The organism is Paenibacillus sp. Y412MC10 (genome assembly GCF_000024685.1).
Taxonomy (GTDB): Bacteria; Bacillota; Bacilli; order Paenibacillales; family Paenibacillaceae; genus Paenibacillus_AQ; species Paenibacillus_AQ lautus_A.
The window spans coordinates 4,089,189-4,146,859 of sequence record NC_013406.1 but is presented as its reverse complement, the minus strand read 5'-3'; the positions used below and the strand labels follow the sequence as shown (position 1 = coordinate 4,146,859).

46 protein-coding genes and 1 pseudogene (2 of these 47 cut by a window edge) are annotated in these 57,671 nt (G+C 51.5%); 42 read left to right on the top strand and 5 right to left on the bottom strand.

Annotated features, from left to right (window positions below):
• Positions 1–213, top strand: partial view of a M48 family metallopeptidase gene (locus GYMC10_RS17800; protein WP_015735807.1) — the 3' portion only. It extends 441 nt beyond the left edge of the window; only the last 213 of its 654 coding nucleotides appear in the window; its start codon lies off the left edge, out of view; it ends in the stop codon at positions 211–213.
• A 271-nt stretch (positions 214–484) separates the two neighbouring features.
• Positions 485–1,177 carry an aspartate/glutamate racemase family protein gene (locus GYMC10_RS17795; RefSeq protein ID WP_015735806.1) on the top strand — a complete coding sequence of 231 codons (693 nt, stop codon included), beginning with the start codon at positions 485–487 and terminating at the stop codon, positions 1,175–1,177.
• A gap of 31 nt (positions 1,178–1,208) precedes the next feature.
• Here GYMC10_RS17795 and GYMC10_RS17790 read toward each other — a convergent pair whose 3' ends face one another.
• A complete protein-coding gene (locus GYMC10_RS17790; protein WP_015735805.1) occupies positions 1,209–2,555 on the bottom strand; it encodes an FAD-binding oxidoreductase in 1,347 nt (448 codons plus the stop codon).
• A 250-nt stretch (positions 2,556–2,805) separates the two neighbouring features.
• Here GYMC10_RS17790 and GYMC10_RS17785 point away from each other — a divergent pair, with 250 nt between their 5' ends.
• The 22 genes and pseudogenes from GYMC10_RS17785 (at position 2,806) to nagA (ending at position 28,429) form a co-directional block, all read left to right on the top strand.
• Positions 2,806–3,651, top strand: a complete 846-nt coding sequence (locus GYMC10_RS17785) for a hypothetical protein (protein WP_015735804.1) — start codon at positions 2,806–2,808, stop codon at positions 3,649–3,651.
• Between the two features lie 308 nt (positions 3,652–3,959).
• Entirely contained in the window at positions 3,960–5,450 is a 1,491-nt protein-coding gene (locus GYMC10_RS17780) for an arylsulfatase (RefSeq protein ID WP_015735803.1), read from the top strand.
• A gap of 42 nt (positions 5,451–5,492) precedes the next feature.
• A complete protein-coding gene (locus GYMC10_RS17775) occupies positions 5,493–6,314 on the top strand; it encodes a GNAT family N-acetyltransferase (protein ID WP_015735802.1) in 822 nt (273 codons plus the stop codon).
• A gap of 150 nt (positions 6,315–6,464) precedes the next feature.
• Positions 6,465–7,406 carry a copper amine oxidase N-terminal domain-containing protein gene (locus GYMC10_RS17770; RefSeq protein WP_015735801.1) on the top strand — a complete coding sequence of 314 codons (942 nt, stop codon included), beginning with the start codon at positions 6,465–6,467 and terminating at the stop codon, positions 7,404–7,406.
• A 217-nt stretch (positions 7,407–7,623) separates the two neighbouring features.
• Positions 7,624–8,931, top strand: a complete 1,308-nt coding sequence (locus GYMC10_RS17765; protein ID WP_015735800.1) for an ABC transporter substrate-binding protein — start codon at positions 7,624–7,626, stop codon at positions 8,929–8,931.
• A 33-nt stretch (positions 8,932–8,964) separates the two neighbouring features.
• Positions 8,965–10,701 carry a sensor histidine kinase gene (locus GYMC10_RS17760; protein ID WP_015735799.1) on the top strand — a complete coding sequence of 579 codons (1,737 nt, stop codon included), beginning with the start codon at positions 8,965–8,967 and terminating at the stop codon, positions 10,699–10,701.
• Entirely contained in the window at positions 10,679–12,439 is a 1,761-nt protein-coding gene (locus tag GYMC10_RS33060; RefSeq protein WP_015735798.1) for a response regulator, read from the top strand. The genes GYMC10_RS17760 and GYMC10_RS33060 overlap by 23 nt, the downstream gene beginning before the upstream one ends.
• A gap of 201 nt (positions 12,440–12,640) precedes the next feature.
• A complete protein-coding gene (locus GYMC10_RS17750) occupies positions 12,641–13,969 on the top strand; it encodes an ABC transporter substrate-binding protein (RefSeq protein ID WP_015735797.1) in 1,329 nt (442 codons plus the stop codon).
• A gap of 106 nt (positions 13,970–14,075) precedes the next feature.
• On the top strand, positions 14,076–15,002 hold the full coding sequence (locus GYMC10_RS17745) for a carbohydrate ABC transporter permease (protein WP_015735796.1): 927 nt from the start codon (positions 14,076–14,078) through the stop codon (positions 15,000–15,002).
• Between the two features lie 12 nt (positions 15,003–15,014).
• The gene (locus tag GYMC10_RS17740; protein WP_015735795.1) at positions 15,015–15,842 is read left to right on the top strand and encodes a carbohydrate ABC transporter permease; all 828 of its coding nucleotides are present in this window, start codon (positions 15,015–15,017) and stop codon (positions 15,840–15,842) included.
• Positions 15,842–16,810 (top strand): phosphoglycerate dehydrogenase, encoded by a 969-nt coding sequence (locus tag GYMC10_RS17735; protein WP_015735794.1) that lies wholly within the window; start codon positions 15,842–15,844, stop codon positions 16,808–16,810. The genes GYMC10_RS17740 and GYMC10_RS17735 overlap by 1 nt, the downstream gene beginning before the upstream one ends.
• Positions 16,811–16,850: 40 nt before the next feature.
• Positions 16,851–17,780, top strand: a complete 930-nt coding sequence (locus GYMC10_RS17730; protein WP_015735793.1) for a dihydrodipicolinate synthase family protein — start codon at positions 16,851–16,853, stop codon at positions 17,778–17,780.
• Positions 17,781–17,978: 198 nt separating this feature from the next.
• Positions 17,979–19,334 (top strand): extracellular solute-binding protein, encoded by a 1,356-nt coding sequence (locus GYMC10_RS17725; RefSeq protein ID WP_015735792.1) that lies wholly within the window; start codon positions 17,979–17,981, stop codon positions 19,332–19,334.
• Positions 19,335–19,614: 280 nt separating this feature from the next.
• Complete coding sequence (locus GYMC10_RS17720; protein WP_041622012.1) at positions 19,615–21,888, top strand: FIMAH domain-containing protein; 2,274 nt, start codon at positions 19,615–19,617, stop codon at positions 21,886–21,888.
• Positions 21,889–22,185: 297 nt separating this feature from the next.
• Complete coding sequence (locus GYMC10_RS17715; RefSeq protein WP_015735790.1) at positions 22,186–22,860, top strand: hypothetical protein; 675 nt, start codon at positions 22,186–22,188, stop codon at positions 22,858–22,860.
• A 24-nt stretch (positions 22,861–22,884) separates the two neighbouring features.
• Positions 22,885–23,241 (top strand): hypothetical protein, encoded by a 357-nt coding sequence (locus GYMC10_RS17710; protein ID WP_015735789.1) that lies wholly within the window; start codon positions 22,885–22,887, stop codon positions 23,239–23,241.
• 57 nt (positions 23,242–23,298) lie between these two features.
• Positions 23,299–23,400: pseudogene (locus GYMC10_RS33330) on the top strand (acetyltransferase); the annotation flags it as partial.
• A gap of 30 nt (positions 23,401–23,430) precedes the next feature.
• Positions 23,431–24,357 carry a hypothetical protein gene (locus GYMC10_RS17705; RefSeq protein WP_015735788.1) on the top strand — a complete coding sequence of 309 codons (927 nt, stop codon included), beginning with the start codon at positions 23,431–23,433 and terminating at the stop codon, positions 24,355–24,357.
• Positions 24,358–24,616: 259 nt separating this feature from the next.
• Positions 24,617–25,645 (top strand): alpha/beta fold hydrolase, encoded by a 1,029-nt coding sequence (locus GYMC10_RS17700; protein ID WP_015735787.1) that lies wholly within the window; start codon positions 24,617–24,619, stop codon positions 25,643–25,645.
• A gap of 92 nt (positions 25,646–25,737) precedes the next feature.
• A complete protein-coding gene (locus GYMC10_RS17695; RefSeq protein ID WP_015735786.1) occupies positions 25,738–26,211 on the top strand; it encodes a GlcG/HbpS family heme-binding protein in 474 nt (157 codons plus the stop codon).
• A 269-nt stretch (positions 26,212–26,480) separates the two neighbouring features.
• Complete coding sequence (locus GYMC10_RS17690; protein ID WP_015735785.1) at positions 26,481–27,266, top strand: DeoR/GlpR family DNA-binding transcription regulator; 786 nt, start codon at positions 26,481–26,483, stop codon at positions 27,264–27,266.
• The gene (gene nagA, locus GYMC10_RS17685) at positions 27,266–28,429 is read left to right on the top strand and encodes an N-acetylglucosamine-6-phosphate deacetylase (protein WP_015735784.1); all 1,164 of its coding nucleotides are present in this window, start codon (positions 27,266–27,268) and stop codon (positions 28,427–28,429) included. The genes GYMC10_RS17690 and nagA overlap by 1 nt, the downstream gene beginning before the upstream one ends.
• A 141-nt stretch (positions 28,430–28,570) precedes the next feature.
• Here the strand turns inward: nagA and GYMC10_RS17680 are convergent, their stop codons facing one another.
• From GYMC10_RS17680 to GYMC10_RS32305, 3 genes are all read right to left on the bottom strand, one after another.
• A complete protein-coding gene (locus GYMC10_RS17680; RefSeq protein WP_036660798.1) occupies positions 28,571–29,533 on the bottom strand; it encodes a metallophosphoesterase family protein in 963 nt (320 codons plus the stop codon).
• 356 nt (positions 29,534–29,889) lie between these two features.
• Positions 29,890–30,069, bottom strand: coding sequence for an H-type small acid-soluble spore protein (locus GYMC10_RS17675; RefSeq protein WP_009592545.1), 180 nt, complete (start codon positions 30,067–30,069; stop codon positions 29,890–29,892).
• An 11-nt stretch (positions 30,070–30,080) separates the two neighbouring features.
• On the bottom strand, positions 30,081–30,251 hold the full coding sequence (locus tag GYMC10_RS32305; RefSeq protein ID WP_015735782.1) for a hypothetical protein: 171 nt from the start codon (positions 30,249–30,251) through the stop codon (positions 30,081–30,083).
• A gap of 147 nt (positions 30,252–30,398) precedes the next feature.
• On the opposite strand from GYMC10_RS32305, the gene GYMC10_RS17670 reads away from it, so the two are divergent.
• Together GYMC10_RS17670 and GYMC10_RS17665 are read left to right on the top strand one after the other, a co-directional pair.
• Complete coding sequence (locus tag GYMC10_RS17670) at positions 30,399–30,965, top strand: RNA polymerase sigma factor (RefSeq protein ID WP_036660795.1); 567 nt, start codon at positions 30,399–30,401, stop codon at positions 30,963–30,965.
• Positions 30,958–32,262: a hypothetical protein gene (locus GYMC10_RS17665; protein WP_015735780.1), complete on the top strand. Its 1,305-nt coding sequence runs from the start codon at positions 30,958–30,960 to the stop codon at positions 32,260–32,262. The genes GYMC10_RS17670 and GYMC10_RS17665 overlap by 8 nt, the downstream gene beginning before the upstream one ends.
• Positions 32,263–32,454: 192 nt before the next feature.
• Here GYMC10_RS17665 and GYMC10_RS17660 read toward each other — a convergent pair whose 3' ends face one another.
• Positions 32,455–34,056: a hypothetical protein gene (locus GYMC10_RS17660; protein ID WP_015735779.1), complete on the bottom strand. Its 1,602-nt coding sequence runs from the start codon at positions 34,054–34,056 to the stop codon at positions 32,455–32,457.
• 131 nt (positions 34,057–34,187) lie between these two features.
• Between GYMC10_RS17660 and GYMC10_RS17655 the strand changes: the two genes are divergently transcribed.
• The 16 genes from GYMC10_RS17655 to GYMC10_RS17580 all read left to right on the top strand — a co-directional run.
• Positions 34,188–35,243: a GntR family transcriptional regulator gene (locus GYMC10_RS17655; RefSeq protein WP_015735778.1), complete on the top strand. Its 1,056-nt coding sequence runs from the start codon at positions 34,188–34,190 to the stop codon at positions 35,241–35,243.
• 196 nt (positions 35,244–35,439) lie between these two features.
• Positions 35,440–36,516 (top strand): GntR family transcriptional regulator, encoded by a 1,077-nt coding sequence (locus tag GYMC10_RS17650; RefSeq protein WP_015735777.1) that lies wholly within the window; start codon positions 35,440–35,442, stop codon positions 36,514–36,516.
• A 135-nt stretch (positions 36,517–36,651) separates the two neighbouring features.
• Positions 36,652–38,037, top strand: coding sequence for an ABC transporter substrate-binding protein (locus tag GYMC10_RS17645; RefSeq protein WP_015735776.1), 1,386 nt, complete (start codon positions 36,652–36,654; stop codon positions 38,035–38,037).
• Between the two features lie 93 nt (positions 38,038–38,130).
• Complete coding sequence (locus tag GYMC10_RS17640) at positions 38,131–39,024, top strand: carbohydrate ABC transporter permease (RefSeq protein ID WP_015735775.1); 894 nt, start codon at positions 38,131–38,133, stop codon at positions 39,022–39,024.
• An 11-nt stretch (positions 39,025–39,035) separates the two neighbouring features.
• A complete protein-coding gene (locus GYMC10_RS17635; RefSeq protein ID WP_015735774.1) occupies positions 39,036–39,872 on the top strand; it encodes a carbohydrate ABC transporter permease in 837 nt (278 codons plus the stop codon).
• 5 nt (positions 39,873–39,877) lie between these two features.
• A complete protein-coding gene (locus GYMC10_RS17630) occupies positions 39,878–42,346 on the top strand; it encodes a family 43 glycosylhydrolase (protein WP_235201665.1) in 2,469 nt (822 codons plus the stop codon).
• Positions 42,347–42,383: 37 nt separating this feature from the next.
• On the top strand, positions 42,384–44,150 hold the full coding sequence (locus tag GYMC10_RS17625; protein ID WP_015735772.1) for a glycoside hydrolase family 2 protein: 1,767 nt from the start codon (positions 42,384–42,386) through the stop codon (positions 44,148–44,150).
• A gap of 391 nt (positions 44,151–44,541) precedes the next feature.
• Positions 44,542–46,659, top strand: a complete 2,118-nt coding sequence (locus GYMC10_RS17620; protein WP_162164386.1) for a family 10 glycosylhydrolase — start codon at positions 44,542–44,544, stop codon at positions 46,657–46,659.
• A complete protein-coding gene (locus GYMC10_RS17615; protein WP_015735770.1) occupies positions 46,646–47,623 on the top strand; it encodes an ABC transporter permease in 978 nt (325 codons plus the stop codon). Before GYMC10_RS17620 ends, GYMC10_RS17615 begins: the two co-directional genes overlap by 14 nt.
• 56 nt (positions 47,624–47,679) lie before the next feature.
• Complete coding sequence (locus GYMC10_RS17610; protein ID WP_015735769.1) at positions 47,680–48,561, top strand: carbohydrate ABC transporter permease; 882 nt, start codon at positions 47,680–47,682, stop codon at positions 48,559–48,561.
• A 149-nt stretch (positions 48,562–48,710) separates the two neighbouring features.
• Entirely contained in the window at positions 48,711–50,261 is a 1,551-nt protein-coding gene (locus GYMC10_RS17605; RefSeq protein ID WP_015735768.1) for an extracellular solute-binding protein, read from the top strand.
• Positions 50,262–50,413: 152 nt separating this feature from the next.
• Entirely contained in the window at positions 50,414–52,513 is a 2,100-nt protein-coding gene (locus GYMC10_RS17600; RefSeq protein WP_015735767.1) for a hypothetical protein, read from the top strand.
• Between the two features lie 109 nt (positions 52,514–52,622).
• The gene (locus GYMC10_RS17595; protein WP_015735766.1) at positions 52,623–54,959 is read left to right on the top strand and encodes a helix-turn-helix domain-containing protein; all 2,337 of its coding nucleotides are present in this window, start codon (positions 52,623–52,625) and stop codon (positions 54,957–54,959) included.
• 34 nt (positions 54,960–54,993) lie between these two features.
• The gene (locus GYMC10_RS17590; RefSeq protein ID WP_327196869.1) at positions 54,994–55,899 is read left to right on the top strand and encodes an NAD(P)-dependent oxidoreductase; all 906 of its coding nucleotides are present in this window, start codon (positions 54,994–54,996) and stop codon (positions 55,897–55,899) included.
• A gap of 387 nt (positions 55,900–56,286) precedes the next feature.
• A complete protein-coding gene (locus tag GYMC10_RS17585; RefSeq protein WP_015735764.1) occupies positions 56,287–56,697 on the top strand; it encodes a DUF6157 family protein in 411 nt (136 codons plus the stop codon).
• Positions 56,698–56,966: 269 nt separating this feature from the next.
• Positions 56,967–57,671: the 5' portion of a LacI family DNA-binding transcriptional regulator gene (locus GYMC10_RS17580; protein WP_015735763.1), read on the top strand. The gene runs 309 nt beyond the window's last position; 705 of the gene's 1,014 nt are visible here — the first part of the coding sequence; it begins with the start codon at positions 56,967–56,969; its stop codon lies beyond the right edge, outside the window.

Sequence of the window (57,671 nt, the reverse complement as noted above, 5' to 3'; positions counted from 1 at the left end):
GGCAGCTGCAGCTCGGCGAAGCATCTCACTTTCAACTATCGCCTCGCGATGGCGCCCATCGAGGTCATTGATTATGTGGTCATTCATGAACTCTGTCATCTCTTGCATATGAATCATGACCGATCTTTCTGGCGATGCGTCGGCAGCGTGATGAAGGACTACAAAGCTAAGGAAGCCTTCCTCGCGAAATATGGACATGCCATGACTTTGTAATGCATTGATTATGAGTCATAGAGAGAGTTAAGACACTGCCTGATTTGGGCAGTGTCCTTTTTTTGAATGGATGCTGATCGGCTGATCTGATTCCATGATCCACTGGGAGCGTGGGCGCCAGGGCAGCTGCTCACCATGATAAACGGATTCCTGACATTCGGCACGACGGCCATCTTGTCGACCAGTTATGCCGGCTGCTGCTTGCGTTGATCATAACATCTGTTTACATTAGAGTAATGACACGGAAAAATTGAATCTTACGGAGGCAATGATGAAAACAATTGGACTCATCGGAGGCATGAGCTGGGAGAGCACCGTGATGTACTATCAGATTATAAATGAGGTCGTAAAGGAACAACGGGGTGGGCTGCATTCCGCAAAAATTTTGCTATACAGCGTGGACTTCCAAGAAATCGAAGAATGCCAGGCCGTTGGGAATTGGAACAAGAGCGCTGAAATTTTAGGAGATGTTGCCGTAAACCTTGAAAGGGGAGGTGCGGATTTTATCGTTATCTGCACCAATACGATGCATAAGGTTGCTCCGATCATTCAGCAAAGAATCCAGATTCCCATTATTCATATTGCAGATGCCACTTCGAAGAAGCTGATAGAAAGCGGTATAGATCACGTAGCTTTGCTTGGAACCAAATACACGCTGACTGAGGATTTCTACAAGGAAAGATTGATTGCAGCCGGCATACATGTGCTGATTCCTGATGAAGATGACATACAACTTATCAACCATATCATTTACGACGAATTGTGCTTGGGTATTATTTCTCAACAATCCAAGAACGAATATTTGCGTGTGATCAACCAATTACAGAAGCAAGGTGCCCAGGGAGTCATACTCGGCTGTACAGAGATTAGTCTTCTTATTAAACAGGAAGATACGAATATCCCTGTTTTTGATACGACTCAGATTCATGGAACAACAGCAGCCCTGTTTGCACTTGAAAAATAATCATGGATGTTTATTGTTGTAGGATCTGTGCTTATCGGGCAGGGGGAATGCTTTGAGGATTGTTAAATACGTTTTCCGGGTCGTATTTCGCCTTCACTTTCCGCAATCTTGGATAGTTCGTGCCATAATACACCGGCCCGGAATTTTTAATCCCTTGGTCTGGTACGTTGATGTAGGAACCCACGATATAAGGCTGCAGTTTCCGGCGCGTATTGCGAGTTAAGGCGATGTTTTTAGCGGCATCGGAAGGCTGGATCCAAGAAGTATTCCATTCTACATAAAATTTTGCTTTACGCCAGAAGAAGGCGGTTGCTTTAGGAGATATACGGCTTACGGCTCCGCCCCAATTGAGGAAGAAGAATCCCGCGGTAGAATTTGCCTCCGCTTTCTCTAAAAATTCGCGCATGTACTTAATTGCTTTATCAGGGAACGGCCGCCTGCCGAAACCGCTGGAGAATTGGTTGCTGAATTTTTGAGTAAGCACTGGATCAGGAGGCAGTAAGAAGTTGACAGCTTCGGTGTAAGGCAACTGCCGGATGGTTTTCATTGTCGGTGTGCCGACGCTCGTGAGCGGGCTTAAGAGGCGGATTGCCTCTGTTTTCGGCCCGAGGAACAGCCCTTCCATGGAAACATTGCCGCCTTTTTTCGGACCAATGCTTAATTCGCTGCCGAGTCTGGTATCGACGGAAGGAGCCCATAGCTGCCAAGCCTTTAATACCTTTTCAAATTGATTCCAAGGCCAGGTGATACGATACACGGTTGCGCTTTCCGGAGCACGGCGTACGTTGAATTTATATTTGGTGTAAATGCCGAAGTTGCCGCCGCCACCGCCGCGGGATGCCCACAGAAGGTCTGCGTTTTGTTTTTTATTAGCCTTGATCACGTTACCTTTGGCATCCACCATTTCCAGACTGATCAGGTTATCGCTGATGAGGCCAATGGTACGCTGCAGCGGTCCTATGCCCCCACCGAGCGTAATTCCTCCGATCCCGACCGTAGGGCTGTCGCCAAAGGGGGCTATGAATCCTTGCCTTGCAAGCGTGTTTGCAATTCTCCCCACTCTGTTGCCGGTCTCGACAATCACGGTGCCATTTTTTTTATTCAGCTTAATTTTGTTCATCTCACTGACATCGATGACAATGCCTCCGTTTACCTGTGAAAGATTGGTTTCCAACGCATGTCTTCCGCTTCTTGGACGAATGGGGACACGATTCTCACGAGCCCATTTGATAGCGTTTGCCACATCTTTGGTCTTTCGAGCGAAAACAAACACTTTGGGAAATTTGTTCGTATGGGGATCCCAATTCTTACGAGCCGAATCGTAACCTGGATCTCCTCGGAAAATAACCCTTCCGGTCAGTTTCGTTTGTGATTTCACCAACAACAGCTCCTAATCCGTTGAATTTATGCTAACGATAATCATGGAATGCGGTACGGCACCATACATCATATGGTGAGCAACAGCCCATGGTATAGGCTAATAACTCATTGAATGAAAACATCCGAATTTACTGGCCATGACAATTAGAAAAAGCTGCATTGTTCGTTTCGTTCGATGTATAATGTTCATATGGGTTCATATAAATCGATTTGAGTTCATTATATGTCTTGAACAAGGAGAGAAGGATATGCCAAGCATCAAAATTGAGTTGCTGAATCATGAACAGAACGTGAGGGTGGAGGGTGACCGTCATTCGCAATCCTCCCATGACCGCGTGATGGAGCGGGAAGGCGAGGATTTCACTTACCTGGCTTGTCAACAGCTGGAGTACGCCGCCGGCGACAAATTTAGAATTACGACGGAGCACCCGAATCGGTATTTGGTGGTACAGTTGGATGAGGCACTCTTTCCGTCCCTGGTATATGTCAAGGGCACCAGCTGGGAATACGAAGTTCCATTGTCGTACAAGCAAGCCTATCCAGAGAAGGCATTTACGGGGACAAAACATTATGTTTCGGTACGCTATGCGACGGAGAGCGAAATTACCCAATATCGGAATTTGGCATGGAATACCCATGACCAGAAGCATGATTCCAACGCTTATCCGCATGCTCACGCAAACGTAGAAACCAGAAATGATCCTACCTTCTTTGCGCGCAATGCGATCGACGGCATTTATGCCAACTGCAATCATGGCTCGTATCCGTATCAATCCTGGGGAATTAACCAGCAGGCGGATGCGGAGCTGACGCTGGATTTCGGGCGAATGGTTGAGCTTGACCGGATCGGTCTTGTTTTACGGGGGGATTTTCCTCATGACAGCTGGTGGAAGGAAGTCACGATTGCATTCTCCGACGGTTCAACGGAGCAGCTGTATCCCGTGAAAAGCCGAAGCATCCAGTATTTTGAGATCCAGCCCCGCAAAGTGGAATGGTTGGTGCTCAAACGATTGATCAAAGGCGATGAGGCGCTTTTTCCGGCATTAACGCAGCTTGAAGCCTATGGCAAAAACGTAGACGTAACGGAGAAGTAAAGCAGAGTAAGGATTGGTGGATTCATAACTGTTGTAATTCATCCGGGGACGTTACGGATAATCGCAGAGTGAGGAAAGGGTTAGGCCTGATTGTCAGATGGGATGCAGATCCGTCTGCAATCAGGTCTTTTAATGTTTTTGCGAAACAAATAGCTGCAGATTGCCGTATTAAACAGATTAGGAAACGGGGATCGGGAGATTCCGTCGTATGTATGGGAGAATCGCAGCTTCTAAAGGAAGCAATTGACAACCCTCGGCAACAAGGTATGATCAAATAGATATCAGTATCATGCCGAGGAGGGAATATGATGAATTCGACTCAACGCCAGGGAAGGCCGAATGTGCTGCTCATTACGGTCGATCAGATGCGCTTTGATTGCCTTAGCATAGCAGGTCACCCTGTGGTGGAAACGCCCAATCTGGACGAGCTCGCAAGGAGCGGTGTAAGGTTTAGCCGTGCGTATTCTGCCACACCCACCTGCGTACCTGCAAGAGCGGCGATCTTCACCGGCCAATCCCAACGCGCTCACGGCCGCGTCGGCTATCAAGACTGCGTCCCGTGGAATTACAAGGAGACGCTGCCGGGGGAATTGGCCAAAGCCGGTTATCACACGCAGTGTATCGGTAAAATGCATGTTTACCCTGCACGCAATCTGCTGGGGTTCCACAACGTAATGCTTCACGATGGTTACTTGCATCACAACCGCAATAACCACGGCATTCCGATGTTGGAGCATTACGATCAAGTTGACGATTACTTGCAGTGGCTGCGAGAAAGGGTGCCGGGCGCCGATATGACCGATCTTGGTCTGGACTGCAATTCATCAACCGTCGCTCGTCCTTGGCATTTGGCGGAAATGCAGCATCCAACGAACTGGGTGGTAACGCAGTCGATTGATTTTTTGCGGCGACGGGATCCCGCGAAGCCGTTCTTCCTGTGGATGTCATTCGTCAGGCCGCATCCTCCGTTCGACCCTCCGCAGGCCTACTTGGATCTGTATGAGGATGCCGAAATTCCGGAGCCTCCGGTTGGCGATTGGGCGGAGACGGAGGATCCGGATCTGTCCGGGTACTCCCCTATAACGGGGAGGGGACTGGTCCCGAAACGCCGCCTGCGTAAAGCGATGGCTGCCTATTACGCCCTGATCACGCATATCGATCACCAAATCGGACGTTTTTTGCAATCATTGAACGAATATGGGGAGCTAGGCAACACGGTGATCCTGTTTACTTCCGATCATGGCGAGCTGCTGGGGGACCATCATTTATTCCGAAAGTCTCTTCCGTACGAAGGCAGCACCCGCGTGCCGTTTATCGTCAGCGATCCCGGCAACCGTTTAGGCCTGCAGAGCGGTATGGTTTCAGATCATGTCGTGGAAATGCGGGATATCATGCCCTCGCTGCTGGAAGCGGCCGGCGTGCCTATACCGGAAACGGTCGAAGGCGAGAGCATCTGGAGACTAGCGTCAGCAGGAAGGGACGGGGGAAGCAAGCCGGCTTGGCGTCCCCATCTTCATGGAGAGCACGCTCAAGGGATTCAGTCCAATCATTGGGTTACCGACGGAAAGGAGAAATACATCTGGTTCTCCCAAACAGGCAAGGAGCAGTTCTTCGATCTGGTTGATGATCCCAATGAGCTGCACAACGCGATCGGGGACGAAGATCGGCAGGAACGAATCCGGGATTGGCGTTCGGTCCTCATTCGAGAGCTTGAAGGACGCGAAGAGGGTTATACGGATGGCCAACAGCTGATCACCGGCCGGAAGCCGGTAGCCGTATTATCCCATATTTTGAAATAGCACGAGACCGTAAATTACATTCAGAACCGATTAGGAGATAACATGCTAACGACACAACAGCTAAAAGACATTGAACAATTGCAAAGCGAGTGCGAGCTTCATGACCATGTCCAATTAAAGCTGAATTGGGAAATGCTCAGAGAACGCAACACGGAGAATCTGGATTTTTTTCATTACGAGGAAAACGAACTTGTAGCGTTTCTAGGGCTATATCCTTTTGGCTCGACCGTCGAAATATGCGGCATGGTAAAGCCTGCCGAACGACGAAAGGGGCATTTCCAGCGATTGTTTCATCTCGGAATGGAACAGGTAAAACTCGCCGGATACAAGAAAATCTTGTTGAACGCGCCAGCGGGATCCGATGCGGCAAAGGCATTTTTGCATCAACTAGGTGCGGAGCATGCTTTCTCGGAGCATCAAATGACGTGGCAGGAAATGCCGCTTGAGGATTCGGACGGTATTCTGCTGAGGCAGGCAACATTGGAAGATTATGAAACAAGCGTGCGCTTATCCGTGGAAGCATTCGGATTGGACGAAGAAGATGCAAGAGCGATGGAGAGCCATCATTTTGCTGATAATACGGGTATGTTCATGATTGACGTAAACGAAGAAACGGTCGGGAAGCTTCGAGTCAGCCGCGAAGAGGGGCAGGCGTGGATCTATGGTTTCTCCATATTGCCGGAGTATCAAGGCCGGGGAATAGGCAGAAAAGCGTTGCGACGAATCGTGAAGGAACAGAGCTCAGCCGGATACTCGGTGCACTTGGAAGTCGAAACGAAAAACGACCATGCGCTGAGGTTATACGAGTCGGTTGGATTTCAAGCCGTGCATGCACAAGATTATTATCAATATGAATGCAGATGATAACAAAATATATGTGCAAGAAAAGTCGCCATCATGGCGGCTTTTTGATTTTCACGGCATCATTCAAATTTTTCGATGATCTGTTGAAGTCTATTTTCTCTGCCGATAAAGAATGGAGCATGCATATTTGATCATTCAGGAGGAATTATCATGAAAAAAACTGTCATCCTGCTAACCAGCGCGGCCCTGATGTTTGCGACCGCCGCAGGCACGATCTCAGCCAAACCAAGCAACACGCCCCCCGGCAAGACAAGTAACGCGGCATCGCCAAAGGGACCAAAAGAAAAAGAAACTCGTAATGACAAGCAGCAAACCGAGGAAGTCGATTCCTCTGATAAGTCCAGCAAAGAAGAGGACCAAGTTCAGGAATCCACAACGCCGGAAACAGAGAAAACAAACGACCCTTCCACCGATAAAGTCGATTCCAAGAACAAAGGACACAAAGGATACAAAGGTTTGCTAAATGCCATTCAAAACGTTGAGGATAAACCGGCAGGCGCCGTTCTAGCCAATATTTTGCTTACCGAATATGCGGCCGAGTTAACGGACGAGCAACAAAAACAACTTGAGGCCATTATTGAAAAGGACAAGGCGTTAGAAGCGGCAGCGGACATGCTCGAAACAAACGGCAGCGTGACTGAAGCCGTGTATTTGCAAGAAGAAGCCATCAAAGCCAATTTTAAAAACCTGGATCTTTACAAAACCATGGGAAAGCTCAGTGAAAAGGCGGGTAAAAAGAATGGGGTTAAGCTGTATGTGAACGGCGAAGCTTCGGACACCGAACCGTTTGTCAAAAAAGGCAATACATATGTTCCTTTTCGCGCCATAGCCGAGGCTTTGGAGGCTGAGGTTATATGGAATCCTGAAAAGCGTTCCATCACCGTCTCGAAGGACGGAGTGAGCATCCAACTCCTGGTTGGCAGTAAAACAGCGTCCGTCAATGGCAAGAAAATTTCGCTGGATGCCCCAGCTACCGTTACAAAGGGCAATACGTATGTGCCCATACGCTTTATAAGCGAGGCATTGAATGCTACCGTCAAGTGGGAATCGGAAAGTCAGACCGTCGTTGTCTATGAAGAGAAAGCAGAATAGGTGAATTTCTAAGCCGCTAATCGGAATGAGATCAGCGGCTTTTTTCTATTAATAGTCTTTGATAAAGAGGGCCATTTCGTCTGTCGTAATGCTGAATGAGAATTAGAGCCATGCATGAAAGGCTAAATATGTATACCATATGTTAAATTTTTTCAGTGTCTTCTCCATTGTAAACGCTTTAATATCGATTTATGACCGACTGACAGGAGGGGAAGTTATGAAGTTTGCAGGACGTTTCTGCATGGTGTTATGGATTGTCGTCATCATGGTGTCGGCAGCCGGATGCATGGCGGGGAGGAACGGGGCCGACAGCAGAATGTCGCACCAACCGGAACGCCCGTTTGACAATGTGCGGATTACCGCATATATGGCTAAAAATCCGGTTGCGGACATCCTTCGCGCCCATCTCCCCGAATTTGAGAAGCAGACGGGTATCAAGGTGGATTTTCAAGCGTTGACCAATGAGCAGCTCAGCCAAAAGATGTTCGTACAGATGACGGTAGGTAACGAAAGTCCCGATGTGTTCATGATCCGGCCGTTGGAAGAGCTAAGTCTGTATGAGAATAACGGCTGGTTAACGCCCTTGGAATCGTATGCCGTATCGGACCCGCGTTACGACTTCGCCGATTTCTCTTCAACGGCGCTGGAATCGGTAACGGTGAACGGGAAGCTGCTTGCCGTCCCGCTATCGACGGAGCAGCAGATTCTATACTATCGCAAGGACCTGCTAGAGAAAAAAGGGATCGAAGTCCCGCAGACCTTGGAAGAGCTGGAAGCAGCGGTTAAACAGGTGCATGATCCCGAGCATGGCATGTACGGATTTGTCGCTAGAGGGCAGCGAAGCGCTCTCGTAACCCAGCTATCGTCATTCGTTTACTCCGAGGGCGGGAATTTTCTAAGCGCAGATAAAGCGGCATTGAACACAAAGGAAACGCTCAAGGGGATTCAGCGGTACGTAAGGCTGCTCGGAAACTATGGACCGCCCGATGCGCTTAGTTACAGCTGGCCGCAATCCGCAGATCTCTTTGCGCAAGGAAAGGCGGTATTTTTCACCGATGCCAGCGCGATCTACTCCCTGCTAGCGCAATCGGGATTAGCTAAGGAGAAGATCGGTTATGCGCTCTTTCCGGCAGGTGATGCCGGTCGCAAGCCGTATAGCACCACTGCATGGGCCATTGGCATCAATGCGAATTCTGCCCGCAAGGATGCTGCCTGGGCATTCATCGAGTGGGCTTCGGGCAGGGACATGGTGCTGCAAGCCCAGAAGATCGGTAATCCGGGAGCGCGGAGTTCGCTGTGGCATGACAAGGAAGGAATCTCCGGCTTTCCGGATGAGCTGATTCCGGTGATCAATGAATCCATTCCGATCGGAATGAGCTACGACCGTCCAAAAGTCATTCACGTGAAGGAAGCACGGGACATTATCGGCGGTATCGTGGTGAAAGGAATTATCGGCGAAGATGTCGGAATTGCTGCCGAGTCGGCAAACGTTCAATTGCAAGAACTGATCGACAGCGAGAAGTAGAGCGAATCGCTCTGACACGGGGGTATGTTTTTGATGAAGCGGTTAAGAACAAGTACGTTTGCCAAGCTTACAACATTGCTGGCGGTCCTGGTTATTCCGATTATTTTGCTGTATGCCTACTCCCATCAGGTCAGCATCAACGTCGTCCGTTCGGCTGTGGAGGAGGGCCAGCGGAACCGACTGACGTTTTTCATGAGTCAGATGGACACCATGATCGATCAGCTAACGAAATATTCGGTGATCGCGAGCAATGATGACGGGATTAAGAGTTATCTGGCGGAGCGCTCAGGTAGCACTCCCATGGAACGAATCGACAGCCAGCAGCGGATCACGGATATGTTGAATATGCAGATTGCAACTAGCAGCTGGGACAGCCAAATCCTAATGTACCTGACGCAGTATCGTGAATTGCTGACCACCGACTTGTCGGCAAGGTATGATGCCGAATACTTGGCTCATGCCCATAAGCAGAACTGGACTTATCATCGGGATTCGCGAGGACAAGCTTTTTTTAGCTGGATGAGAACGTCCGCTTCTTCGCAGGATCTGATCGTGGAGGTCCGTTTCACCGACCAGAATCTGGTCAATATGCTGAATCGGTTGAAACAGGACGGGGACAGCGAGCCATTCCTGTATGCACCTGACGGAACCGTTATTGCCAACAGCACATCGGTCGAAGAAACGATACGAATGGCCGCCGGCACCCTGAACGAATTGCAGCTTGGGGAAGAGGGTAGCCGAATCGTGCAATCGGGGCAGGGCAAATATGTAATGAATTACGTCTTGTCCAGCAGTTTGGGCTGGTATCTGGTGGATTTCGTCCGGCTGGACAGCGTATATTCCCCAATCACCTTAAGCAGCGTCCTCTTTTATATTTCCGTATCGCTCCTGCTTGTTCTTGTCTTACTGCTGACCTTGTTGTTGTACCGCAATGTCCAGCGTCCGATTTCCCGCCTGCTTCATGCGGTGAGAAGGATCAGGGACGGTCAATACATGACGCGTCTGAAGGATGTGCCGAAGAACGAATTCATGTATCTGTTTCACTCCTTCAACAACATGGCAGAGCAAATCGAGGAGCTCATCGAACGGGTGTACAAAGAGTCTTTGCGATCCAAGGAAGCGACGCTTAAGCAGCTCCAATCGCAAATTAACCCTCACTTCCTGTATAACTGCCTGTTCTACATCAAAAACATGGCCAATCTTGGCGATAAGGAAGCTGTCGTGGCCATGGCCCTGAACTTGGGGGAGTATTACCGGTACACGACGCGACTGGAAAAACCGACCGCGCCCCTTGAAGAGGAAGTGAAGCTGGTTGACAATTATTTAACGATTCAGATGCTGCGGCTTCAGCGACTAACCTTCGAGATCGAGGTTCCTGACAGCATGATGCAGCTCGAGATTCCGCGTCTTCTGCTTCAGCCTATCGTGGAAAATGCCGTCATCCATGGGGTTGAGGATCAGTTGGATTTTGCGATGATTCATATTTCCGGAGAAATCGAAGGGAGTCGATGCCGGATCAGAATTGACAACAACGGCCAGGGCATGGACGTAGGCATCATCGACAAGCTGAAGCGACAGGTCGAAGAGCCTTTGAACGAAAGCGGGGGATTCGGCCTATGGAACATTCATCAGAGACTGGTCACCCGGTACGGCAAACATGCGGGCTTGGCCTTTTCAGAATCGCCGTCAGGAGGACTTCGCGTGGAAATATGCTGGGAAATGCCGAGTAGGGAAGGGAGGGATAACGTTGTATACATTGCTGATCGTTGATGATGAAGCAAGCGTGGTAGAGGGGCTTGCGCATACGATACCTTGGCAGAAAATCGGAATCGATGAGGTGCGCAAGGCATACTCCGCTTTCGAAGCGCTGGAAATACTGCAGACGCAGCCGGTCGACATCATGATTTCCGACATCACGATGCCACGGATGAACGGCCTCGAGCTTGTCGAGATCACGAAATCAAAATGGAAGCATATCAAAACGATCCTGCTGTCCGGGTATGCCGATTTTGCTTACGCGAAGGAAGCCATTACGCTTGGCACTTATGAGTACCTGCTAAAACCCGTCAGCGACGAAGTCGTACTTGAGAAAGTAGGCGGAGCTGTGGAATCGCTGCGGCAGGAGCGTGAGTCCAGCGAAACCTACAACCGTGCGGTTCAGGCTTTTCGAGCTAATCTGCCTCAAATTCGAGGCGAATTCCTGAATCAGCTGCTTCAAGGCATGAAATCACCGAAGAACGTTTGGGCCGAAAAACTGGAGCTGCTTGAAATGAAATCCGCCATCGGCAATCAAGCTGCCTTGATGCTCGTACGGATGGAGGACCGTCTGACGGAAATGAGTCCTTATGACTCCTCCATCATGGAGTACGCGATCGGTAACATGGCGGACGAGATCTTCGGGGAACGGTTTCGGTTGTGGCGATGCAGGGACATACACGGATATCTCGTCTTTTTTGTTTTTGAAGATATCAGTAAGTATAAACTTAGCAGTACAAGCAGCCTGATATCGCAAGAAAAGTTACCGCTAATGAAGGATTCGACGACATCCCCGAGTGGCTTCGATAGCAGCTTTTCTTATAGCGATGATTCGGCGGCTAGGGTGCACCCTCATGAGCATACAGAGGAGAATGAGCTCAAGCATTTCGCTGCACAGCTGCAGATGAATGTCAGCCGTTACCTGAAAGGAACAATCTCCGTCCTGATCGGAAAGCGAGGTTCCTTCCCGGAAGATGTCCGAAAGCTGTATCAAGACAGTCTTTTCGCTTTGCGCCGCCATATCGGCAGCCACAGTGATATGTTCGTTTACGCAGAAGATGAGGAGGAGCTGCATCCGGTCCGTTCCTTGCAAAAGTGTTATGAGCCTCCGCTGCTCCATCATCTGCTGGAATCCGGCAGTTGGAAGCAAATCCAAGAGAAACTTGAGCAGATCCTGAAGGAATTGTCGCTCGCGCACAGCCAATCGCAAGAGCATGTAATCGAAGCCTTTTTCTTTATATATTCCTCGCTAAGCGCATATGCGCACAAGAACGGACGCAGTCTGGCCGATATCGTCGGAGCGTCCCTTGCGGATGTAACGGGACTCTCGCAATGCACGACAGCGGCCACGCTCGGCAAATGGGTGGGCCAAGTTCTGCCTCTACTGGAGTCAAGCGCCGAACAGGCAACGCGCAGCGACAGGAGCGCTGCCGTGTCCCGGATGAAACGGTTCATTCGGGATCATCTGTCTCAGGATATTTCTCTGCAAGCCATCGCGGACCATATGTATATGCATCCGGTTCACGTGTCCCGCCTCTTTAAAATGGAGACCGGATTCAACGTGAGCGATTATGTGCTCCGGTTGAAAATGGAGCAGGCGGCCGAGCTGCTGGCCGACCACTCCTTGAAAAACTTCGAGATTGCCCTGAAGCTGGGATACCACAACCCGAATTATTTTATTCGGGTGTTCAAAAAGTATTATTCCGTGACGCCGCAAGAATACCGAAACAGTTTGGAAACCGGAATGCCGTAATAAAGCCTGTATTACCGTCCGTTTTCAGCCATGCATTTGGGCTGGAAGCGGGCTTTTTTTGTCTCATTCGGCCGCGGCTTTCGATTGCAGCATCATGTTAAGTAAGGAGAGCGGATGTTAAGCCTATATCATTTAACCCTGTTTATGAAGCCCTTACAATGAATGGTGTAAGGACATTCCACTATATGCTGAGGGGTGAACATGATGAAGATGAAGAAAAACTCCATACGATGGGTAACGGCAGCTTTAGTCATGATATTGATGGCAGGATGCAGCGTAGGGGGAACGGGAGGCAGCGGATCAGGGGATGCCGAGCCTGGCAAGGAAACCCTGACATTCTGGATGAAGAAGCAGATGTTTGAAGAGCAAAACCAGATGATCCAAGAGAGGGCAAAACAGTTCGGGGAAGAGCATGACGTGAATGTCAACGTGGAGTTTATTGCGTACGAGGACTTTTATCCGAAATGGTCGGCAGCCATCGAATCGGGTACTACGCCGGACGTCTCCTTCTTCGGCTACCAGGAAGTTGGGCAATTCTATGCCAAGGACGTTCTTGAGGATGTTACCGACGTTGTGGGCAGCGTGGAGAACGCAAACGGGGAAATACAGGACAGCCTGAAAACCTCCGTGACGTTCGAGGACAAGTTATACGGAGTGCCGTTCTGGACCGAGTCCACGGCATTATACTATCGCAAGGACATGCTTCAGGCAGCGGGTTACAGCGAGCCGCCTGGAACCTGGGAGGAATTCCGCGAAATGGCGAAGGCACTCACGGATTCTTCCAAAGGGATATACGGCGCAGGACTCGGGTACGGGAAAGGCAATTCCGATGCCGAATGGCTGACCCGGGCGATCATCTGGTCCTACGGAGGTTCCCTCGATACCGAGGACGGCAAGAATGTAGCGGTGAATTCGCCGGAAACTCTTCAGGCGGTTCAGTTGATCAGGGACATTTTCATCGAAGATAAGGTAACGCCTCCGAGCTCCATCGGATGGGATGACAGCGGCAACAACAAATCGTATTTAAGCGGCCAGTCGGCCATGATCTTCAACGTCGGCAGCTTGGCTGCGACGATCAAGAACGATAATCCCGAATTGTACGAGAATACGGGGATCGCCATGCTGCCCGCAGGACCGAAGGGAGCGGTAGTGCCTGGCATTAGCAACAATCTAGGCATATTCAAGGCATCTGCGAACAAGGAGCTTGCCAAATCCTTCATCGAATATATGACGGACAAAGCGTGGTACGGCCAGTGGGTGCAGAATGGAGCTCCATTGACCGGTCCGATTTACACAGACCTGGCAAACGAATCCGTATGGCAGGAGGAGAAGAACAAAGGATTCGTCGACTCCATCGCACATTTCGCTTTCCTTGGATACCCTGCGAAGTATAACCCGAAGGCTGGAGAGATTTATAACCTTCGATATGTCAACGACGTCTTCCAAAAGATGCTTTTGGATTCCGGCTTCACGGCTCAACAAGCAGTGGACGAATTACAGAGCAAGATCGAGGCGGTATACGCGAAGTAGGGTTATGACTTAACCGCGCATCAGGCTCCGCAGTCCGATTACAAGGCATCGATACAAGGTCCGTGGCTGCGGATGAGCCTGAGGCGTCAGAAAGAAGGTGCTCTCAATGAAAAGCTTGGAAGTCCAAACAACACCGGGGAAAACCCGGGCGCCTAGGCGGGAACGAAGTGATACAAGCAGCAGGCTGGCTTATCTTCTCATGAGTCCGGTGCTAATATATTTGCTGGCTGTCATGGCGCTCCCTTTTTGCTGGGCAGTCTATCTTAGCTTGACGAATAAAGTGGTCGGCGTTCCCGAAACGTTCATCGGCCTGCGAAACTATACGGAGCTATTTACCGATTCCGTGTTTTGGAAGGCGGTATGGAATACGGTTGTCTTTACGATGGTGGCCGTCATTTTGAAAGCGGTCTTCGGGATGATTATGGCGCTCGTGCTCAACGAGAATATCGTTGCTCGAAACTTTTTCAGGGTGATGCTGTTTCTTCCGTGGACCATTCCCACGATCGTCTCCGTATTTACCTGGCAATGGATTTATTCCGACGTCGGCGGCGTGCTGAATGCCATGCTCCTCAAAACAGGGCTCATCGACAGTCCCGTCGGCTGGTTGGCCACACCGGACCTGGCCATGTTCTCCGTCATTCTCGTCAACGTGTGGCGGGGCATTCCGTTTATGGGCATTGCCATATTGGCCGGCCTGCAGACGGTGTCCAAAGAGATGTATGAAGCCGCTATGCTGGATGGAGCGGGAGCGATCAAGCGCTTTTTCTACATGACGCTCCCCTCGGTAAAAGAAGTGACCATTCTGTCTTCCGTCATCACCACCATATGGACGCTGAACGACTTCGAGATTATCTGGCTGCTGACACGCGGCGGTCCAGACAATGGCACGCAGGTGTTATCCACGCTTAGCTATACCGTCGGCTTTCTGAACATGAGTCTCGGCAAAGCCATTGCGATTTCCCTCATTACGCTGCCGCCGCTGATCATGCTGATCCATTATGTGACCAAGCGTTCGCTGGCGTCCGACAAGTAAGGAGTGATCTTAATGAAGAATTCGCTCGGCAAGCAAATTACGGTATACTCGACGCTCGCGCTGCTGCTAATATTCGCGCTCTTCCCTTTATATTGGATGGTGATTACCTCCTTCAAATCCAACGGGGAGATCTATTCCATGACGCCTACGTTTTGGCCGAAGGAATTTCTCGGAACCGCCTACGATAAGCTGATCAACGAAAAGGGCTTTATGACGAATATCAAAAACAGCTTGTTCGTCTCATTGATCGTATCCTTGTTCTCGATCACGGTCAGCATGTTGGCTGCATATGCGATCTCCAAGCTCAGGTTTCGAGGAAGAAGCTTCATCTCCAAAAGCATTCTGTATGCGTACCTGATGCCTAGAGCCGTTCTGTTTATCCCGCTGTACATGCTGGTGACGGCCATCGGCATCAACAATTCCATCTACGGTCTCATGCTGATTTATCCGACGATCACGATTCCGTATGCTACGTGGATGCTCATTTCCTATTTTAGATCCATCCCGGACGAAATCGAGGAAGCGGCCATGATCGATGGATGTTCGCGAATCCGTACGATGACCAAGATCATTTTTCCGTTATCGGCTCCGGGCATTGCGGCTACCTTCATTTTTTCGTTCACGTTATGCTGGAGCGAATATCTGTATGCATTGGTTGTTGTCACAAAAGGCGCTGACAAGACAATCACGCTGGGATTGTCGGATATGATCGTCGGCGACGTCTTCGCGTGGGGACCCCTGATGGGTGGCTCCATTATTGCATCGATTCCGGTCATCGTGATGTATCTGTTTACATCGAAATATATGGTAAGCGGAATGACGGTAGGAGGAGTTAAATAATGAAGGCGAAAAAAGTGTTAGTAACGGCTACGAATTACTCCAAACTGTGCGCGGATGCGAAGGAGCTGCTCGAAAGCCATGGATGCGAGATCATCGAGAATCGTTTCGGACGTCCGCTGACGTTCGAGGAACTGAAGGAAGTGGTGGGATCGGTCGACGGCGTCATTGCCGGCGTGGATACTTGGAATGAGGCGGTATTCAAGCTTGCGCCGCGGCTTCAAGGCATCGCCCGTTTCGGCGTTGGCGTGGACAATATCGATTTGGGGGCTGCCAGGAAGTATGGGATACAAGTAACCAATGTACCACGAGGTAATGCCAACGCGGTGGCCGAACTGGCGATCGGATTGATGATCTCGGTCCGTCGGCACATTCCCGCGCTGGATCGATCGACGAAGAATGGCGGCTGGGAACGTTTTGTCGGTTCTGAGCTTGCTGGAGGAACGATCGGCCTTCTAGGGTTCGGGAATATCGCCCAGCTCACCGCGAAGAAGTTGAAGGGCTTTGATGTCGAGATTATCGCTTATGATAAATATCCAGATACAGCTAAAGCGTCGGAATACGACGTTACAATGACAAGTTTCGAGCATGTGCTGGCGCATAGCGATATCATCAGCATGCATTTACCCAGCGTGAAAGAGACGCACCATATTATGAATGACAAGGCTTTTGCCAGGATGAAACCATCCGCCATTTTCATTAACACCGCGAGAGGAGCCGTCGTGGATGAACAGGCGCTTTCACGGGCGCTGTCGACTGGAGTCATCGCCGGGGCGGCCATCGACGTCTACGAGTCCGAGCCCGTAACCCCCGGCCATCCGATTCTGCAAATCGGGAACCTGATAACGACGCCGCACACCGCAGCCGAGACTTTCGAGACGTATACGCGGGTCAGCATGATTACCGCTCAGGCATTGCTGGATATATTCGAAGGAAGGGAACCGCAAAATATACTGACTGCAAAAGAATAAAGTACAACCCATGATACGAACCATTCAGGAGGGGATGCATATGTATCAGATCATCACCGACGGCAACTGGCCGGTTATGCTAACGCCGTTTACGGAGCAGAACAATGTCGATTACGAGGCCTTGGAGCGCCTTATCGATTGGTATATCGAACGGGGGGCAGACGGACTCTTTGCCGTATGTCAATCCAGCGAAATGTATACATTGACTCTGGAGGAGCGCGTATTGATAGCAGCCTTCGTCAAAGCGAAGGCTGCCGGCCGGGTACCGGTCATTGCATCGGGTCATGTATCGGATGCGTTTGAGGATCAAGTAACGGAGCTGAACGCCATGGCTGAAACCGGCGTCGACGCCGTTGTCCTAATCACGAACAGGCTTGCCGCTGCTGAGGAATCCGATGATGTGTGGCTGGCGAATCTCGATAAGCTGCTCGGGCGTTTACCAGAACACGTCCCACTCGGATTATATGAGTGTCCAGCCCCGTATCGGCGGCTTCTGACGCCCGAGATGCTGAAGAAATGCTCCGATACCGGACGCTTCCGGTTTATCAAGGACGTGAGCTGCGACCTGCAGCTGATCGGGGATAAACTCGAGGCGGTCCAGGGCGGAGGCCTGAAAATCTTCAACGCCAATACGGCGACGCTTCTGGACAGCTACCGGCTCGGCGCTTTCGGCTTCAGCGGCGTGATGGCCAACTTCCATCCCGAGTTGTATGCATGGCTGTTCCGGAATTGGGAAAGCCAACCGGAAGCGGCAGGGGAACTGTCTGATTTTCTCAGTGTGTCGTCATTTCTTGAGAAGCAGCTCTACCCGGTGAATGCCAAGTATTACCTCATGCTGGAGGGCATACTGACAAACTATCGCTGCCGTTCGAGAAATCATGAGGAGTTCAGTGCCACCCAACGGCTGGAGATCGAGCAATTATACCGGATGTCCAAACAATATGCCCGGAAGTATCCCATTTTTACTTAAAACGATATCGGAAAAATACGTTGAAGTGTAAAGTCGCCTATCATGGCGGCTTTTTTTTGTAGTATTGTTATTTCAACGATTGTCTGCCCGGATACAGCTTTCACAGGATTTCATTTTGCCAAACGAGCTGAAGAGTGATTATACTATAAGAATGGATTGATGCAGCAAACCAGTTATGGTAAATAAAGGTGGTCTCATATGGCTAAATCCGACCGGTATACGTATCAAAATAAAATGAAGCACATGGTCACTGACCTGCGCCAACAAATTAAACGCGGCACTTACGCTCAAGGCGAATATCTACCATCGGAGATGACCCTGATCGAGCTGTATGGACTGAGCAAAAATTCAGTCCGGCAGGCGCTGGATCAGCTGGTTCAGGAAGAATTGATCGTGAAGGTGCCCCGTGTAGGCACCCAGGTAGTTGCAGCTTCCCGGCAAACCCGTAAGATTCGTTTCGGTTTGTATCCTTCCCTATATGCGGAGGCCGAAATGGAATATGTGCTCGCCTTATTTCAGGAGCGGCATCCGGAGGTAGCCGTGGAGATTGTGGACCTTCCCTACGAACATCCGGAAAGCATCGCCAATCTGATGAGGCTTGGCATTGTGGATGTGCTGTCCGTCAACATCCAGGATATGATGCATTTTCAGGAGAACGGCAGTACCGGTCTGTTTCACCGTCAGGAGCCGCGCGCGTCTACATATACTTTTTTGCACGGCCCGTTCATGGATGCCGAAGGCCGGCTGGCGGCGCAGCCGTTCATTCATTCTCCCGTGCTCTTGGCCTACAATAAAGAGCATCTGCGGGAAAAGCGCCAGTTCGAGCCGGACAGCAGTTGGGGCTGGGACGATCTCCAGCGAATGCTGCGTGAGCTGAGGAGCCCCGGGCGCTACAGCGTGGCTCTGCAACTGTACTCGTTGAACCGCTGGCCGATATTCCTCATGCAGCGTAGGGGCAAGGCGGAGATCGATGCTTCGTGGGGCCGTGCGGTCGAGGGGCTGTCTTGGCTTCGCGGACTGATTCACGAGGACGGCATGTTCCCGCTGGCCTTGGCCCAAGGCGCTTTTGAAGCAGAGAAGCTGTTCCGCGAGCAAAAGGTCTCTGTCATTCTGACGACCTATTATCTGCTCAACCAGCTGAAGGGAGCGACCTTTGAGTATGACGTGGCGCCTCTGCCGCATTTTGATCATGGGACAACCCTGCTATTGGGCACCGGAATCGGGGTCAGCGCGTGCTCCAAGGAGCGGGAGCTGGCCCAGAGCTTTGCCGATTTCCTAGTCTCTGACGAAGTGCAGGAATACATTCGCAGGCATACTTTCAGCATTCCGGCGAACCGTTACATCACCGAGAACGTAGATCCGGAGATGGAAGGACGGCCGTCCCGCCTCAATCTGCACCGAGAAATTGCCCCGCTGTATAAGACCTGCAGAGATGTAGGACTTAGCCTGGACGAGATGCTGTTGTTCCGGGAACGGCTGAAGCAATACTTCTCCTACCTTGTAGACGAAGGGGAACTGATATCCGTGCTGAGCAGGAAAACGGCAGGGACCTAAATGGCTACGAAAGCTGCGACCGATGAGGTCGCGGCTTTTTTTTGAGTTATCGTTTTCTCTATGGATAACCAGATAAGAACCAGTTGACAGACAGGTAGGTGTATGCTAAATTCTTTGCAAATATACGAACTACATAAATACCAGAGAAGCATGAACAACACTTCATAACGGAGGAGGGATGCCGCGATCCTTGCTAGGTAAACGCTCGAGTTGCCCTTATAGGTCGGTCCATTTGATTGATTTTGGCAGTACACTCCATACCAGAAATGAGGATGAATTGATGAACGTTACCCACAGCAAACCTCTAGCGAAGAAGGGACTCCGTCATCTATGTCTCACCATTTGCGTCACATTGCTGACTGCGGTTTTCTTCCCGGCAAGCGCCTCGGCGGAAATCGGCAAAACCTACAGCGACCCTATCGATTTGGGCTCCCCGATGCAAAGCGTTGCCATATATGACGGGGCCTTTGGCATACAGGACGGACGGGAGGTTATTTATACGACGGTGTCCGGCAAGCCGGCTATTTTTCATGTCATTGATCTGAAAACCAAAGAGGTGCTGAGCACGCATCCGCTAACGGGTTCCGAAAGCTCGTGGACGCATTTGACGACCCCGGACGGCACGGTGTATATCGGAGGCAACGGCACGCTGTACGCCTACTCTCCGGTCACGAAACAGCTGAAAAATTTGGGCGGCATCGGTGAGCAGGTTGTTTACGGCCTGTCCCACGATGAACAGGGCCGTGTCTACTTCGGTTCTTACCCGAATGCGAAAGCGGGCCGCTACGATCCAGCTACAGGGGAAATGAAGGACTACGGCATCGTAGGCACGGGCCAAAGCTACAGCCGTTCCACGGCATATCATGGCGGATATCTGTATGTCGGCATCGGGATTGAAGGCAGCATTGTAAAAGTGAACGTGGCGACTGGTGAGAAGGAAACCATCCAGCTTCCGTCCTATAACGGAGCGGTAGACATCGGCATGGTGAACCAGCTGGACGTTGCGGGCAAATATTTGGTTGCCGGCATCGGCAAAGGCAACAGCGGGCTTCTGTTCTATGACCTGGAGCTGCAGCAATGGAGCGATACCTACCATCTAAACAATAAAGGCATCCGCCTCTCTTACGGGCCCGAGGGCAGCAATAAAATCTATTTCGTTCAGAATAACCATCTGATGGAAGTGGATTTGAATACCCTTGCTGCTGTTGACACCGGCGTCGTGTACGGAACGTTCCTGCGCAATACGGCCTGGGTGGAGGTGCCGAACGATCCGGATCTTCCGGGTGTTTCGCTTGCAACCGTTCAATTCGGAGGCAGCGTCGCTTACATGAATCTGACGACCAAGCAGGTCAAAGCCGTACCTTATCCGGTGAAGGGCAACCCGATTCCTGTTCAAACCATGGAGACCGGTCCGGATGGACGGCTGTTTATCAGCGGTTATCCTGGCGGCACAGGGTCCGCGTATTCCATCGACACCGGAACCTTCGAAACCTTCCCGATGGGTCAGTCGGAGGGCATGGTCGCCATGAACGGCAAGATGTATATGGGCGTATATCCGGGTGCTGATATTTTCGAATACAATGCGGAAAATCCGACCCAGCGCAAGAGCTTGTTCAAAATTACCGGTCAGGACCGTCCGTTCATCATGAGAGCAGCGGAAGGTAAACTGTTCATCGGCACCATTCCGGACTACGGCAAGCTGGGCGGCTCCCTGACGATCTATGATCCGGCGAACGGCAGCCAGTATACCGAATACAAAAACGTCATCAACAATCAATCGATTGTCGGCATTGCGGTAAAAGACGGCAAGGTATATGGCTCAACCACCGTTGCCGGCGGACTGGGCATCACTCCTTCCGAACCGGCTGCCAAAATGTTTGTCTGGGATATCGCGACGGGCAAGGTGGAGAAGGAATGGGTTCCTTCTATTGAAGGTGCTTCTCCTACGCCGCATATTATTAGCGGAACCAGCTTCGGTCCGGACGGACTGCTATGGGCGGCTTACGACGGAACGCTCTTTGCCGTAGATCCGGACACCCAGGAAATCGTAAAAAGCAAAACGATTTACGAAGGCGTGGAGAAATACGGCAACTGGCGTCCGGTGTACATTCGCTGGAGCGAGGACTGCCTCATGTATCTGACGCTTGCCGGTCACGTCACCGTGGTTGACCCGGAAACGATGGAGCATCAGACGCTGGCGGAATCCCAGCATGTGAATCTCGGACACGACGGCGATATTTATTACACGAACGATACGCAATTGATGAAGATTGAAGTGTCGGATGCTGCAGCATCGGATACGATTGGGTCTCTGATGGACGATATTCAGTCCTGGAAGCAACAAGGCGTTATCAGTCATTCCCTGAGCCAGCAGATCGGCAATGCGCTGAAACAAGCGGAGCTGAAGCAGAAGCAAGGGAAGCAGGAACAGGCCGTGAAACACCTGAATGATGCGCTCAAACACCTGAATAAAGCTAAAATCGACACGATTACCGAAGAGAAGCGTTCGGAAGCGGAGCAGCGCATTCAAGACTTCATTGGTGAATGGTCCTGATTGAATCAAGGATATGACGGTAGGTTGAACCTCCGCCAACCATAACGGAAATTTTCATGACAAAAAGTCGCCAATCTGGCGACTTTTTTGTTCCTGCGATGCAAGCGCGTACCTTTGGAGAGAGACGAACCTATCAACACAGCCGTCTTAGGTGATGGCCCATTGTTAACCGAAGCCAATGAAAGGAGATTTGTGTGTTAATATAGTAACGTGTTTAGCTGAGGAGCATTCGGTCGGTGAACGTTCGATACCAGAACCTTAATAACGAGCATAACGGCGAGAAGGAGAAGGGGACATATGGATAAGCAGACGTATGCACGGTATCTGCTCAACCTGATGGATGAAGAAGCAGATTCCGATGAGGCCGTGATTGAAGAAGCAGCGTTATATGGATATTTTCAAATGTATATGCCTAGCGGAAAAGGGGTGGAGGCCACCTTTGAGCCGCTTGAGGATGGACATGCTTACTTGCGGCGGATCTCCCGGATTTACGAGATGCTGGACCCGGAGGATTTTACCGGAGGAACAGTGCCGGCCTATTTTAACGGCAAAGGGGCTGAGGAGTCCGAGGATGTATTGAGAGGGTATGGCGAGCAGTTTATTCGGGAGTTAAAGCAGCTGCTGGATACTTTTGCGAAATGGGAACGTGCAGCGGATGCAGTCGCCTACCTGGATGGAATCGAAAAAATCGAGCTTCTTCCTCCAGGGAAAATAGACACCGTCCGTGATTCATATGATCCCGATGTCTATGAGGCGCTGACCGAAGTGATTATGGAGCACAAAAATGAAGAGGAGCCTATAGAGATTCTGGATGAGGCTTATTATTCGATTGCCTGCGAATACTGGATCTCCTACTATTTGCAGTGGCACCGTTACGGGCTAAAAGGCGACCCGTTCGCGCCGTATTTCGAGCTGTACAGATTAGGGTATTCGGCTGTTTTCTCAGACCAGAAGCTGTATATCGGCACATAGCCTATAAGGAGGAGGGAAGTCTTGATGACAGCGGCTAAGATGTTTTCGACGATCAGCGCAGGCAGCTTTTTTGAAAAGGTCTGCGATAACGAAGTGGATTGGGATGCCGAATTAGATGCGCGGGACACGCATGAATTTGACTCGGCATGGAACTCAAGTTACGAGAAATTGCATGAACTTAGTCCCACTGAAAGTCAGACAACCCGAGATATTCGGGAATATGCATTCAAGCAAACGTTCAGGATCACCCGGAATGCTGAACTGGCGGGTTATGTATCCGACGACTTGTGCCTGATTTCCACGGCGCTGGAGAACAACGTTCAGATTGAATTTATCAATAACCTATGGAACTCCTATCTTAAAGGGAAATTTCCGACATGATCCTAAAAATGAAAATGCAATGTTCATTAGCCGGGCTAACAGACACTTGAATTAGGAAGTGGATGCCCCGATACCAAGGACATACCCGATAATGTGGTCGTCGGGGGCAATCCAGCCAGGGTGATTAAGGAAATCGAAATCCGAATGACGGAAGCGTGAACCGGAAAGTGTCCAAGAAGGAGATGTAGAATGGAATCTAATCAGAGAATCCGTTTGGCAATTGAAGAATCAATCCAATTCCTTGAATCTACTTCGCAATGGGAGACGGCTCACGGCGAGAACAGCCGCCATAAATGGGATGGCGCTTGGTGGCATATGGCCGCTCTATACGAAATGGGAGAGGTGAAGCTGATCCCGGAATCGGTTATCGCCAGGGCTAAACATCTACTCGAAACCAAGGTTTGGCGGACCTTCGTCATTACAGCCGATGACCAGCCAACCAAAGATAGTGACCGGTTGAAGATGGATTACTGCCATTGTGAACTTGCCGTATTCTATATGATTCTGAAAGCATATGGCTGTGATGTGGACACGGAGCTGCCCTGGATTCGTGAATGGCTCTTAAAGCATCAACTGCCAGACGGCGGATTGAACTGCGAGCCGGAAGCTTACATTCATTCAAAAAAAAGCTCTATCATTTCAACGCTTCCCCCGCTGGAAGCGATCTTATGGCATACAGACCGTGAATTCACCGAACAGGAAGCCGCTTTCTTAGATGAAGGCGCCCGGTATTTGATCGAGCATCGTCTAGTGTGTTCGAAACAGCATGGCGGCGTTCTGGATATGGATTGGCTGAAGCCGTGCTTTCCGCGTTTTTTTGAATATGATATCCTACGCGGGATGTCCTTCTTGGCAGAATGGTCCCGGCGCAGAAACAAAGCGCTGCCGGTCGACCTGTTTGTGGAAGGTGTGGAACGGTTGAAGATTTACATCGAAACGGATGGCTTGCGGATCGGCAGACAGGTCCATGATCCACATGGCCCTTGGGGCGGGCAAACCTTCCCCTTGTTAGAAGCTTTAGCCGGGCTGGGTGAGGTATCGCCTTATTTAACCGGACAATTGGATCGAGTTATCGAACGGTTGGGACCAGCATTTGCCTATGCACTAGTCGAATAGCCATTGCACCAGGAGTACACAGCCTTCATTCAAATGGGGAGGAACTCAACATGGTGCCAAATAAGTCGCGGACATCGCGGCTTTTTTTGTTATTAGCGTTGTTCTAATGTCGCCGATTTCTTCGACTCGGGTCTAGGTCCAATTCAGCCTCAGGAAGGATTTGGAGTAAACAAGCCTAAGGTACAATGAGATGTATGACATCCTACATTGAATCTTCAGCATTTACTTCAAACTTTTAGCAGAAAGGTGTCCTAAGATCATGAGAAAATTGAAAAAAATATTAAAAATTACCGGAGTAACCCTGATAGCGCTACTCATAACAGCCCTATTTTTCCCTACATGGACATCGTCCATCAAAGGCGAAAATAGTATTAGCATATTAGAACAAGTAGAGATCAATGGAAGCAAGCAAGAAATGATGATACGCGGCAATGACAAGGAGAATCCTGTGATTCTATTTGTACACGGTGGACCTGGAGCCCCGGAGATACCATATGTCGATACATATCAGGACCTGTTGGAAGCCCGATTCACGGTTGTTCATTATGACCAAAGGGCAAGCGGAAAATCCTATCATTTTTTTGAGGATTACGCTGATCTTTCATCGGAACTGCTGGTAAATGACTTATTGGCTATAACGGATTATGTTTCGGAGCGCCTGGGCAAAGAAAAGGTAATCCTCATGGGACATTCTTATGGCACGTACATTGCTGCACAGGCGGCCCAAAAGGCACCCGAAAAATATGAGGCTTACGTGGGGATTGGTCAGATGGGGGATACCGTAACAAGCGAGATCGACAGCTTGACCTACTTAATCAGCCAAGCTCAACAGGCTGGCAACGCGGAAGACGTCTTATATCTGCAAGGACTAACCGATAAAATCAAAAAGGGCGAAATGTTCACTCCACGAAATTATGTCATTCAATATGGCGGAGCTTCAAGACTTATTGACAGTCCCGACGGCAATAGTCTTGGGATGCTATTAAGCAGCGAGTATAACTTAATGGACGTTATTCGATATAACGTCGGAATATCTTTTTCTCAAAAGGTTTTGTTGCAGGAAGTTATAGAACATCCGCTGCCAACGCTTGTAACGAAACTTGAAATACCCTGCTACTTTATCATGGGCGATTATGACTATATGACGTCCTCCCATGCAGCAAAAGAATTTTTCGATAAGCTCGAAGCCGATCAGAAGGAGTTTATCGCGTTTGATCAATCTGCCCATTATCCGCAATTTGAAGAGAAGGAAAAGTTTTTTGTATGGGTGTCCGAGACATTTCTTTAATAAGCATTCCGGAAGTACTGGTAGTGGGCAATTCACCTATATAGGCAATGGCAATATAATGTAGTATTTCTTCTATGCAAAGGAGAGCTACCATGTACAAACTCACTTTAACTGCGGCTAAGAAGTTATTGGAAACTGCTGAACACCAAGCACGACAAATGGGTCTTAATTCTGATGTAGCGATCGTCGATGAAGGGGGGAACCTCATTGCTTTTCATCGGATGGATAACGCGAGAATAGCAGGCATCGATATTGCCATTGGCAAAGCGTGGACCAGCGTAGCGATGCAAATGCCGACGGCGAATTTAGCGCAATCTGCGCTTCCGGGCGGAGCAACATTTGGCATTAATACAACGAATCAGGGTAGAGTCGTCATCCTTGGCGGGGGGATTCCGCTCGTTCACGAAGGCAGGGTTGTCGGCGGCATTGGTGTAAGCGGAGGAACTAGCGCACAAGACATCGATGTAGCCAATGCCGCTGTGCAGGCGTTCGAAAATATGAGATATCAAGAAAATCAATATTTAAGTGCACGGATTGGTACAATCCAGCAGTCATTTACTTATTAACGGGTTCTATGCATCGACGGTAAGGGGGCTGCTTCAGGCAAGAAGGAGTCTATCTTCATCCAAGCTATGAGTAGTGACTTACATCACGATTACCGGAGCGGGAAATGTCGAAGAGCTAACATATGTCTACTAAAAAAACCATGATGATCGTGGTTTTTTTAGTTTTTATAATAACATGAATAAACTTACAAATACTTATTGTTTGTTATTAATTACTTATATATACTTATAAATATGATGTGAATGCTTAAACAGGGGAGGGATGAGATGTGTTCCAAGAGGAACGACTCGTAAAAATCCTGGATTATTTAAAACAACATAAAACGATGAGTGTTGGCGAGATCTGCTCGTTTTTTCAAGTGTCGCGGGATACCGCACGCAGGGATATTGTCAGATTAGTTCAAGAAGGAGTGGTTGTTCGAACACATGGAGGAGTAGCCTGGCCTGATCTGCAAAAGGAACTGACTTCTTATCAGGAACGACTTGTTGATGAGCCCGCGGGCAAGAACGTGATTGGCGAGCATGCCGCTAAACTGATTCGGGACCACGAAACGGTGTTTTTGGACGTATCTACGACCGTACAATTTGTTGCGGAGCATATTCAAGCGAAACATATAACAGCGGTTACGCACTCCATAGATAATGTAGGGATACTTTCCAAACGAGAAGATCTGAGCATCTACGTGCTCGGCGGTTATCTGCATACCCAAAATCGATTATTATACGGTCCTTCCGTCATCGATAAAATAAGTGAAATCCGTGCCGACAAAGCGTTCATCGGTGCAACGGCAATCCGGCCAGACGGACTCTATTATCCATATGAAGAAGATGTCCGGGTGAAGAGGGAAATGGCCCGGCGCTCGGATCAGGTCATACTTGTTGCGGATCATACCAAATTCACGGTGAAATCAAGGTTCAAGCTGGACTTTGATTATGTGGATATTATTGTAACCGATCAATTGATTCCCGTTGACATACAAGAAATATTAGACCAGAAAAATATTACGCTCATAGAATGCCAGACTCATAACCCACAGGACGGAGTTGAGCAATAATGAACAACAAAATCATTCAACATGTCAAAGTCCACCTACCTCATCGAATACTTCCTTCTGCAACGGTTTGGATTTCGAACGGAAAGTTGAAGAGAATAGAACCAACGCAAGAAATTGAAACCATCGAAGGCGATGATGAACGGATTGATGGAAACGGAATGTGGCTTATACCGGGGATGATTGATGTTCATATCCATGGGGCCAATGGCTATGACATGATGGACGGAACCGAGGACAGCATTCAAGAAGTGTCACGCTCTTGCGCGGCAACCGGCTGTACCTCGTTTCTGGCAACTTCCGTGAGTTCTACGATAGAGGATCTGATGAACATGATTCGCAGCGTAAAAGGTGTCATCGGACGAGAACAAGGGGCAAGGATCGCCGGCATTCATTTGGAAGGCCCTTATTTGAATCCGAAGCGTAAAGGGATGCAAAACGAGAAATATCTTCGCCACCCGAATCTGGAAGAAATGAAGTTGATTTTTCAGGAAGCGGGTTCGCTCATTAAAATGGTAACGATCGCCCCGGAATTGCCTGGAGGCTTGGAGCTTATATCCTTCCTGAAAGAGCAGGGCGTTGTGATCGCCGTAGCTCATTCCGATGCCACTTACGAGGAAGCAAAGCTGGCTTTTACAGCCGGAGCGAGTCATGTAACCCATTGCTTTAACGGCATGAGACCGATTCACCATCGAGATCCCGGACTGATTGTAGCCGCGTTCGAAGAACCGCATGTAAGCCTGCAAGCGATTGTCGATCAAGTCCATCTTCATCCGGCCATTGTCAGATTAATGCATCGTCTCAAAGGGCCGGAAGGCATGGTGCTTATTACGGATGCGCTTCAGGCGATGGGATTAGGTGATGGAAATTATATGTTTGGTGGTCATCAGGTCACCGTTTCCGAGGGGATCGCCAGGCTTGCGGATGGCACTTTAGCATCGAGTACCGTGACTATGAATGAAGCGTTGCGTCTGACCGAAGCCAACGGCATTTCGATGGAGAATGCCGTGCGCATGGCTTCAACAACGCCTGCCCATATTCTAGGTTTATATAGCAAAGGAAAAATCGAGGTCGGTTACGATGCGGATCTCGTTCTGATGGATGAACGGTATCAAGTGCAGTGGACGATGATTGAGGGTAACATTGTACCGATGAAGGACACGTAACTTCTTATTCACTACACGCAGTATCATACGACAGACAGGGGGCGCCCCAGGTCCATGGACCTTTTGGGGCATCCCCTTTTTTTTGTATCCAAAACTTTAACCGCCTTTTAGTGCGATCTAAATAGATACAGACAATTCAGTCTAAGTCGATTCGATCTTAAGAGCGCGCCCTTCGGGTAAATGCGCAGGCTGATCATGAACGATGGTTCCATCTTCTAGATGAAGCCATGTTTCAAAGCTCCGCTGGCCTTCCGTTAATTGGATCACCCTTGCTCCAGGTTGAAAAGGTCGATCCAGATAAGCATTGCGGGACGTACGACCATAACAAAGACGGATTCCATGCAGCGTCCCCCAGAAATCGTTCCCATGGTCATGGCCAACAAAAGTTCCCATGATATCGCCCATTTCCAGCATGGCTGCAAAAAATCCGGTATTGATGAGCGGTGCGCAGCAATAGGCGTCTAACTTCTGTCCGTAACAGACCGAGAAATCCCAGATGTCATTGTATTCCGGCAGAGGAATATGAAAGAAGCCGAGTGAAGGGAGGGGCTCACCTCCGTTTCGAGCGGTCAGACGATGAGACGCTTCCGTATACCATGCGATCTGACTTCGGCGTATCCAGTCATAGAGTCCAACCCGCATATGCTCAAGCGGTGAGTAGCTCCCCGAATCCAGAAAAAACAAGGCGGCAGCAGGCTGGTGAAGCCTATCCAAAATTTCAAGCACATAATTGCCTACCCCATGGACATTCGGCGGATCGGGCTGTGCATAACAATACCGATGTGATAGCTGGAGATAGTGCAGCTGCTCACGTGTCATTTCAGCAGCTTCGGAATCATGATTGCCGAATACGGCGGCCCATGGAATGTGCATTTCTTCGGGGACCGATACCGCATCTTTAAAAGCTTGAACGGGATTCGGACTTTTGTTGCTTGCAATGACATCACCGGTATAAATCACTAAATCCGGCTGTTCCTTCTCCAGTATTCTCTTCATCATGGCCTTCATCTGCAGTTCTTCCTCATCCGGTTCACAAAACTCCGTGTCGGTAAACTGTACGATCTTAAACGTGCCATTCGACTTAAAATGCAATGACTTTCTCATTTCGGCCAACACCCCTTATTCATTCAACCATCCGCACGGATCTTCATATGAACCATTACAGCGATTACGCCCCTAGCATAATGAGTCTGGTTGAAGCTGTCAATCGCCATTTGAAGCCGGATGAGAAGAAGTCACCAGGACAGCGGCATTCTCCGTTCGAACATGGATGTTCTATCAGGTTCCTATGAATACAGGCGCTCTGATCCCGACAACGAATACCATCATTACCCAAATCATCTGGGAGGAATAGGCGTGAATCATATTTCGTTTTAGCAATAAAAAAATCCCATCCGCTGAATCTGGATGGGTTTTTTTATTGAAGGTTTGAAGCGGCTATAGAGGGTATGTCTTCTATCTTACGGATGCTCCGTGAGACTGGATAAAGGGACGGTCATTTCCTGCTCCGAGTTGCCGATCGGATAGACCCGAGCGGTTTCATCCTCATTCACATGCTGGATATAAATGGGGGTATCCTGATAAGTTACATGTTTCATAATGGCCGATTCCGAAATTTCAATCGCTCTTTGTTTATTCATGACAATTCTCCTTATTTCGAAAGGTCATTCAATGGATCAGCCTGCCGGTTAGCGGCTTTTTTGATTTCCCGGTCCAAATTCGACGTTCCTTGAATTTCTTCGGCAGCCTCCATTTGATGATTGAGCTGCTGCTCGACTTGTCCGATCCCATGTGCTTCCTGTTGTTGTTTGCTCTTTGCCAAAATGATCCCTCCATGTGATGATATATCCATTGTAAAAAGCTGCATTACTACAATGCACCAATATGTATGAACCTATGCAAATTTATATAATTTCGGGAACTTTCATCGACCGTACGGAGTCTGTTTTGGTGAGGGGGGAGAACTGCTTTGAAGGAAATGCAGATGCAGCATTCCGCGGAGCTGAAAACTTCGGACATTCGGATGCTTATGGAATCCTACGGGGAGGACGTCTGGAACTATGCTTTCGCCATAACTAGAAACACGCACACGGCGGATGATGTCGCGCAGGATGTGTTTATTAAAGCCTATCAACATTTTGCTTCCTTTCGGGGGGAGGCTTCCGTCAAGACCTGGCTTTTGAAAATCACGCGCAACACCGCGCTTTCCTATCTGAAGCGAGCGTTCCTGCGCAGAGTGGTGCTGATGGGCGAGCAATCTCCCGGCACCGGGCAGAAGGGGGCCATGCGGACTCCAATTTCGCCATCAGCCGAAGCGGAATATTTGGAACGGGCAGAGGCCGATGAATTGTGGAAGCAGGTACTGAAGCTGCCAGCTAAATTTCGAGATCCGCTCGTGCTTAGTCTGCATCATCAGCTATCCATAGATGAAATATCCGCCATTACAGGCCTTTCGCCAGGCACGGTAAAGTCCAGAATTTACAGGGCCAAACAGAAGGTGGCCGCCGCATGGAAAGGAGCGATCGAGGATGAATGATTGGAGACCGGATTGGAATCGAAGGCTGGCTGATCCGCCATTTAAGAACCAGCGTTTCCGGATTGACATGATGGAGGCCGTGGAGGAACGTCTTCAGGTTGTTGAAAAGAAACGATTCCGCAGGGACTGGATCCGAACTATCGGTGCCTTTGTTCCCGTAGTGCTGCTCTTGTTCGGGGTTGGAATCTGGTTCGGTTACCAGGCCGTGCCTAACGGTAATCCGGTAAGCCCAAGTCCGGCTGTATCCAAGGGTGGGACGTTTCAATCCAGCTTCGTATCCGGGTCCGGAGGCGGTTTCGACTGGTGGAACCTTGCGGATCGAGAAGTCTCGCAGGAGAGCGACCGTACGATCGTGGCGCTGGCGACAGCGCTTTTGAAACGGGAGATCGGCATCTGGGGCGGCCCGACGCCGGACATCTGGGAGCATCCCGAGGTGAAATGGCCGCTTGAACGCTATGATGTGTCCAGTCCCTGGGTTTATGAAATATACGTAAACGAGATTACGACAGATGCTGAACAAACGGTATACAAGCTCCGTCTGCTGCTCCGGGATTCGATCCCTATGGTATATGAGGAAACGATAGATGTTAAGATTCGTAATGATACCCGCCGAATCTCGCAAATCCAACTAATAAGCACTGACGAAACGGGAACACCACGGGACGATTTCGAGGCTGGAGACGATCAAGGAACAACCGTTACTTTAAAGGAAGATGCAGCCTTGGATCTGAAGATTACGGGTACTCTGTTCAAAGAGGCAGGAACCATTCGTTCGATCAATGTTCAATATGGCGACACGGAACGAACCTTTGCAGATTGGAGCAGCGTGAGTAACGAATCCTATTATCCGGAAACCGCGATACTGTCCCCAGGCAGCAGCGGGAAGGAGAAGGATATACTGGCAATCGTTTTGACAACCGGTTACGGAACAGGGATGCGCGAATCCGCATTGAAACTTCTTACCGACGATCTCATCGAAGTGATGGCAGCCGACCCGGTCCTTGCGTCACAATCCAGACTAAGCTACCATATGACGGCGGAAGACGGGAAAAGGATATTTCAACTTACGTTGAGCGGCGTAACCCGCAGCTTTGAATACAAAGAGGAGGACGCCGGTTTTTGGCTGGACCAGCCCGCACTTGGCAGCATTGTCAGGTATTCCGTGGAAGAAAACACCCTCTATGCTTCGGTGCCAATCCAGGTATCGCCGGGCAACTTTCCGGCAGAGGTCCGGCTGCGCTATGAATACGACGGGACCACGTTTCTTGTGGCGGAGGCAACATTAGAGGAGATGTAAGAAGGGCGTGAAATGCGGGAACCATCATGATTGTCAGACTGACTGGGAAAAGAGAAAACTAAAAAGCCGCTAAGAGCGGCTTTTTAGTTTTCATTATTCGCTTTCATGGATTTATTAGCTGGCGTGTCCCTTTACGACAGTTTGCCAATGTTTGTTTGACCCGGATGGGATTCGGCAGAGAGCTGACCTCATTCAGTTCCGAAAAAACTCAACCTGATCGATATCTGCCCATTGGGAAGAGGAGGAGTTCGACACGTAAAACCCGATCGTTGCCTTGCCCGCCGTCACTTGGATATTCGAGATCGTGACAGGCGTCCACGCCGTCGTGACCGGGCAGCCCGTTTGGCGCATCCCGCCGCCATAGTCCTTCACTTCCATGACGCAGCTGTTCTGGCCTCCGCTGCTACGCATGCGGGCCCTCATCGTATACGTACCGTTATCGAGACCGGTAATGGTCTGGCCGACGTAGGCGGTTGCAGGCCCGCTCGTGCCCGCAAGTCCAACAAAGTAAGAGCCTTCCGCCGCGGGAAGCCCGACGCCGTCATTGGCTCCGTGAATCAGGATGCGGTTCGGGTAATCGTCGCCGTACGTGGTCCAGCCAGCTACGTTCGCCGTTTCAAAGCCGGGATTGTTAACGAGATTCGTCTGCGAAGGAGTAACGGTATAGCCAAAGCGCAGATAGATTCCGCTAACCGGATCAGTCGCGCTCGTCACGGCTGCGACGCGGGTCGAATCGACGGTCATCAGGGAGTTCCAATTGGAAGACTTCGTATCGGATACCGGAAAAACGTTGGTTTTGTACTGCCATGTCGCACCGTTGTCGGAACTGATCATGGTAAACATCGAAGTGTAGGGATCCCCTGTATTGGCGCTGCTCTCATCGGTTTGGAATGCGGCCATCAGACGGCCGTCGGGAAGTGTTACGACAAAAGGAGCACCGGCTTTTTTGCCGTTGCCGACCGGCACGTACAGCGTTTGGCGCGGAACCGACCAATTCAAGCCGTCCGGGGATATTTTATATTTAATGACAAAAGGGTGTCCTGCGACGTCGGACGCTTCGAATACGGTCATATAGCGGCCGTCTTGCATCCGCGTGATGACCGGCATGCCATCGCGAGAACCCGCGGCAACGCCGTCGCTGACCGTAATTCGGCTGCCCCAGCCGCTTCCGTTCCACGTTTTCATGTACAAATTTTGCCGCCCGGTCGTACCTACCGTCGCCGGATTGTCATCTGCATAAAGGACGGCTATCGTGCCGTTAATCATTTCCAAATGCGGCTCCCACAGACCTTTAAAACTGGAGGCGGTTGAACTTCCGATCAAGCCGCCCGGCAAATCGCTCCAAGTATACCCGCCGTCGACGCTCCGCCGGACGTTTAGCTGGATATCATAGGTCGAGCCGTTCTGCACGACATGACGGTAGGCTAACCAAATTTCTCCGCTCGGCAGCCTCATCATCTGTCCGTTCCCAACATTTCCAGCGCTCCTTGAGACGGCCGTAGCCGGATTGCTCCAAGTGTAGCCGCCGTCCTGCGTCCGGGAGACTACGATACGCGTGTTCCCACCACCGGCGTTGGTGTCAAACGATACGAGCCATTCGCTCGGCGTTAGCTTGAGCAGCCGAGGATACCATACGCCGCCTGAAGGCGGCGTATAGACTGCAATCTTCTGCGAAGCCCATGCCATACCGGATGAGGCCGCATGAGCCGGCGACAACGGAAATGACGTTAAAGCAAGCGCAAGCATCACGATAAAGGCAAGCGGTCTCTTCCAAAAGCGTTTGTTCCGTTCCATAAGCAACAATCCTTCCAATCCAGATTAGAAAGCGCTTTCTAAATTGGATTGTATCGCAGTTAGTATAAATTAAGATATACTAAATATATATTATTTTTCAGTTTGGACAGTCGTAAAAAGCGAGGTATGACATGGAGCATCCGTTATATAAACAAATACAGAACGATATACGGCGCAGTATTCAGAGCGGCGAGCTTCCGGCAGGTGCCTTGGTACCGTCGGAGAAGGAGCTGGCTCAGCGGTACGGCGTAAGCCAGATCACATCCAAAAACGCGCTCAACGGTTTGGTGGAGGAAGGTTTTCTGGTGCGTTACCGGGGAAAAGGCACCTTTGTTAGGGAGCAGGGCTCTTCGGAAGGACCGCAGCCCCGGACGGATATGAAAAAAACGATTGCGATCATATTGCCAACGATGAAAACCAAGATCGACCAGCAGCTGCTGGACGGCCTGGAACGCTACTGCGCGGAAAGAGAATATGATCTGTTGATCCGTATCTCACGCGAATCGCAGGAGGAAGAATCCCGGGCGATCGAGCAGTTCCGGGAACGGGGAGTCGATGGCTTTTTGATATTTCCGGTCGAGCAGGAAAGCTACAATAACGCCATTTTGCGTTTGTCGCTTGATCAGGTCCCCCTGGTGCTGGTCGACCGTTTTTTGAAGGAGATCCGGACCTATAGCGTCAGCTCTGATAATTACGAGGGCGTACGCGAAGCCATATCCGGTTTGCTTGCGACGGGGCACAGGCGCATTGCCTTCCTGTCTCCGGAGATTACGAATTCGGTTACGGACGAAAGAGCCAAAGGCTTCGAAGCCGCATTTCTGGAGCAGGGCTTGCCGATAGACAAAAGGCTATGGTGCTTGCTGGATTTGGTTACGATTCAGGAGGGACACGGACCGCAGGAGGTCCTTCGTTTTCTGCAGGGCTGCAGTGATGTAACCGCGGTCTTTTGCGTGAATGCGGAGCTGGCCCGCTATGCCCATTACGCCATGCGGGAAATTTGGCCGGCGACGGAGAGCAAACCGCAGCTCGCCGCCTTTGACGATCCGGATATTGAAGGCATTCCTTATATCCGGCAGCAACCGGATGAAGTATCCCGGCGTGCCGTCGATCTGCTGTCGGAACAGCTGGCCGGTAAGCACGAGCCTCGAAGGGAGGTCGTCCCGGTCCAATGGATTTGGCCGGAATGATCCGTTCATCCAGGATACTGGCTTGATACACAGGAGAAATATCATCGTGAAAACGGTCTGAACTTCGTTCAGCCGTTTTTTTTCGTATATTTTGAGGCAAATCACGGGTTTGTACAGTTTTATATTTACATTTCGAAAGTTATATTATAATAATATACTAAATATACTATTTACAATATAAAGGTTGTGATGCGCGTTGAAATCGTTGCCGCTATATAAAAAAATCCAGGAAGACATCAAGCGGCTGATCGCCATCGGCAAGCTGCGGGAAGGGGACCGGGTCCCTTCCGAGAAGGAACTGTCTGAACGTTACCGCGTCAGTCAAATTACAAGCAAAAACGCGCTGGTCGGACTCATGGAGGAAGGTTTGCTCGTCCGGATCCAGGGCAAGGGTACCTTCGTGATGAGCAGGCCGGAGAACGCTTCCGCACTCGATCAGTTAGGCGAATGGACGGCAGGTCCGGGCAGAAGCGGACGGATCGGACTCGTACTGCCCACGATGAAAACGAAAGTGGACCAGCGATTTTTGGACAACATCGAGAAATATGCCACCGCCGCCGGCTTTGAGCTGATGCTGAGAATTACGCGAGAATCCCAGGTCGAGGAGTCCAAGGTCATCTCGTCCTTCTTGAACCAGGGGGTGGACGGCATCATCATCTTTCCGGTTGAAAACGAGACATACAACGATTCGATTTTAAGGCTGTCGCTGGACCGTTTCCCTTTTGTCCTGATCGACCGGTTTTTGAAGGAAATCAAGACGTACAGCGTAAGCTCGGACAACGTCAACGGGACAAAGGAAGCCGTGGAGTATTTAATTAACAATGGCCATTCGTCGATCGCGTTCATCTCACCGGAGATTACGAATACCGTGACGGACGAGAGAGCCCAAGGGTTCGAGCAGGCTTTTCTGGAACGCGGGATGTCGATCGACAAAAGCTTATGGTGCCTAATCCCGTTGGAGGAGATCGCCTCGGGCAACTCCGTCGATAAAATCAGGGAGTTTTTAGACGGCAATCCCGAAATTACCGGCATCGTTACGGCCAATACGGAGCTATGCCGAAGTGCATATAAAGCGGCGGTTGCATCCCGTAAGCGCGTACCGGAGGATCTGGAGCTGATTACGTTCGATCCGCCGGATCTGCCGCACGTGCCGTTTATCCGTCAAAATGAAGAGGAAATGTGCCGCCTGACCGTAGAGCTGCTGATCGAGCAAATTGAAGGAGCCTTTGAGGCAAGAAGGATTATGGTGCCGGTCATGCTGGTAAACGAATGAAAGGTTCGTCCGTGAAGCCACTGAAAACCACTAATTTTATAATAAATATAGTATATAAAATTATAATAATATAAGTTATTATGATTCCGTAAAGCGCTTACAACCAAATCATTTGTTAAAGAAGAGGGGGATCGCATGAAAACGAAAAGCAAATTTGCAGGTATGTTGATGCTGCTGCTGGTGTTTGCGTTATCCGCTTGCAGCGGGGGCAGCAACGGAACAAACGGAGGGACTGCTTCAAGCAACCCGGACGCGTCGAAGCCAGGTCAGGAAGCGTCCACCGGTACGGACCAGAAGGAACCCGTCACGATTGAGTTTATGGGCCACGGCAATCCGAACGAAAAAAAGATTTTCGAAAAGCTGATCGCTTCCTTTGAGGAGAAGTATCCGCACGTCACGGTTAAATACACTTCGGTGCCGCCGGGCGAATACTCGCAGAAGATGACAACGCTGATCAGTTCAGGCAAAGTGCCGGACGTATTCTATGTCGGCGGTCCGGAGTTTTACCGTTTCGCCGAAGCCGGCACCCTTCTCAACATCCAGTCATACCTGGATCAGACGTCGTTGTTTAATCCCGATAACGTATGGAAGCAGGCCATGGACCGCTATCGTTTTGACGGCAGTAAGGTCGGGGCGGGCGATTTGTACGGCCTGCCGAAGGACGTAGGTCCGTGGGCTTTCGTATACAACAAGGATTTGTTTGACGATGCGGGCGTGCCGTATCCATCCGCCACGGCTGGAGAATGGACCTGGGACGACATGCTGGAAGCTGCCCAGAAGCTGACGGTCGACAACAACGGCGACGGAAAGCCTGAACAGTATGGTGTAGGCGCTTACAGTCTGGAATCGGCGGTTTGGGGCAACGGCGGCGAATACATCGATTACGCCACCGGCACGGTAAAGGTCAACGAGCCCGCATTCTATGAGGCGATGCAATTTGTTGCCGACCTGAACTTGAAGTATAAGGTCAGCCCGAATCAGGAAGCCGAACAAGCGATGAATGCGTATACGCGCTTCATTAACGGCCAGCTAGGCATGTTTGCGATGGGTCCGTGGGATCAGCCGGCATTTTGGGAGCTGCCTTTCGATTGGGATATTGCGGCATGGCCGGCAAGCCCGAACACGGGACAAACGGCGACCTGGCTCGGCTCAATGGGATTTGCCGTATCGGCAAAATCCAAGCACCCGCAGGAAGCGTTCGATTTGGCCGCCTTCTTATCGCTGGATGAGCAAGGCCAGCGCGAAAACTACCAGCTCGGCCAGGCGGTTCCCAACCTGATCAACATGGCCGAAGGCGAATTTAAGGAAATGGACAAAGGGCCGCAGACGCGCCAAGTCTTTCTGGACATTATCCAAGATTACGGACGACCAAACGTTATAGCTTTCTCCAAGGATACGCAATGGATGGATACGTTCAATCAGAACGCGAGTAAAGTATGGAACGGCGAGATGTCGGCCAAAGACTTTACGGCCCAAATCCAGCCGAAGATGCAGGAGCTGTACGACAAAGGCAATAAATAATGAAGCAGGCGGGGCGCCAGCCATGGATATCGGCGCCTCCCGCCGTATCAAGACGTCCTGATCAATCGAATACTGGCGAAGGTGGAATGGAATATGGGTACCAAGCTTGGCGGGTATCGCAGAAGAGAACTGGCATGGTTGTATCTGTTCGTCGCTCCGCCGGTTCTCGGGTTTCTTTTGTTCGGCCTTGTGCCGATCTTGTTCTCCATATATATCAGCTTTCACAAATGGGATATGCTATCCGATCCGCAGTGGGCGGGACTCGCAAACTATAAGGATCTTATGGGCGACGAGAAAGTGTACAAATCGATGTACAATACGATTTATTTAATGATCGGCATTCCGATCGGCATGGTGCTCTCGATGCTGCTGGCCATCCTGATGAACCGTAAATTCGCCGGCATCTCGTTCATGCGCACGATCTATTATCTTCCGGTCATTTCGCCGGTCATCGCCGTATCGCTGTTGTGGCAGTGGATATTAAATCAGGATTACGGCTTGCTCAACAATTTTCTGTGGGAAACTTTCGGCATTGCCGGCCCTAACTGGCTGGGTAAGCCGGAGTGGGTGAAGCCTTCGTTAATCCTGATCGGGCTTTGGAGCGGCATCGGCGGAAACATGGTGCTGTACCTTGCAGGACTGCAATCCATCTCCTCGACGTATTATGAAGCCGCGGAAATCGACGGCGCTGGCGCATGGCACAAGCTGACGCGGATTACCATCCCGCTGCTCACGCCTATTCATTTTTTCGTCGTGGTCATGGGCATCATCGGGGCGTTCCAGTCGTTCAGCCAAATTTACGTGCTGGCGGTAGACGGCGGGCCTGAATATAGCGGGGCCACGGTGGTCTATTATATTTTCCAGCATGCGTTCCAGTACTTTAACATGGGTTATGCAAGCGCGGTTGCCTGGGTGCTGGGCATTCTCATCTTTGTTGTCACGCTTATACAATTCAAGCTTTCCAATCGCTGGGTTTACCAAGACTAGGGGGGAAATCTGTGAAACGGGAAAAAATGACGGACCTCTGGTCGCTGCTGCTGCTGCTTTTCGGATCGATCTTTATGATCGCTCCGTTCATCTGGACCATCTCGACTTCGTTGAAGGATCGGCGAAACGTATTCGAAATTCCTCCGCAATGGATTCCAGAACCGATCACGTTCGGCAACTATGCGAAGGTTTGGCTGGAGTCGCCTTTGCTGCATGGATTCATGAACAGCTTGATCATCGTGGTGATCGTCCTGACCATAGGAATGCTGGTATCCGCAATGTCGGCCTATGCATTCGGCAAATTCGAATTCCCTTACAAAGGCATGCTCTTCATGGGCTTGCTCGGAACGATGATGATTCCGTATTCGGTGGTAATGATACCGCAGTATATCGGGTTTTCCAGGCTGGATTGGGTAGACACCTTGCTGCCGCTCATCGTACCCGGCCTGTTCGGCAACATCGTCGTCATCTTTTTCATACGCCAATATTTGCAGAGCGCGATGCCGACCGAATTGATCGAAGCGGCGAAGATCGACGGCTGCAGCTTTCCGGGCATCTTCTTCAAAATCGCGCTGCCGATCATGAAGCCAGCGCTCGCTGCCCAAGCCGCTCTCGGCTTTATGGGCATCTGGAACGATTTTCTCGGCCCGCTGATTTACCTGCATACGCCCGAGAAGCAAACGATTCAAGTGCTGATCGCTTCCATGCAGGCGATGTACATCGGCCAGTCGGATTATCCGATGATCATGGCCGCAGCCATCATTTCCATGGTGCCGGTGATCATCGTGTTCTTTTTCTGCCAAAGATACTTTATCGAATCGATGGCAATCAGCGGAATCAAGGGGTGAGGCGCATGCCGATAAGAATGCCGCGCCTGTCAAAAATCGCATGTTGTATCGGAGCGTTAGGTTTAGCGGCCGGATTGGCATTATCGGGATGCGATACAACCACGAAACCGGAGGCGGTCGATATGGAAATATACAATGAAATGTATGCCAATCCCTTTCCGTCGTTGGAGGAAGAATGGGAGGATTACGGCAACGGGGATCCGTATGTGCTGCGGCATGACGGCCGCTATTATCTATATGTGAGCACTAAGGATCATCGGACGGGAATCAAGGCTTGGATGTCGGACAATCTGGTCGATTGGAGCTATGCGGGGCTTGTGACGGAAGATCCCGTATCGACCGGGGCCTATGCCCCCGAAGTGATTTACTCGAACGGGTGGTTCTATCTATACACTTCTCCGGCGGGAAGGGGACATTACGTGTTCCGAAGCGAATCGCCGACAGGCCCGTTCGAAAGAATCTCCGAGAACGTCGGGATGAGCATCGACGGCTCGGTGTTTATCGACGATGACGGCTCCTGGCTGTTTACCCATGCTGGATCGTCGGGCATTGTCGGCGTTCCGATGGACGGACCCGCCGAATTCGGCGTCGGTCAGACGATTCCGGGGCCCTATCTGGGGCATTGGACGGAAGGGTCCATGATCATCAAGCGGAACGGTACCTATTACATGACATATACCGGGAATCATGTATTCAGCAAAGGCTACCGTATTCATTATGCCGTATCGCATGACTCGCCGCTCGGTCCGTACAACATTCCGGCCAACAATCCGCTCGTCATCAGCACTAAGCCGGACTTTTACGGGCTTGGCCACAGCTCGACGGTGATGGGACCCGATCTGGATTCCTATTATCTCGTCTATCATAACTTGACGGGAAGATCTCAGGAAGGCCCGCCTGTCCGGCGCATGAACATCGACCGGCTGGTATTCAACGGAGACAAGATGGAGATTCTGGGTCCTACGAATTACGATCAGCCTATCCCGAGAGGGCCGGTCTTTGCCGATCGGCTGGACGCAGACGCCATCGATGAGAACCGGTGGGAGTCGGAGAAATCGGAAGGAAGCGCTCGAATCATCAGCAAGGAGAGCACGAATCGCATCTATACGGCGGAATATAATTTGGTGCCGTCAAAGACGCGGGTCGCCGCATTGTTTGCCTATGAGGAGGCCAACCGTTTCGGGTTCGCCGAAATCGAACCGGAACTAAACCGACTATCCTTGGGCAGGATGGAGGATGGCAACCGTAAAGTGCTCGCCACCGCGGAGCTTCCGGAAGATACGGATTGGTCTAAACTGCACACGATTCGTATCGAACGAGGGAACGAGCGGCTTCGGGTCTACCTGGACGGCGTTGTGAAGCTGGATGAATCTTCGGAAACGTTCGGACCTGGCCGTATCGGGTATCGGTACGATAACGGCGTACCGGGATTGTCGTATACCGCATTCTCGAATCAAGCCGACGGCAGCAGTGACTTCGAAACGGCCAAGCCGCTTCCCGGCAGCATGGAAGCCGTGCATTATCTTAGCGGCGAAGGCAGGGGGTATGCGGTTCGTCAACCGTCGGAAACCGGCGCATGGCGTCATTCGGACGGAACGGCGATTCGGCAGGCGGAGGATGGCAGCTATTCGGCTGCGCTTACGGAAAAAGGCGATTGGCTGCGTTATGCAGTAAACGTTTCGGAATCGGGCACCTATGCGCTGGACTTGTCGGTCAAGGCTGACGCGGGGCCGGCAGCCTTTAAGCTGCTCGTGGACGATCAAAAAGCCGGAAGCTTTAAAATCGACGGCAGCCATGACGCCAGCAGCGAACCCTGGGTAAAAATTCGGGTAGGATCCCTAAAGCTCGAAAAGGGATTACATAGCCTTGCCATTCAATTGGACAATGGGCAGCTGGAGTGGAAAACGATGGAATTCGAGCTGGTCGATGATCAAGCATTCAAGATCGAACGTTTATTGGAACAAGCAAGTTCCGAGGATGTTCACGGCCGTTGGAACGAAACCGCCGGAAGTTATGCCGGAGCAGCCGATGCCGATGCCAAGATGTATGGAGGCAGCCGCCTTTGGTCCGACTACCGCATCCGGACGACCGTAACGCTGGGCGATGATCCGTCCGGTCAAGCGGGCTTACTCTTCCGGGTGACAAATGAGTCGGATTTCAGGGATCAAGTGAGCGATTCGCTGATGGGATATTTCCTCGCGGTCACCGCCACGAAACTGGAACTGTACAAACATAATTACGATTCCGAGCTGCTTCAAAGCATCAAAGTTGAGCTGGAACGGAACAAGCCCGTCAGCTTGCGCATCGAAGCAGTTCACGGGACGATCCGCGTCTTCGTCGAGGATGGAGAAGAGCCTGTCCTGACGTATGACGATCCCCAGGCCTTCATGCAGGGGAGGGTCGGCATTCGATCGGTTCATGCTGAACAGATCGGGCTTGGCGATTTAACGGTGGAATCCATAGGAACCAAATAGAAACGATAAACTAACAGAAGATGGAGAGTGGAACATAATGTCTAGCTCGCACAAATATATAAAGGACTATCCCAGACCGCAATTGGTACGCGAGGAATGGGTAAATCTGAACGGGGAATGGGATTTTCGCTTCGACGATGCTCTGGAAGGAGAAAGCGCCAAGTGGTACGAACGCCTTCAGGCTGACCGAAAAATCACGGTGCCTTTTGCGTACGAGACCAAAGCAAGCGGCATCGCGGATGAAACATTTCATCCTTGCGTATGGTATGAACGTAGTGTAGCCGTACCTGCCGAGGCAGAAGGCAAACGGATCATTTTGCATTTTCAAGCGGTCGATTATGCGGCGACCCTGTGGGTCAACGGCAGCAAAATCGGCATGCATGAAGGCGGATACGCAGCCTTTTCCTTCGATATTACGGAAGCAGTCGAGTTTGGACGCGAGAACAGGATTACCGTTCAAGTCGTGGACGGCAACAGCTGTACGCAGCCGCGCGGCAAGCAGCGATGGATGAAGGACAACTTCGGGTGTTGGTACGTGCAGACGACCGGAATATGGCAAACCGTATGGATGGAATACGTGAATCCGATTCACATCAGCCGGGTGAAGATAACGCCGGAACTGGAACGCGGGTCGGCGAATTTCGGCTATGAACTGGGCAATGCCGCGCACGGCTACGACGGGTTAACCCTCCAGACCATCATCCGGTTTGACGGGAAGCTGATCCGTTCGACGGAAACGAGCGTGGAACGCGGAACGGTAACGGTCGATGTAAGCGTCGTAAACGAAGCCGTGGGCGAATGGAAAGTCAAGCCGTGGCATCCGAACCATCCGAATTTATACGACGTCGAGATGATTCTGAAGCAAAACGGAAAGCCGATCGACACCGCCTATTCTTATTTCGGCATGCGGAGCATTCGGATCGCAGGGGACCAAATCATCTTGAACCATACGCCGATTTATCAGCGGCTGCTGCTGGATCAAGGATACTGGAGCGATACGCATCTGACGCCTCCGTCTGAGGAAGCGCTGCTGGAAGACATCGACAAAACGCTTGCGCTCGGCTTTAACGGCGTGCGCAAGCATCAGAAGCTGGAGGATCCCCGTTATTTATATTGGTGTGACCGCAAAGGATTGTTAGTATGGTCGGAAATGCCGTCGACTTACGAATTCGGAGACGATGCGGTCGAGCGGTTCACGCAAGAGTGGATGGACGTCGTCCGGCAGCATTACAACCATCCTTCCATCATCACCTGGGTGCCGTTCAACGAGTCTTGGGGAATTTCCGATATATCGACCAACCGCAAGCAGCAGCAATTTACGGAATCGATCTATCATCTGACCAAGGCTTTCGACCAGATGAGGCCGGTGATCGTGAACGACGGCTGGGAACATACGGTTTCGGATATCATTACGCTCCATGATTATGAAGAAATCGGTGCTATGCTGGAAGAGCGGTATCGGGACAAGGATGCGCTGTTAGGCAACCAAATCGCGCATAATACACACCGTTATCCATTCGCGCAGGGATATGGCTATCGGGGCCAGCCCGTCATCATCAGCGAATACGGCGGCATCGCTTTTACAAGCGAAGAAGGCTGGGGCTACGGCAATCAGGTCCGCAGCGAGGACGAATTCTTGAAGCGGTACGAAGGAATCACACAAGCGATCAAGAATTTGCCTTATGTGTGCGGGTTCTGTTATACGCAAATTACGGACGTGCAGCAGGAAGTGAACGGCTTGCTGACGGAAGACCGTAAACCGAAAGTAAACGTGGAAGCGATCCGAGGCATCAATCTGGCATGATCGTAGCCGGAGACGTATTCTCGCTTACCCGCGCATGATTGAAAAAACTCACCCAAGGGTGAGTTTTTTTTGTTGCGAGTACAAAGAAAATACATACCCATCGTTTGGATGCCTAACCGTAAACTCGATCGATCATGCAGACATAATCCGCCGTACAAGAGAATGTTGGAACGGGACATTTTTTGCAGTTTTCCTGCCAAACAAGAAATGACCAATAAACTCCTGTTCTTACTTTGCGGCTCAGTCAGGTATAGGGGACCTCGCGCTGGATATCGCCCCATGCCGGATCGGACATATTTTTCCTAACGTGCTCATGCAAGAATTGTCCCTGTTCTGCTGCCCTCAGCTTCATTATGGTAGACATACACCACAAGCCAAGGAGGGAATGGGGATGAAATGGTGGTCAACGAACCGTCTCCGATTGATCCAAAATAATCTTCGCGAGACGGACGCCGATATGGATGTGGATCTTTTGATTCGCGAGCTCAAGTCGTTCCAAGCGAATGTGCTCATGATGAATGCAGGGGGCATATTTGCGTTCTATCCATCATCGCTTATGCATCAATATGTAACGCCTTATTTAACCAAGGACCTTCTGGGGGAAGCGGTAGAAAAAGCCCATGCTAATGGATTGCGATTTATTGCACGGTTCGATTTCAGTAAAGCGCATGAATCGTTGTGGATGCGGTATCCCGAATGGTTTTACCGGGACCGTGAGGGGCGGGAGGTCAATTATAACGGCATCGTTCATACGTGCCTGAATGGAGCCTATCAGCAGGTGAAGTCGCTGGAGAGTATTCAAGAAGTGCTGGAGCGTTATCCGGTGGATGGGATTTTCTTCAATATGTTCGGCTACCAGCATTGGGATTACAGCGGGAATTTCTATGGTCCTTGCTATTGCCCAAACTGCCGCTTGCGGTTTCGCGAAGTAACCGGCGAAGATTTGCTGGCGTATACCGGTCCCGAACATCCGATGCACGAGCTGTACCGGTCCTTCCAGGAACGGACGTCAAGGGAAATGCTGGAGCGCATTCACGGATTCGTGAAGTCGCTGCGGTCCGATGTGGCCATTAGCACGTATCACCCACACCGGGTCGATATCGTCCGCAAGGAATCGAATACGTCGCTGAAAAGGAGCGGCCAGCCTTGGCTGTATTCAGCCTCGGAGAATGTTGCGTCCATACAAGACAGCTGGGATGACAAGCTGGTCAGCAACTGCAGCATTAACGCCATCGACCTGACCTACCGATTCACAGGAGTCTCCGAGAATGAAAATGCGATCCGTTTATATCAAAGCATCGGAAGCGGATCGGGGCTGGATTTCTGTATCATCGGGGCATTCGAAGGATACCCGGACCGGGCAAGCTTCGAAACGGTAAAGGATATTTTCAGATACCATGCGGAGCACGAGGAGCTGTTCGGACAGCTTGGCTCCATGGCTGAAGCGGTGCTCGTCAAGCCAGCGGCCCCCGAAGCAGCAGCGGAATATCAAGGTATGTTCAAAATGCTAAAGGAAGAGCACGTCCTCTTCGATGTGGTGATGGAAGAACAGCTGGTGGCCATGGAGTCCAAACTAATGCATATGCGAGCGGTTATTCTTCCCGGCGTTCAGGGATTGTCGGTGGCGGCGGCGCGAGCGCTGCATCGGGCGGCGGATGCCGGCGCGGTGCTGGTCGCAACGGGAAGCGCGCTGGAGCGGCAGCCGGAGCTGCTTAAGGAATGGTTCGCGGCCTCGTTCGCCGGCGTGAAACAATCGGAGCCGGGCGCATACCTGGACGTTTCGGACAAGTCGCATTTCCCCGGATTTGCCCATGGCCGGGACTGGATCGTCGCGGGCGGAAGCTTTGCCCGCGTTGCCTTTGACCCGGATACGACCGAGTGCCGATTGCCATTCATCGAACCGTCCACGTTCGGGCCGCCGGAGCGTGCCTACGGCCACCGCATCGGAGCAGATTACGGTTTGGGGCTGCACAGGCGGGTCGGCAAGCAGGGAACGGTCCGAACCGGCGTGTATATGCCTTGGAATCCAGGCGAGCTCTACTATCGCCACGGGTTCGAGGACTACAGGCAGGTAATGGCGGACGTTCTACATAACATCGTGCCGAATCGGGTTGCTACTACGAACGCACCTCCATGTCTAGAGTTGTTCGTTCACCGTTTGAAGGAGGGCGGATGCCTGGTTCAGCTGCTGAATCTCTCCGGATATAACGGGACGACTTTTATGAATCCGCTTCCGTTATATGATGTTCAGGTGGAACTGACCGTTGATCGCGTGGACGAAACCGCTGTAGCGAATGCGTCGGGGTCTTGGCCGCAAAAGTGGAAGCTGCCAAGAAACGCGGTAGCGAGGGGCAGGCTGCTCCGTGCCGAATCCGATGCGCAGGTGGAAACCTCGCAAGATCGCGTGACGGTGACGCTGCCGCAAATCGGCCGTTATGAAGCGGTTTGGCTTCAGGCCGTGCCTGTCGGCGATCGAAAGGAGCTGATCACCAGCGATGCCAAAGCCTAAATCTGCTATACCTGCCCAAGGGGCCGGCAGGGTCATCAAGCCGGGCCTAACGCTTCGCCCGAGCAGTCTCGCGTCCCGCATCGTCAAGCACCGCATCATTTATTTGCTGCTGTTGCCCGGGCTGCTCTTCTTCTTGCTGTTCAAAATCGCTCCGATGTGGGGGCTGCTTCTGGCCTTCAAAGATTATAATCCGTTTCTTGGCTTTGCCGGAAGCGAATGGGCTGGATTTAAGCACTTTGCGGATCTGTTCTCGAGCTCCAACTTCTATATTATGTTGCGGAACACGTTTGCGATCAATATGATCGCGCTGATCTTCCATTTTCCGCTCCCAATCCTGCTGGCCCTGATGCTGAATGAAATCCGGCATGAGAGCTTTAAGCGCCTGAACCAGTCCATAGTTTACCTGCCTCATTTCCTGTCGTGGGTCGTCGTGGCCAGCATGACGTTCTTTCTGTTGTCGACGGACGTGGGGATCGTCAATAAACTCATTGCCGAAAGCGGCAGGGATACCGTTTCCTTTCTGTCCAATCCCAATTACTTCTGGGGACTTCTGACCGCGCAAAGCATGTGGAAGGAGGCCGGATGGGGAACGATTATCTTCCTGGCGGCCATGGCGGGCGTGGATCCCCAGCGTTACGAAGCCGCCGTCGTGGACGGGGCGGGCAGGTTCCGCCAGATCTGGCATATCACGCTTCCGGCCATCCGGCCAACGATCATCATTTTGCTTATTCTTCGGCTGGGCAGCATGGCGGACACTGGCTTCGAGCAGATTTTGCTGATGATGAATCCGCTGGTGCGCTCGGTGGCGGAGGTGTTCGATACGTACTCCTACACGCACGGCATTCTTCAAGGGAAAATCAGCATAGGGGTGACGGTCGGCATGTTCAAGGGGCTGGTGGGGCTCGTCCTGATCGTGGCCGCCGACAAAATCGTAAAGCGGCTCGGCCATGAAGGCATTTATTAAGCCACCAAAGGCGTCTGCCGAATACTCATTATGCTAAACGAAAGGAGGAATTCCGCGTGAGCTTCGTTATCCGAAAAAAAGGGCTAAGCTTGTTCGATTGGATCAACTACAGTCTAATCACCATGTTCTCGGTCGCATGCTTGTTTCCGTTTCTATACGTGTTCAGCGTTTCCTTTACGGATCCCGAGGTCTATGTTCCGCTTAAATTTTATTTGTTTCCCGAGCAGTGGTCCTTGGAGTCCTACAAGTACATTCTATCGACCAACAGCTTTATGAATGCGTTTAAAAGCACCGTTTTCATTACGGTTGTCGGTACCGCGCTCAACATCGTCGTTTCCTTTACGATGGCCTACGCGCTGACGAAACGGTCCATGCCCGGGAATCGCTGGGTAATGGGGCTCGTCATCTTCACGCTGGTGTTCAGCCCGGGTATCGTGCCCAACTACTTGCTGGTCAAGGAACTAGGCCTGTTGAATTCCTACTGGTCCATGATCTGGCCGGGCCTGACCAACGCCTGGAGCTTGATCGTTATCAAAAGCTTCTTGGATTCGCTTCCATCCGAATTGGAGGATTCCGCGAAAATGGACGGCTGCTCGGATATGGGCGTGTTTTTGCGAATGATAATCCCGCTGTCGATGCCGGCGATCGCCACCTTCACCCTGTTCTTTGCGGTCGGGCATTGGAACGCCTATTTTAACGCCTTGATTTACTTATCGGATTCCAGCAAGTGGACGCTTCAGCTGTTGATTAAAACGCTGGTCATCGATTCCAATTCGGTGGCGGTGGCCCAGGCCGGGGCAAGCGACGAAAACGTGGTGCCGCAAGAGACCATCCGGATGGCCTCAATTGTACTAGCGATGGTACCGATCTTGGTTGTTTACCCATTTCTGCAAAAGCATTTTGCCAAAGGGGTGATGCTCGGGTCGATTAAGGGTTGAGGAAGGAAACGGCGCATCGATGCCCTGTGCATCGGATATGCAGCCGGTAGGATTGAAAGCGTTATCCTACCGCAAATTGGCGGGAAGGAGATAGAACTCTGCTTCAAGAACAATACATGGATGATGAGCATCCATAAGGAGGGGTTTACATGAAAAACACATCGAAGAAGGGAAGCTCGCATAGCAGCTGGAAGCTCTGGCTCGCGGCCCTCATGGCCGTCGTCATGCTGGCAGGCTGCGGGGGGCAGGCCGGCGAGAAACCGCAGAACGCCGGAGGATCGGAAGCAGAAGGCAATGACGGCAAGCCGATGACAATCAAAATGTTTGCCGGGCTCTATAACGAGATCCCCGACATGAACAATGACTATTGGAAGGAATGGGAGCGCCGCACCAACGTCAAGCTGGACGTGGAATGGGTGCCGTCGGGCGATCTGGACACGAAGCTGGATTTGCTGCTGGCCTCCGGCGATCTGCCCGAAGTCGTGGCCTATCAAAATCCGATCCGCCCCACGCTGATTACGGCGATCCAGAACGGCGCGTTTTGGGATTTGACGCCGTTCCTCGGGGATCTCAGCGAGTATCCGAACCTGAAAAGCAATCTCGCCCCGGATGCACTGAAATATTTGTCGGTGGAGGGGAGCATCTATGCGGTGCCGCGGTCCCGGTCCAGGATCGACGGCGGGTTGAAAATAAGAGAGGACTGGCTGAAGCAGCTGGACATTCCGATCCCTACCGATTTCGACGAATATAAAGAAGCGTTGAAGAAGATCGTCGATGCCGATATGGACGGCAACGGGAAGAAGGATACGGTAGGTCTCCTATATATCAATAACCCGCCCGCATCATTCCAGGCCGGCTTCGGCGTATACAATCCGACCTATACCGATGATGGCGGGCTAATGAGCCCGTCCCTTACGCCTCAGTACATCGAGATGGTGGAATGGCTGCGCGGACTGTACGCGGACGGCCTGATGTCCAAGGAATACGCGGTCATGAAGGAAAGCCAGGCGGAGGAGCTCTTCAAGACGAACCGCGCCGCTTCCTATGGACGTCCGATCTGGTGGGATCATGAATGGGAGCAGGCGATGAAGAAGTCCGGTCAGCCTGATGCCAAAATCCTGAACGTGACCTTGAAGGGACCGAAAGGGGATTATGCGGTCGGCCTGGAAACCGGCGTAGCCGGCGGGTTCTACATCTCCAAGAAGGTGCCGGAGGAGAAGGTGAAGCAGCTGCTCAAATATTTCGACCAGACGGCGTCCCAGGAAATGACCGATTTTGCCTATTACGGCATTGAAGGCGTCCATTACACCGAAAAGGACGGGCAGAAGGTGCTGACGGAACAAGGGGTCAAAGAAGTCAATACGACGAGCAAGGGAGCGGGCGTACTGGCTTATGCCAAGTGGGGCAAGGTGATCAGCGCTTCCGGAGATAAAGCCTTTAACGATGCCAAAATCAAAGAGGTGGAAAATTACGACGAGATCGGAAAAATCGACCACTATCGCGTCATCACGTCCGAGGGCTGGCGCAGCACATGGCCTAAATACAGCGACGAATATGCTTCCATGGTGACAAAGGCTATCGTCGGGCATATTCCAATGGAGGAGTTCCGCGCATACGTTGATCAGCTGAACAACCAGCCGGACATTCAGGAAGCGTACCAACAAATGGCCGAAGCATACAAGCAGTTCAACGGGGAGTAACGGACAGTCGGCTCGGGCGGTCTCGCATTCTGGAGCGAATATGTTGAAGAACGGGAGGAGACAGCATCGTTGAAGCCTCTGTTCAAACCGGCTGTCTCCGCCTAGCGAATCGCCCGTTTGTTGCCAGTTTGAAATGAGAAGGAGGTAAGGCAATGACGAAGGTTAATGAGGAACGCTTCTGGTGGCACAAGCCGCTGCGCGTCATCCAGCCCAATATGCAAGTCCAGGATACCGCCTGCATCGACCCGCCCCGGCTTGCCGCGCAGCTGAAGGAGATGGGGGCGAATGCGATGGTCTTCAATACAGGCGGCATATATGCCTGGTATGACACGCAGGTTCCGTACCATACCGTGAACGGATATCTCCCGGAGGGGCGCGATTTGCTCGGGGAACTGATCACGGCCTGCCACCTTGAAGAGCTTCGATTTATTGCCCGGTTCGATTTCAGCAAAGCAGATGACAGCGTGTACCTCCGAAGGCCGGAATGGTTCGTCCGCAAGGAGGGCGGCCGCCCGGAGATCATCGGGGCTGAACGGCCCGGACCGTGGCCGCTCTTGATGTCCACCTGCATCAACGGCGGCTACCGCAATGCGGATGTTGCCGCTCCGGTGCTCCGCGAAGCGCTGTCGCGGTATCCGATCGATGGCATTTTTTTTAATAACCCCGGTTATGTGTTCTGCCGATGCGAGCGATGCAGGCGTAAATACGCGGAACGGTACGGCAAGGACCTCCCGGACTCCCCGCAGGAGCTGGAGCCGGATTTTGCTGCAGGATGCTTCGATGACAATATGAAAGCGATGCATGACCTGATCAAGCAGGAGAGGCCGGAGGTGCCCATGATTCTATACTATAACCTCCACCGCGACAATCTGTCGAAGCGCGTTCAGATCACTGATATGCTGTGTACGGAGCCGCAGGACGTACTCTCGCTCGGCCATGCCTTGATCCCTGAATTCTGGAAGCCGGCTCTCAGCATCAAGGTGGGGCGGTCGGTTCCGGGCAGGCCGGCTCCGTTTGGCATCGTGCATTCCTGCCCGGGTATGGACTGGCGCCATACCGGGCTTCCGGTAGCGGAATACCGCTTCTGGCTGGCTCAAATTCCGGCCAACGGCGGTCAGATCTGGCACTCCGTCTCGGGCATACCCGATACGATCGAAGACAAGCGGATTTTGAAAACCGTAGCCGAGCTGAATCATCATGCCGCCAAGTTGGATGCCTATATGGACGGGGCCGTATCGGCTGCGGAAACCGCCCTGCTCTGGAACGAGCGCGGCGAGGCGCAGAGCTGGGCCGAAACGATGATCAACCGGCAAATCCCGTTTGACGTGCTGCTTCCCCAGAGCAGGAAGGATTGGGAGTTGGACCGCTACCGCGTTGTATTGATTCCCGAAGGAACTGAATATACCCCGTCCTTGATCCACGACTTGCGTTCGTACGTACATGGTGGGGGACAACTGCTTACGGAAGGGGCACTTCCTTCCGCTGCTGCCGACGCCGGCGTAAAGCTGCTCCATGATCTGCTCGGCATTTCGGATGAAGCCTTCAAAAGCGAATACCTGATTGCCTCCTATTTGCGGTTTCAGGAGCTGTCGTGCGAGATCAACCCGCTCCAGCAGGGAATGGATACGACGGCGCTGATTGCTCACCGCGGTTATGTGACTTATGCTCATCCGCGGAATGACGCGGTACGGGTGCTGGCGACGCTGGTGCCGCCGTTTTCTCCGCCGGAAAGCGTGGGGGCGCCGCCGGAACGGGCATCGCTGCCAGTATCCCGTACCGATCTGCCGCTTGCGCTGGAGCAATCGTGGGGTGCCGGACGCGCCATGTATTTCACGTTCTCGCTGGGTGCGCTGCTCCGCGAATTCAAGCTGCCCGAGCATGAGATGCTGCTGGCTAATGCGATCGACCACCTGCTTGACGGAAGGCCGCTGCTGTCCGTAACGACTTCGTATCCCGGACTGCAGGCGACCCTCTTCCGAAACGGGAGCGACCTGCTGCTTCACTTCGTGAACGGAGCCGGCCGCCGGCCGCTTGCAGCGACGCTGCCTCTGCACGACATCGAGGTCCGGCTGAGACCGGGGACTAGATGGCCTACAGGGAGCGGCTTTAAACTGGAGATGTTGATCGGCGGAGGCTGGATAGAAGGTTTCGCAGCGAACGACGAATTGAACTTCACCCTGCCGCGGCTGGAGGTTTGGGAGTGCATTCGGATCCCGCTGAATCCCACCGTTAACGCTGTTGGGGAAGGATAGAGGAAGCGGGAGGACGAAGTATAACAGGTGTAGGATCATCCGTAGAGAGTTGCGGATGGCACAGTGATCCCAGGGCAGTTCCTGCCGCGGGAACCGGAGGTGATAATTCGTGAAGTCTCTTTGGCAGCATATTCAGGCATCGTTCCTCCGCTGGTTCTCCGCGAACCGCTATCTGAAGCGTCTGATTTGGCTCGGATGTCTGTCGGCCGTAATTCCGGTGATCCTAGCCGGAAGCGCGTACTATCATTTCTCCATGAAAAAGCTGACGGTCCAGTTCCAGGAAAATAATATGGCTTCCTTGCTGCAGCTGAAGGACCGCGTCGAAAATATCATAACAAGCATCGAGCATGAATCGCTTCAGCTTGCCAGCGGTCCGCTGATTCGCAGCGCGCTGGAAAATCCCGAATATGAGACGGACTACATGCAGCAATTGGATATGCTCAAGCTGTTTCAGCTGCACAAAAATACTAATAACCTGATCGAAGACATCCTGTTTTACGATGTTCGGCACCGGCTGCTGCTGTCGCATACCTATGGCCTGGTCCACCTGGACGGGTATAAAGGAAAAGAAGATATTGAGCAAGCCCTGGCGAGGGAAGGGGGAGCGAGGTGGATGCACCTCCCGAAGTCGTCGGAGAACGGATACGTCTCTTACGTCCGCCATCTTCCCGTTATGGTGCAGGGCCAACCGAGAGGCACCATCTTCATACACGTGAAAGAGGAATCGCTTCGCAGCCTTTTGAACAATTACTCTCTTTCCCTGGAGGAGCAGTCGCTGGCCATTCTGGACTCCGATCACCGGGTCCTGCTGCATACGGATGGACGCAGCGAGATCGGCAAAACCGCGGATGAAGACCCAATTTTGGGGTCTTTGGTAGAGAGCGGGGAAACGTCCGGCCATGACGTGATGACCGGGGAGGACGGCAAGGAACTGATCGCCTTTTACAAGACGTCTATGGGCCGTCTATACGTGTCCCGGATGCCGGAGCGGGAGATGATCGAGCAATTGAGGTGGATCCGCGTCCTGATCGTCATGTCGGTGACCGTCTTCATGCTGATCGCGGTATTGCTCACCTGGTTCTCGTCCAAAATCGCGTACAATCCGATTCAGCAGCTCCTTCGTTACGGGGAGCATTTGAGAAGAGACGGCAGGAGCGGGGTGGAGAGCTCCGTCAAAGAGAATGAAATCGAATACATCCGCTCCTCCCTCAGCTACTTAAACGAGCAGGCGGAATCCCTGAACAGCTACATTCGAAAAATTCAACCGGATTTACGGGAACGGTTTCTGCAGCGTTTGCTGCTGTCCGGAAGCTCATGGCGGTCCGGCACACTGGAGGAGGGGTGCGCGAAGCACAAGATCCCGATGAGCGGACCATATGCCACGATGGTGGTGAAAGTCGAGAATCCGGTGAAAAAACGATTCATGCCTAACGAAGGTCCGGTCATCGTGTTTGCGGTTAAAAACGTCATGTCCGAGCTGCTGGCAAACAACCGGCAGCTGGAGGGCTACGTGGTGGACCGGGAGGATCGTGAAGCGGCGGCGATCCTGAGGCCGGGAGAGCCCGGGGCTTCCTCCCAGGAGTTCCGCAGCCTCCTCGCATGTTATGCGGAATCCGTCAGCCAGTCCCTGGCGCGCTATCTTTCTTTTTCCGCGTCCATCGGCATCGGCAATACTGGAACATTGACCCGGGCGGCAGAATCCTATAAGGAGGCGCAGCTTGCTCTGCAATATCGCCTGTTCCATGATGCCGATACCGTACTGTTTTATGAAGACATGATCCGCATCGAGCGTAATCCCGTGTTCATGTATCCGAAGGATATCGAATCGGAGATGATCGAATATTTGTGGAACGGGGATCTTCCGCAGGCGGAGGCGTCACTTCATGAATTTTCCCGGCGTATTCGGGTGTCGGAATCGTACAACGTGACCTCCCAGAGCTATTACGTGCTGCTCTCGGCCATAGTCCAGTCGATGGAGGAGAAAGGTCCCGGCGTGCTGGAGCTGCTGGGGGGTAACCTGTTCGACCAGCTGAAGGAGAACCAGACCTCCCGCGAAATGCATGACTGGTTCATCGGCGTGCTGTTCCCGCTGTACCAGGAAATCAGCCATGACTTGCGCACCCGATCCACCCGCCTGATCGTTCAGCGGGTATGCGGCCATATCTGCCGTCATCCCGATGGTGCTCATTCACTGGCGGACTGTGCCGAGCTGGTGGGGGTGAGCCCGTCGTATCTCAGCCGGCTGTTCAAGAAGGAGATGGGCATATCCTTTGTTGAATACGTCATGAACTTCAAAGTGCAGAAGGCGAAACAGCTGCTCAAGGATACGGATTACACGGTCACGGAGATTGCTGAAATCGTCGGTTATTCCGAACGAAACCTGAACCGGGCCTTTCAGCGATTCCTGCAGATGTCTCCACGGCAGTATCGGCTGTCGGTAAGATAGGAAAACAGCTTTTACAGACTCAGGCTTATATAGAATAAAAGGAGAGGATCACATGATGACAATCGCACCGAATCAAACGACCGTAGGGTTTATCGGCTTGGGCGTAATGGGCCACAGCATGGCAGGGCATATCCGGAAAGCCGGCTACCCGCTGCACGTTCACACGCGAACCGCCTCCAAGGCGGAACGGCTGGTGGCGGACGGGGCCGTCTGGCACGATACCCCGGCCAAGCTGGCGCAGGCCTGCGACGTAATCATTACGATGGTGGGCTACCCGAAGGATGTCGAGGAACTCTATTTGGAACCGGACGGGCTGGTGGCGCATGCCAGGGAAGGGGCATATCTGATCGATATGACGACGTCCAGTCCGCTGCTTGCCCGCCGCATTTATGAAGCCGCCTCGTCGAAAGGGCTCCATGCCATGGATGCTCCGGTCTCCGGCGGTGACGTGGGGGCACGTGAGGCGAGGCTGTCCATCATGATCGGCGGGGAAGAGGGAGACGTCAAGGCGGTGCAGCCGCTGCTGTCGACGATGGGAAGCAATATCGTCCATCAAGGGCAAGCCGGCGCCGGACAGCATACGAAGATGTGCAACCAGATCGCCATTGCCTCTAACATGATGGGAGTCTGCGAGGCGATGGCCTATGCGGAGAGCGCCGGGCTGGATCCCGAAACCGTGCTCAAGAGCATCGAGAGCGGAGCGGCGGGCAGCTGGTCGCTTAGCAATTTGGCTCCGCGCATGATTGCCGGGAATCTGGAGCCGGGATTCTATATCAAGCATTTCATCAAGGATATGGGAATCGCGCTGGAATCCGCTAAGGCGATGAACTTGGTTACGCCGGGCTTGTCCCTAGCCGAATCGCTGTACAGCCAGCTGGCCGAGAAGGGGCTTGAGGATAAAGGCACGCAGGCTTTGATTAGATATTATACGGGTGAATGAGATTCGGATTCTTTTGCCTCAATAACATAACAGTCTCAATTTCCCGGAAGGACGGATTGAGGCTGTTATTTATTCCAGGACATTAGGAAACTTATCAGGATAAAGTCATGAGCACTTAATTTTTGGCGATTACCGATTTAAGAGAAGCCTGTCCATGATGTCCGTCGGGATGTTGATATTAGGACCGTTGATTGATAACGGATTGCTCTTGCCCGTCCAACTGTTTTGATCTCCAATATGTAAGTGGTCGAAGCCAGCTTCCGCTGCCTGGAGCCGCTGCTTCGGATACAAGGCGGAAGAGATTCAAGATTCAAGCACTAGTCTGTAGATGATGCTACGATTTGATGTATACTGAATGTTAATTAGAATTGGAGGTTATTCTTACGTATGAAAGACATGAATGAATACGACACCTTTATTCAAATTGCCGAAGACTGCCCTGTCAGCGAGGCCGTCATTCCCAAAGCAAAAGGCGAGTCTAGGACCATACCGGTGATTCAGTATGAGATGCTATCGAACCACCCTTACCGATACACGCAAGAGGATGTGTTGTTCGAAGTGTTTGCCGAGCGCAATCAGATCTCGGAAACGGAAAGAGCAGCCGCACGCGAGAAGTTTTTTTCGAAAGGGCAGCCTTGTCTCCGAACCTCGTCCTTAGGCAAACGCTATGGCTGGGGGATTCATCATGACGCTGAAGGGAAAGTCGCAATCTACGCCGTAGAGTCAGACGAATACCTCAAACTCATGAACGATCAAAGCATTACTCAATGTAAAGCGATGCGCTCAAAGAAAGCCTAGGAGATGCACGGGAAGGATAAACTTTAACGGTAATTGAGCTCAGTAGGGATAGCTTTTCTATCATATACGTGCATACCAAGTCGCCTGATAGGCGGCTTTTTTGGTTTGCCAAAAAGAAACGAGTTTCATTCCTAAGATTTAATTTTCAATTAACATAAACCTGCATTCTATTCAATTATTCTTTTTTAAAATCAATCACGTAGGGTTATTAAACCGGTTTAATGATCAAGCAATCCATCAGAATCTGCTAGAGAAAGGAACAACGATAGATGGCTACCATTGATGACGTTGCCAGGATGGCTGGAGTATCCAAGGGAACCGTGTCCAGTGTGTTCAGCAAAAAAAGGCCGATCAGCCAACAAGTGACGGAGCGGGTATTAGAGGTAGCCCAAGAGCTGGGATATTTCCCGAATCACCTGGCCCGAAGCCTGGCGATCAAGAGGACGATGAGCATCGGCCTCAAGATACCTCTCCCGCCTGATGGGACGATGACGGCATTCGATACTCAGTTGATTAACGGTGTCATCAAGGAATGCTCCAAGCAAGGGTACCGCCTAGTTCTGGACACCTTGCCCGAGCAGGAGGATCCCACTTTATATTCGCAGGATCCTGTCGATGGCGTCATTCTGCTCAACCCGCGAAAAAATGATTTGCGAATTCAACGGTACCTGATGATGGGCACTCCTTTAGTGCTGGTGGGGCGGTCGGATCCTTATGACGATACGATCAGTTACGTAGATAACAACAATGCAAACGTGGCTCAAATGGTTGGAGATTATTTGCTCCGGAGCGGACATCAAACTGTTCTCTTCCTGAATGCAACCTCCGATATGACCGTGTCCTACGATCGACAACTTGGCTTGGCGGAGGCTTATAGCCAACACGGCCTGCCGATGCCCGAAGAGTATGTGGTTTACTATGACCACAAGCTGCATGCCAACGGAACGGAATACGGATATATGTCCATCATGAAC

Excerpts from the sequence above, each read along its gene's own strand:
- GYMC10_RS17745 (WP_015735796.1), top strand. The coding sequence starts at position 14,076 with ATGAAAAGCTTGGAAGTCCAAACAACACCGGGGAAAACCCGGGCGCCT.
- GYMC10_RS17655 (WP_015735778.1), top strand. The coding sequence starts at position 34,188 with ATGGAGCATCCGTTATATAAACAAATACAGAACGATATACGGCGCAGT.
- GYMC10_RS17720 (WP_041622012.1), top strand. The coding sequence starts at position 19,615 with ATGAACGTTACCCACAGCAAACCTCTAGCGAAGAAGGGACTCCGTCAT.
- GYMC10_RS17760 (WP_015735799.1), top strand. The coding sequence starts at position 8,965 with ATGAAGCGGTTAAGAACAAGTACGTTTGCCAAGCTTACAACATTGCTG.
- GYMC10_RS17775 (WP_015735802.1), top strand. The coding sequence starts at position 5,493 with ATGCTAACGACACAACAGCTAAAAGACATTGAACAATTGCAAAGCGAG.
- GYMC10_RS17765 (WP_015735800.1), top strand. The coding sequence starts at position 7,624 with ATGAAGTTTGCAGGACGTTTCTGCATGGTGTTATGGATTGTCGTCATC.
- GYMC10_RS17695 (WP_015735786.1), top strand. The coding sequence starts at position 25,738 with ATGTACAAACTCACTTTAACTGCGGCTAAGAAGTTATTGGAAACTGCT.
- GYMC10_RS17740 (WP_015735795.1), top strand. The coding sequence starts at position 15,015 with ATGAAGAATTCGCTCGGCAAGCAAATTACGGTATACTCGACGCTCGCG.
- GYMC10_RS17640 (WP_015735775.1), top strand. The coding sequence starts at position 38,131 with ATGGGTACCAAGCTTGGCGGGTATCGCAGAAGAGAACTGGCATGGTTG.
- GYMC10_RS17645 (WP_015735776.1), top strand. The coding sequence starts at position 36,652 with ATGAAAACGAAAAGCAAATTTGCAGGTATGTTGATGCTGCTGCTGGTG.
- GYMC10_RS17605 (WP_015735768.1), top strand. The coding sequence starts at position 48,711 with ATGAAAAACACATCGAAGAAGGGAAGCTCGCATAGCAGCTGGAAGCTC.
- GYMC10_RS17705 (WP_015735788.1), top strand. The coding sequence starts at position 23,431 with ATGGAATCTAATCAGAGAATCCGTTTGGCAATTGAAGAATCAATCCAA.
- GYMC10_RS17770 (WP_015735801.1), top strand. The coding sequence starts at position 6,465 with ATGAAAAAAACTGTCATCCTGCTAACCAGCGCGGCCCTGATGTTTGCG.
- GYMC10_RS17615 (WP_015735770.1), top strand. The coding sequence starts at position 46,646 with ATGCCAAAGCCTAAATCTGCTATACCTGCCCAAGGGGCCGGCAGGGTC.
- nagA (WP_015735784.1), top strand. The coding sequence starts at position 27,266 with ATGAACAACAAAATCATTCAACATGTCAAAGTCCACCTACCTCATCGA.
- GYMC10_RS17715 (WP_015735790.1), top strand. The coding sequence starts at position 22,186 with ATGGATAAGCAGACGTATGCACGGTATCTGCTCAACCTGATGGATGAA.
- GYMC10_RS17585 (WP_015735764.1), top strand. The coding sequence starts at position 56,287 with ATGAAAGACATGAATGAATACGACACCTTTATTCAAATTGCCGAAGAC.
- GYMC10_RS17785 (WP_015735804.1), top strand. The coding sequence starts at position 2,806 with ATGCCAAGCATCAAAATTGAGTTGCTGAATCATGAACAGAACGTGAGG.
- GYMC10_RS17675 (WP_009592545.1), bottom strand. The coding sequence starts at position 30,069 with ATGAATAAACAAAGAGCGATTGAAATTTCGGAATCGGCCATTATGAAA.
- GYMC10_RS17710 (WP_015735789.1), top strand. The coding sequence starts at position 22,885 with ATGACAGCGGCTAAGATGTTTTCGACGATCAGCGCAGGCAGCTTTTTT.
- GYMC10_RS17665 (WP_015735780.1), top strand. The coding sequence starts at position 30,958 with ATGAATGATTGGAGACCGGATTGGAATCGAAGGCTGGCTGATCCGCCA.
- GYMC10_RS17680 (WP_036660798.1), bottom strand. The coding sequence starts at position 29,533 with ATGAGAAAGTCATTGCATTTTAAGTCGAATGGCACGTTTAAGATCGTA.
- GYMC10_RS17660 (WP_015735779.1), bottom strand. The coding sequence starts at position 34,056 with ATGGAACGGAACAAACGCTTTTGGAAGAGACCGCTTGCCTTTATCGTG.
- GYMC10_RS17750 (WP_015735797.1), top strand. The coding sequence starts at position 12,641 with ATGATGAAGATGAAGAAAAACTCCATACGATGGGTAACGGCAGCTTTA.
- GYMC10_RS17625 (WP_015735772.1), top strand. The coding sequence starts at position 42,384 with ATGTCTAGCTCGCACAAATATATAAAGGACTATCCCAGACCGCAATTG.
- GYMC10_RS17735 (WP_015735794.1), top strand. The coding sequence starts at position 15,842 with ATGAAGGCGAAAAAAGTGTTAGTAACGGCTACGAATTACTCCAAACTG.
- GYMC10_RS17600 (WP_015735767.1), top strand. The coding sequence starts at position 50,414 with ATGACGAAGGTTAATGAGGAACGCTTCTGGTGGCACAAGCCGCTGCGC.
- GYMC10_RS17630 (WP_235201665.1), top strand. The coding sequence starts at position 39,878 with ATGCCGATAAGAATGCCGCGCCTGTCAAAAATCGCATGTTGTATCGGA.
- GYMC10_RS17725 (WP_015735792.1), top strand. The coding sequence starts at position 17,979 with ATGGCTAAATCCGACCGGTATACGTATCAAAATAAAATGAAGCACATG.
- GYMC10_RS17700 (WP_015735787.1), top strand. The coding sequence starts at position 24,617 with ATGAGAAAATTGAAAAAAATATTAAAAATTACCGGAGTAACCCTGATA.
- GYMC10_RS17780 (WP_015735803.1), top strand. The coding sequence starts at position 3,960 with ATGAATTCGACTCAACGCCAGGGAAGGCCGAATGTGCTGCTCATTACG.
- GYMC10_RS17795 (WP_015735806.1), top strand. The coding sequence starts at position 485 with ATGAAAACAATTGGACTCATCGGAGGCATGAGCTGGGAGAGCACCGTG.
- GYMC10_RS17730 (WP_015735793.1), top strand. The coding sequence starts at position 16,851 with ATGTATCAGATCATCACCGACGGCAACTGGCCGGTTATGCTAACGCCG.
- GYMC10_RS17620 (WP_162164386.1), top strand. The coding sequence starts at position 44,542 with ATGAAATGGTGGTCAACGAACCGTCTCCGATTGATCCAAAATAATCTT.